This is a genomic window from Pedobacter sp. Leaf41, assembly GCF_001422545.1.
Classification (GTDB): domain Bacteria; phylum Bacteroidota; class Bacteroidia; order Sphingobacteriales; family Sphingobacteriaceae; genus Pedobacter.
This window is the reverse complement of the sequence record NZ_LMLE01000002.1, coordinates 1-52,995: the sequence shown is the minus strand read 5'-3', so window position 1 is coordinate 52,995 and position 52,995 is coordinate 1. Positions and strand designations below refer to the sequence as shown.

The following is a 52,995-nucleotide window of genomic DNA, read 5'->3' as shown; positions in this document are numbered from 1 at the left end:
ACCGATTAGGTAATCTTTTAAATATATTATTCTAAACCAAACTAATTGTAATATCAATTAATCCCTAAATAAAATACTGATACAAATCTAAAGGACGGCCTGTCTAGCACCGTCATCTCGAACGAAACCCATTTTTCCTGGGTTAAGGAGAGATCTTTAATAGCTTTATGACAGAGTTTTAATCTATTATTAATAAAAGATTTATGGAAAGAGGTGGCTGTATATACATGATGACAAATAAAAATAAAACAGTATTATATATTGGCGTAACCTCTGATTTGCGCAATCGCATTTTTGAACATAAAACTCATCATTACCCTAATTCATTTACTGCTAAGTATAACCTAGAATTCTGCATTTATTTCGAAATATTCCCCTCGATTGAGGAAGCCATAAATAGAGAAAAGGAATTGAAAAAATGGAGAAGGGAAAAGAAAAATCGTCTGATTGATAAACTTAATCCAGAGTGGAAAGATTTATGGAGCGAAATTTCAGAATGGTAAGTTGCTAACTTAAGTTATCCACTTACTGAATGAGATCTCTCCAACATGAAGAATGTCGTTCGAGAAGACGACCTGTCTAGCACCGTCATCTCGAACGAAACCCATTTTTCCTGGGTTAAGGAGAGATCTTTTTGGAGGAGTTATCGAAATGAAATCTCTCCGACAGGAAGAATGTCATTTGTGAGGACGAACTGTCGAGTAACCGTATTATCGAACGAAACCCATTTTTCTTGGGTTGAGGAGAGATCTTTTAAACAGAATTACTGAATAAGATCTCTCCGACAAGAAAGATGTCGTTCGAGAAGACGACTTGCCCTGCTGCCGTCCAAAAAACAACGCCCTCAAAAACCATCATGTTGTAATCCCAGGGTTAAAATAAAATATCACTGACAAGCGATAACGATATAATAACTAATATTGCAGTGATGAATACCGGCCTATACAATCCTTTCCAAAGTTTCGATTTCTTATACAAAAAATGTTTCCTGAGCGGCAACACTTTTAACTCTCCAGTAACCCAGGTTCCGCTGATTCCAAAATGGTTGTTGGAGCAAGCAGGATTAACAGGCGAGGAGCAGATTCAGTTCCTGGATGAAAGCATACGTTCTTACAATACCCTGGTAATTCCTGTTAATAGCGAAGTAAATGAGCAATTTTTAAATCCACTGGAAGAAAAAGTAGAACAAGCATTTGCTACAGGTTATCATGCTGTTTCGGCTTTGCCAGAGCTTGAGCTATTTAATTGGATTGGGAAGTTTTTATATGGCTTCGTTTACATTGAAATGCATTCTGCTTTGCGCAAGGAAATGACGGCAGATGGCTTGAATATGTCTCAATCGCTGATGATGAAGTTCGCCAACCTCAACTTTATGATGCAGAATATGTATACCAGCATCGAGTTCGAAAATTTCACTCCCTGGTCGATCACGGTAGTAAAGCTGGAGGATGAGCAAACTCCATTCAGTTTCAGAGATGAAATTAATACGCTTACCTTTTCGCTGAAGATGAAAGATTTTGGTATTATTGCTTGCCTTCAGGATAATGGCACCAATAAACGTTATCACCAGGAAATTATAAATGAGGTGAAAAATAAAGCACTCACGGCACAACAATTTGAAGAACTTACCGCTCGTTTTTACTACTCCGCTTATTTGTTTAACCGCTTGCCAGAATACACATTTATGCCTGTTGAGGGCACAACCTACATTGAAGCGATGCCGCTTCGTGGAAATATGACCAAGCCTTTGTTTGATGTTTGGCAGCACAAAATTTATGCTCAGGTACTGGAAAATTTCTGGAAACCCTGGGGATATGTAAAGTTTGAGATCATTAAAGACCCTGACCATCCAATGAGCTTTTTCGAAAAACCCTGTTTACCTGCTGCAGGATAATTACATTCCTAACTTTGCACCTATTATTGCAAAAAAGTTTTGGAGTATACCCGGCACGAAAATAATAGTGAAAATCAATCCGGTTAGTGCACCAAAAAAGTGGGCATCGTGATTAATGTTGTCTCTCGAGTTTTTTGAGGCATAAGCACAATAGGCTAAATAAATTCCCCCAAAAATTACTGCTGGAATAGAAAAAGGCAAAAACAGAATTCCAATTCCTGCCATAGGGTTAAAAAGGATGAAACTAAATAATACACCGCTAATTGCGCCAGAAGCACCCAAACTATTGTAGTGAAAATCATTTTTATGTCTAAATACAGTTGGCAGATCACTCAATATCAAGGCTAAAAAATACATTAAACCAAATTGCCAGCTGCCCATCATTTGCTCCAAGGTAAATGCAAAAGCATAGAACGTAAACATGTTAAAAAACAAGTGCATCCAATCGGCATGAATTAAACCGCTGGTTATTAGCGTATAAACATTTTTTCCTTTCGATACACTGTAAGGATGTAACATAAACTTACCGTATATGCTTTGATCGTAAAAGGCATACAAGCTGGTAACAATTGTAAAGACAAATATGATTGATGCTACAGGAGCAATGCTGAGGTATTCCATTTATTTATTTTAAGTTGAGCTTTACGTCTATTTCCAAACGTGCCACCGGGTATCTGTTATGTGTTTTCTCGTAATAATCAGAATTTTTATACACAAAATCAAGTTGCGCTGCCGCATTCTTGGCAAAGTCTGCATCTGATGCCTTTTTAGCCTCTAATTTATTTTTCAACTCTGGGTTGCTTTTGAGCAAATCAGCAGCAGTATCTTCAAAAACATAAGCAGAAAAATGTTCCTTCATATCTAAAATGGAATCGAAAAAATTCCAGTTGAAATAAGAGTCGGTGGCTTGTGGCTCCAGGGTTTCTACAATAAACCGGTTCGTTTTCTGGTTGGCATACACCACAAAATCGCCAGCGTAGTATTGCAAAGTATTTTTAACAGGATTAACCACTACAGCAGAATGTAAATAGTGCCCCTCATACGGACGACTAGCCGTTTTAAAATCTGTAATGTAATAGCTTTCTACGGAAATTTTGGTGTCTGTTTTGAGCTCTTCAACCTTCACTTTATTAAGTTTAAGTAATGCAATCACCCTATCCCATGCTTTCGGAATGATATAAGCTACTGGTTTTTGCACCGTAATAGCCGGTTCATAATTATTCCACTCTTTAATAGTTTTGGTATATGGCTTATCCCGATCATAATATAGCCGATCAAAACCACTTACTTCACTTGGCTTTTTACCGGCCTCAAAACCTTTAAAGGGCAAATTATTAGAAACAGATTTATTTAATTTCCAGGCCAGGGGAAATTCGGTTTGTTTCGCTACAAGCTCATCCGCCTTACGTTTATTTTCTGTAATAACCTGGGCATCACGCTGAACGATATCAACATAGGTTTGAAGAAGTTTATAGGTTGCATCAACCCGCAAGTCATACGCTTTAAGCATATGCGTTTCTGGCATAAAACCAATGGTATTGTGCAAGGTGGTATAACCTGTAGAATAGCGGGGCGATTCGATAAAACCAGCAATTCCCGTTTCCGGCACTTCGCCAAAGGAGTTTACATATGGAATCATCGGGTAACCTTTCTTTTCCATCGTCGAATATAAATCGGGCACCAAAGTTTTAGTTAAGTATCCTGATAAAAGAGCATTCAACTTGTCTTTTTGTGTTGGAATGAGTGTCATCACGTACTGGTAATCGGCACCGTTACTGGTATGGGTATCTACAAAAATTTCGGGTTGCCAGGTGTTAAAAATTAACTGAAAGGTTGCCGAATTTTTAGAATCGGTTTTGATGAAATCGCGGTTCAGATCTAAATTTTTGCTGTTTCCGCGAAAGCCATAAGCCAATGGGCCGTTTTGGTTTGCTCTTGAGGTTGAACTCCGGTTAAAACTTCCATCAATATTATAAATAGGGATAATGCAAATCACCACATCTTTTGGAAGTCTGTCTTCTTTCAATAGATCTCTTGCCAGCATCATGGAAGCATCAATACCTTCAGGTTCTCCCGGATGAATCCCATTATTGATAAGCAAAACAGCCTTATTGGCTTTCTTTATTTCAACAGGATCAAAAACTTTATCTTGCGATAAAACCAGCAAATGGAGTGGCTTGCCAAAATCGGTACTTCCGTAGGTCAAAAGCTTCGCCTGAGGATAGTTCTTCGCAATGTTTTCGTAGTAAGCAATTGCTGCATCGTAAGTGGTGGTTTCTTTTTTACCACCGTTTTCGAAAGGTATTTTTTGTGCCATTGTTTCAAAAGATAAGATTAAAAAACAGATGACAAACAAATTTCTCATGCAAACTGATTTAAGAGAATGAATAGTGTTTAGAAGAACTTACGATACGCCTTTATATTTCCGAAGAAATACTTTACCCCTACACTGTAAACGTTAAATGTATCAGGATCGTAGTTTTTGAATTTTGTTGAGGGATCGTTATAGCCATCTAAACCTTCTCCAAAGGTGAAATTGCTTTGTGCGTTGAAGTTGATCACATAGCGAACATAACCGTAACCATCGTTGAGGTAGTAATTAAATCCTAAGTTGATTGGAACGATTAAATTAACGCCCTTATCTTCACCAGGAAAAGGACCATAACCAGGATCAAAAGCAGCCCAGCTAGGCTTGTAACGTACAATATCAGAAATGTTGTTATTTATTGCACCTATACCAATCCCAGCATATATTCCTTTGATGGCTTCTAAAAAAGGCTTACGCTCGTAAGGGATAAATTCACCCAAATGCAGTTTTAAATTTGCAGTAATACTGGTGTATTTGTTAACAAATTGTCGATTATGTGGATCAGTAACAATATCACCACCTTGCACCATGCCGTATTGTGCCTCCAAGCCACCGGTAATAAAAGGTGTAAAATGATAATTGATTTCACCTTTTGCGGTATATCCCCAATTCCCTTCCACTACGTCGGTTTTAGAGTAATTGGCACCGCCGCCTAAACCCCACGACCATTTAAAGTAGTTTGATTGCGAAAACGACATCAAAAAAGATAAAGAGAATAAAACAGTTAGCGCACTTGTCTTCGGGAGGCGATAAGTCATATTGTTTTTTTACAAAAATAATATGTTTATTCAATATCTATAACTTTTACCTTTGAATTATGAGCAATTACATCAACTTTAACAATTCATTAGCGCATAGATTTATTAAGTATGCCAAAATAGATACACAATCTGACCCAAATTCTGCCACTTGCCCATCAACAAAGAAGCAAAAGAATTTAGGAAAAGTACTTGTTCAGGAACTTTTGGAAATAGGCATTTCTGATGCTGAAATGGATGAGAATGGCTACGTTTATGGAACCATTCCTGCTACGAGCGATAAAAATCTTCCTGTAATTTTTTTCTGTTCGCACATGGATACTTCGCCAGATTGCAGCGGAGAAAATGTTAAACCGATTATTCATGACAATTATCAAGGACAAGATTTGATATTGCCCGACGACAATAATATCGTAATTAAACTTGCAGAACATCGCGATTTAAAACAGCAATTTGGAAACTCTATCATTACTGCAAGCGGCACTACTTTATTAGGTGCCGATAACAAGGCCGGATTGGCGGAAATTATGGAAGCGGCTGCTTTTTTAATGAACAACCCGGATGTTAAACACGGTACGATCAAAATTCTTTTTACCCCCGATGAAGAAATCGGAAGAGGCGTGGATAAGGCAAATCTCGAAAAATTAGGTGCTGATTTTGGTTATACTATAGATGGCGAAACTTTAGGATCAATTGAGGATGAAACATTTTCTGCGGAAGGCGCAACATTAACCGTTAATGGCGTGAGTACACACCCTGGTTTTGCCAAAGGTAAAATGGAAAGTGCCATCAAAATTATTGCTGATATCATTGCTTCTTTACCAAAAGATACGCTCACCCCAGAAGCAACTCATCAAAAAGAAGGATTCATTCACCCAGTGAGTATCGGCGGCCAGGTTGAGCAAGCAGAGGCACATTTTATCATCAGAGATTTTACGGATGAGAAGCTAGCAGAACATGGTAAATTTTTGGACGAAACGATAAAAAATGTTCTGAAAAACTATCCAAATTCCACTTACAATCTGGAGATAAAACCACAGTACAGAAACATGAAACAAGTGTTGGATAAACATCCGAAGATTGTGGAATATGGAATAGAAGCCATTGAAAGGGCAGGTGTAGTGGCCAAGCAACAAAGCATTCGTGGCGGCACCGATGGCTCACGTTTATCTTATATGGGCTTACCTTGTCCGAATATTTTTGCAGGAGAACATGCTTTTCATAGCAAGCAAGAATGGGTAAGCGTTCAGGATATGGAGAAAGCCGTACAAACCATTATCAACATTGCCGTAATCTGGGAAGAGAAAGGGTGAAGGTAGTCATGAGTCATTAGTCTTTAAGCTGTCGGCCTTGGCCTGAAGACTTTAGACTCCAAACTCAACTTTGGCCAATATCCAACCGGTTAATCTTCCCGCCTTTGCCGATTTGAAATTTAAAGAAAGTTTTAAAGTCGCCCCATTGGTCGGAGTGGAAATTGCCATAAACATCTAAGCCATTATTTTCCACTTGATCAATACTGGTAAAGCGTTCATGCCCTAAAGCTTTTTTAAAGAAATTATTAAACTGAAGCTGGTTGCCGTCGTCATAAAATTTAACATCGTCAGCAAACAATGAGAACCAGGTTTTCTCATCACCTTTTTGCAAGGCATTTATTGCAGCTTTAACTTTTGAATTCGATAGTTTAGAGAGATCAACAGGCATATTTTATTGTTTTTACGAGTGCCCTCCTAAATTAAACTGCAAACAACTATTGCAACTTAAATAATCAGTGGCTTAATGGCAGACATGGAGATTTCAGATCAAATTTAACAAAATAGTTTCCAAAGCACCGCATATTTATTACTTTTAAAATGAAATGATAACCCTCGAAAACAACTACCTAAAAATAAGTATTGCAGCAAAAGGTGCAGAACTTCAAGGCCTTTATAGCAAGGAAACTAAAATAGAATATTTGTGGAGCGCCGACCCAAAATATTGGGCAAAACATAGTCCGGTGTTATTCCCAATTGTAGGTTCGCTTAAGGATGAACATTTCAAATATAATGGCGTTGACTACAAGTTGCCACGCCATGGTTTTGCCCGCGATCATGTTTTCGCGGCTGAAAAGATAAGCGATACTGAAGTTGTTTTTACCTTATCGCAAAGCGATGAAACACTTAAGGTTTATCCTTTTTATTTTGAGCTTAAGCTGATTTATAAATTGATAGACAGAAAGCTGAATTTAACTTACGAAGTAACTAATACCGGTACCAATGAAATGTTATTTTCTATTGGTGCGCATCCTGCATTTGCGGTACCCAATACGCCAAATACCACCTACGAGGATTACTATTTGGCTTTTAATACAGATGAGAAGTTGACCTATTGGAAACTGGAAGATGGTTTGGTTGCCAACGAAACTGAGTCTATTGAACTTAACGGGCATAAATTAAATCTAAAACACGAGCTGTTTTACAATGATGCATTGGTTTTTAAAACGATGCAAAGCAGCTGTATTAGTTTGCTGAATAATAAGAATGATTACGGCCTGCATTTCCATTTCGAAGACTTCCCATTTTTTGGGATATGGGCGGCGCCAGATGCTCCATTTGTATGTTTGGAACCTTGGTGTGGCGTAGCCGATGGCGTAAATCATAATCAGGAACTGCAACAAAAGGAAGGCATTATCTCTCTGGCTCCCCATAAAAACTGGACACGTTTTTGGGAGGTGGAGTGCTTTTAGTTAGTGAATTAGATCTTTTTTCTTTGGTTGGTGGAGACAACAACCAGTAGAGAAGTTAATGTGGTAGATCTTTCGCTTTAAGATCCACGCATACGCGAGGATGACGACTAAACGTTGACAACGGGAAATTAGTCTGGTTGGTGGGCGGACAGGCTAACCATTAGAAAAGTCCCCAACACGAACGGTCGTCCTTCCCAATTTAATTGGCAATCTTAATGCAAAATAACGATATAAATCTGGTTGGAAGAGACACCAACCAATAGAAAAAACATGATCGTCATCCTCACATCTGCCAGGATGACGATCATGAAAACCATTTAAATCTTTACATCCATTACCTTACCATTCTTCCTGCTGCTCTCTGCCATAAAACCCATAATATGGCTTTCTATAGATTCGTCAATTGTGGAGGTTAATAATGCAGGGTTTTGCTGTGATACGGCTTGGCAAAAATCCTTTACCAAAAGCCAGTCGCCACCGCCATGCCCGCTATTTTTATAACCATCTACATCATCAGCTTTTGGAATAAATTTCGTTTCTTTTCTGGTCTTAAAATCATGTACCACCAACTCCGTCATATCGCCAACTATATCACCCATCGAACCCATAATTCGGGTTCTTCTATCATGGTATGAAGTAAAAGCTTCCATTGAAAAGTTTGCGGTTACGCTATCACTAAATTGAATACTGGTTACATAATGGTCTGGCTGATCGTTATCCATGCGATAAACACAACGGCCATAATTTGTTGTTTTAAGTTTATCCATTATCGCCGCTTTTCTGTCGGTTGTACCTTCAGGGATATCCAGAACCGATGTCCTCGAATTGCGATCTACATATTCTTTAATTGCCGAATACGGACATTCCCGCTCCACCGCACACCCATCAGTGCATCGGGCAGTACTTCCTTCAGGAGCATTTTCTTTTTTAAACCATTTTAAATCGCCCATGGCCACAATACGCTCGGCTTTCTTATTGATTACCCATTTCATAATATCTAAATCGTGACAAGATTTAGCCAAAATTATAGGCGTGGTGGCTTTGGAGTTATGCCAGTTTCCACGCACATAAGAATGTGCCATGTGGGTATGTTCAATAGGTTCGAAATGCTGAATACTGATTACCTCACCAATAGCACCTTTTGCAATCAGTTCTTTCATCTTTACAAAATATGGCGCATAGCGTAATACGTGGCAAACCGCAACAATTCTTCCCGTTTTCTTCGCCAAAGCCAAAATATCACGGCATTCTTTTTCGGTAGGCGCAATGGGTTTTTCCAATAGGATATCGTATCCCATCTTTAGTGCTTGCATACAAGGTTCGTAATGCAAATTATCAGGCATGGAAATAATAATGGCATCAGCCATTTTAGGTTTTTTAAATACATCCTCCCAGGTATTAAACCGATTTTCATCAGCAATTTTATGCTTTTTGGCGTATCGTTCGTTTCTGTATGGAATGGGCTCGGCCACACCGATTATTTTTATCTGATCGGGAAAACTTGCCGCAAAATTACCGTAAACAGTGCCCCGGTTTCCCGCACCACAGGTAATTGCCGTAATGGGCTTTGCCAAGGGTTTATGCAAAGGATTGTCAGCTATACGATAGCTGTAAGTATTATCCGCCAAGCGGGCAAGTACATCCGTGCTCACTACGGTTGCGCCTAAACTTATACTTAAAGTTTTGAGTAAATTTCTGCGGTTCATAGGTTTATGGTTTGGTTTAGGTTGAGTTATTTATTCAGTTTTAGTATGGCTAAAACAGGCAAGTGATCAGAAGCATACGTTTCATTGATCACCTGATGAGAAATCACTTCGAAATTATTTCCTTTTTTAAATGCAATGTGATCGATAGTATTTTTAGGATTGATTACAGGTATTGTAAAACCACAGTCAGTACAGGTTCTAACAAATTGCCTGTCGAAAACTTTGACCACCTCCGAGTTTGTGTTGGCATTTAAATCTCCTGCAATAATTAGCGGAAGGGTTTCTGTTTCGGTTAATTTATTGATTTCGTTTACCTGCATCATTCTATTCTCTTCCGATTTCTGTGCATCGAGATGTGTTGACGCAAAACGGATTTTTCTTCCGTCGGGTAGTGTAACCGTACCCATTCCCAATACCCGTGGTTCTGCTTTTGCTTCGCCGTTGTTAGGCAACTTATAGGTTTGTGGATCGCTCAAGGGATATTTCGAAAGTATTGCTACCCCGTAATCTCCGCCATCATGGTCTATCGCTTTAAAAAAATAGAAGTTCATCTTCAGCCTGGTGGCTAAAAAAACCGCTTCATTCATGTTTCCCGACCGTTTCGTGTTTACATCAACTTCTTGCAAAGCAACTAAATCTAGTTTTTGAGTCTCAATTACTTTTGCAATGGCAGCTAAATCAATCAAGCCTTCTTTTGCTTTGGATGGAGGGTTGGCGTGATGGATATTATACGTTAAAACGCGAATGGTACTTTGATCGTTCCCCCTTATACTGGTTTTAGGAGAGCAAGAAAAAAGCAAAATGGTAAGAAGTAAATAATAGCAAACGAAGTTAAATCTAGTCATTGTTTTGTTGGCTTAAGGGCTTTCCGAATTTAAATAATAAAACCAATCGAAAGAAATTGTAATACATTTTTTATAAAAAGAAACAAAACGCAATTTATCAAATAGCGCTCATGAGTTTTACGATCTCAAAATTGCGGAAACAACATGTACTTTATCCTGTTTAATTATTAATTCTTCAACAAAAAATATAGAAATTATGGATAATCAAGTAGAGAAAAACAAAGCGATTTGCAAGGTATTTTTTGATGAGCTGCTCAACAATGCCAATTTGGATGCCATTACTAAGTTCGTGGATAGTGGGGTTAAAGTGCATAAAACATTTCCCTGGCAACGCGAAGGCGAAAAAGCCTTTTACGATACCGTTGAGGTGTTTAAACTGGGTTTTCCTGATTTAAAAATAAAATTCGATGACATTTTAGGCGATGGCGACAAAGTAATGTGCAAATTCACTGTAACGGGAACGCATAAAGAATCGTTTCTTAACATCCCAGCTACAGGGAAAAAGATCGAGTACGAGGAAGTAAATATTGTTCGTTTAAGAGATGAAAAAATTATTGAACATTGGGCAGTCGCCGATATTTATAATTTAATGCAGAAGTTAACAGGAAGTGAAGTACACAATCTAGTTTAATAAGACCCAAATTTGTCTCAACTCCCCCCTTTGTAAAATTTAGGTACTGCTTAACTTAGCAGAAATAGCAAAAATTTTATGAGAACCATGCATCCTTATTTAAACTTCGACGGCCAGACTGAAGAAGCTTTCAATTTTTACAAATCGGTATTGGGCGGCGAATTTATCTTTTTTAAAAAAATGAGTGATGCGCCTAACGCGGATGAATTACCCGAAAATGAGCGAAATAGGGTAATGCATGTTGCACTTCCCATTAATGAGCATACTATTTTAATGGCATCAGATTGTATGCCTTCAGCAGGACATGTTATTAGAGAAGGTAATAATATGTATGTTCATCTTGCTGCAGAAAGCAGAGCAGATGCGGATCAGCTTTTCAATGGTTTATCAGCAGGAGGAACTATCGAAATGCCCATGGAAGATATGTTTTGGGGCGATTATTTTGGAAGCTTCAAAGATAAATTTGGGATCCAATGGATGATTAATTTTGGGAGTTATTAACTTAAAACGACAATAAAAGGACCTTCAAACAAACAGAAGGTCCTTTTATTGTTACACAAACCATCAAAATCCCGTCTGCTTTAATTTGACATCGTCTGGTCAAATACGTATTCTTGTTTCTTGCATATTTTAATAATGTGAGCACAGGGCATACCATGAACAACGTAACTCCAGGTTTATTAAAAACCAAAGAACATTTTATTATTCTAGATGGATTACGCGGTGTGGCTGCTTTGGCCATTGTTGCTTTCCATTTTTTGGAAGTGGTTTTCGAGTTTAGCAAAAATTTTCTCGGTCATGGGTTTTTAGCTGTCGATTTTTTCTTTTGCCTTTCTGGATTCGTAATCGCCTATGCTTATGATGATCGCCTTGAAAAAATGGGCATTATGGAGTTTTTTAAATCCCGGATCATCCGGTTACATCCTCTGGTTATTTTTGGTTCTGTATTAGGACTGCTAACTTTCATTTTCGATCCCTTTAGTGGTACCGCCGCCCAATATAGCATAGGCAAAATCACTTTATTGTTTTTAACTTCCGCCTTATTAATTCCTTTTCCAACAATGGAAGAGCGCTATTTTAACAACTTCGGTTTAAATGCGCCAGCCTGGTCTTTATTTTGGGAATATGTGGCGAACATTGTTTATGCATTTGTGCTTTACAAATTGGCCAGAAAGTATTTAATGGCACTTGCTTGCGTTGCCGCTATTATTCTGGTAGTAGTTGCTTATCGTACGGGCTCATTATTGGGCGGTTGGGCCGGCGAAAATTTTTGGGAAGGTGGGGCAAGGATATTATACTCTTTTACAGCTGGCTTATTAATTTATCGCTCCAAATGGATCATTAAAAACAAGCTCGGTTTTGTTGGCTTATCCATCTTGCTGTTATTCGCATTTTTTATACCTTATTCAAATTATAACTGGCTAACTGAATCACTAGTGGTTCTATTTTATTTCCCCCTTTTGGTTGCCTTAGGTGCAGGAACCGCTGCCACCCAGGGGTTAACCAAATTTTGCACCTTTTTTGGCAAGATATCATATCCTTTGTACATGACACATTACATGGCCATTTGGGTATTTGCCAATTATTACAATGCGTACAAACCAAAAGGAACAGAATTGGCTTTAGTAATTTCAAGCGGGGTAATCGCCTTAGTTGCCCTAGCCTATTTAACCATGATTTTATTTGATATTCCTGTTAGAAAATACCTTTCAAAAAAGCGAATGAAGGCACTATAAATTCATCTTATGGAAATTTAAAAATTTTTTAAAAATTTTAAAACAAACCAATTACACTTGTGTTTATAGTATAGTTTGTTTGGTTTAGTTTTATCGGTGGATACTTATAAGACATTCAATATAGCCTCATAGAGATATGAGGCTTTCTCATTTCCAGACTTTTTAAACCAAGCTATTTATCTAATACTATTTCCCTTTCAATATTAATCTGCTCCAAAAAATAACTATCGTGAGATACGACTAAAAGTGTACCCTTAAATTCGTTAATGGCTTCAGTTAATATTTCAACATTTTGAATATCGAGGTTGTTAGTGGGCTCATCAAAAATGATCATATCTGGTGCCTTATTCTTGATGGTTAGCAAGCATAGCATCAACCTCATTTTTTCGCCTCCACTTAATGCACTGCAAGACTTATCCCAGTCTTCTTTATTAAACAAAAACCGATTTAATCTAATTTTGATTTCATGTTCTTGTAACTCGCCGGTATTATATTGTTGTGCCTGCAAATAAACTGTGAGTTGATTATTGATTAAAGAATAATCCTGATCGACGTAAATTGCATCGTAGGTGGCGTTTTTAACTGTTCCTGTTTGAGGGAGCAACTCTCCTAAAATAATCTTGATCAAAGTAGATTTTCCAGATCCATTTATGCCTTTTAATGCAATTCTTTCACCACTTTTTATTTCAAAATTAAGTGCCGAAAGCCAGAGCTTGTTATTACCATAGGCAAAGTTAATTTCCCTTGCCTCAATGAGTATTTTTCCATAATGAAGATTGGATTGATCAAAGCCAATTTTCATCTGTCCAGTTAAAGGAATAGTGCTTCTTAACTCCGTTAATTCTTTACTGATGTTGCTAATTTTTTCACCATGCATTTGCTTAACACGAGCTGTACTGCCCTCAGCCTTGTTTTTCAAGGTATTCATTGATATGGTAGGTAAACCCGCTTTTTCTTGCTTCCTCTTTCCCCGGGCATCTAATTTTTGCTCCCTTTCAATAGTTTCACGGGCCACCACTTTCGCTTTCCGAAGCGTTTTTTCTTTGGCTTTAAGGGCATTAGCTAAGGCTTCTTCTTCGATCTGTTTTTGCTCCAAATAGAAATCGTAGTTTCCTCCGTAGGTATTGATTTCGCCTTGGTTCAGTTCGTACGTGAGGTTAAGAAGATTGAGCAAAATACGGTCGTGACTTACAATAAGCAACGTTTTATTAGTTTCCTGGATAAACTTGTATAATAAATGCCTGCTCTCCACATCAAGGTGATTACTCGGCTCATCCATCAAAATAATTTCTGGTTGATGAATAAAGATTCCAGCCAGGAAAACCTTGGTCTTTTGCCCACCACTTAGTAAATCCAGCTTTTGATTAAAGTCCGATATTTCAAGTCGCCAATAGGCAAAAGCTTCATGGCAACGCTCTTCAATAGTCCAATCATCCTGTAGAATTGCGAAGTTTTCTTCAGTTGCCTTTCCATTTAAAATTTCATGTAAAGCCGAAATTCGATCATTAATCTTTAGCGCTTCTGCAATGCTTAAATCATTAAACTGGCCAAAAATTTGGGGAACCAGATAGGGTTGATCATCTGCCTGTAGCAAACCTTTAGTAACTTGCAAAGTTCCAGCCAAAAGATTGAGCAAAGTAGATTTACCCGAACCATTTTGACCTACCAAGGCTACTTTGTTCTGGGCGTGAAGCGTAAAATTTAAATTAGAAAATAATATATCCCGATTGGGATGTTGGTAAGCAACACCTTGTAAAGTAAGCATGATATCTTTGTTAAAACGTAAATAATTTCTGATCCAATGCAATTGGATACCGTTTGTCTTATCGAAAGAATTTGCTCCTACATTTTATACTGTGATGATTTATGGCAAATTTAGTGATTTATCCAAAGTAATCAAATTCAAAGTCTTTGTCTCACTAAATTTTCCCTGAATACGGTTTACCGACCAGCTATGTTAAGCAACAAATTGCTGCCAATAATTGGAGTTTAGAGTATCCTTTTTTTACCCAAAGGGATTCCAGTGAGCCAGTTTAAATGTAAATTATTTTTACTTTATTTGCTAATTAATTTAGTATTTTGCGGTTCATAAAATCAAGATCGCATTATGGAAAATAAGGTTAGCATCAACAATAACAGTGTCGAGTTTTCGGGCATTACAAGAGATTACATGGAGGCCATTTCAGAGCTGATATGGAATGGTTTTGATGCCGGAGCAACCAAAATTGATCTTGTTTTTGATACCAATGAAATTGATTTCATTCCATCGATAGAAATTATTGATAACGGAAGCGGCATTAACCTCAATAATCTTAACCAAACCTTTGGGGCATTTCTCGACTCGTTAAAACGCAGTACCGACCATCGTTCATCTTACGTTCGGGGCAAAAAAGGCAAGGGACGTTTCTCCTTTATTGCTTTTGCGCAAACCGCCATTTGGAATACTACATTTTTTGATGAAAATACACAGGCATTCACCACTTACGACATCACCATTAATGCCAGCAACAAAGATTTTTATGCCGATGAACACCAACAAAAAGGGGTAAAGAATGCATCGGGTACACGATTAAAACTGGTAAATCTTTTCGGTGTAACTGCCTATAATTTCACCAACGATGCCTTTATCAACCACCTGAAATCAGAATTTGGCTGGTTTTTATTGTTAAATAGCAAACACGATTTTCAGCTGTGCATTAATGGTGAAAGAATTATATATGAAGAGCTCCTGGCCGACCACGAAATTTTTGAAAGGGAAATTGTAGATGCTTCCACATCGAGATTTATGTTTACCATTACCTTTGTTCGCTGGAACGAAAAAATTGGCGATAAGTTTTACTACTATTTTTTAAACAGCGAAAAAAAAGAGGTTTTTAAACAGCTCACATCCTTCAACAATAACGCGATTAATTTTTATCACAGCGTTTATATCGAATCAGATTATTTTAATCTTTTTAATTTCAATGATACGGAAGAAACAGTAAATCTGTTTGGTTCCAATCCACAGAGTCCTATTTTTAAACAGTTAATTAAGGAGCTGCAAAAAATTGTCGTCAATAAACAAAAGGTATTTGTAAAAAATAATGCTGCTGATGAATTAATTCAAAAGTTATTATTATCGGGTTCAATGCCCAAATTTGGAAATAATGATAATGATTTGAACCAAAAGGAGCTTTTCATCGAATTGGTAAAAGCGATTTACTGCATTCAGCCACGCATGTTTAAAGGACTGAATGATGCACAAGAAAAGCTGACCTTGAATCTTATCTTTTCACAAATGAGGGATGCAGATTCGCTGTTGGCCCTGTTGGAAAACGTACTAAAACCAAATGAAGAAGAAAGTCAACACCTTCATCGACTGATATCTGCAAAACCTTTAATTGCCAATTGAAATTTAAAAGAAAGAAAATTAGAAATGAATTGGCCGTTAGGCGGTGTTCCGCATGAAAGACACCGTCATCGCATTAGATCATCAGCCAATTTTATACTCATCACTATTTCGATCGTCCGCAATTTTATAAATGAGATAGGAATAAAAAACTAATTTATATCTCTTATTTTTTGTTGGCAACATATTTAGTTAGAATATATTGTGTTAATGGCAAAAGACGTTTTGTGCTATTGGTTGGATGATCGCCTCCTGCAGTATAAAAGTCTACACTATCAACCTTAACTTTTGCATAATGAACTTTACCTATAGATGCAGCTGTCAAAGTATCCCATTTGTCTATCTTTTTTAGATTTGAAATCTTAAAAGTATCCAAAGCAATCACTTGTGCTGAAGCTTTTTGATCGCATGCTATTTCTACATAATGATCGCCTGCCCAATACATACATTGATAGTTTTTAGGATAGAAAACAAATGCGCCCATTGCAACAGCGGCCGCAGCTCCAAAAGCGAATATAGATTTATAATATTTTTTTGGAATACCTTTCTGAACCCCTCTCACTTCCAGAGCATCTTCTTTAGCCGGCTCTTTTTGACAATCATCCTCCCCTTCTTTGATATCTATTGTTTCAACTTCTGGAAATTGTTTTTGCTTTACAACTATTTCGTTACTAGTTGCATCGGCAGTACCATCCGAAGAAATATCATATCCCCGCAATGCTTGATAGGGTCTGGGTTTATAATCAATTAACCAAGCCAAAAGTTCAATATTCTTCCTGTCTGGCTTAACGGGAATTCCTTTGAAAAAATTACTCAGCGATCTGAATCTACCTGTTGGGTACTCATCGATTATTTTTAGATAACCTTTGTTGTTTGTATCCGGCCCGAAAAACACTCGCAAAGAAGGGATATCTTTTTCATCAACCTTTCGCTCTCTGTAAATATTTAAACATTCATTTCTGAGTAGTGCTGGACTTATTCCTACCAACTGAAGCATTTGTTTGCTTTCAATTTTAGTTTTATAAGCTTCTAAAACTTTGTCTTGGTATTTTTCAAACATAGGGAGAGCATTAACACCTACAAATTTATCGGAATTTTCGACATCGTCAAAGGTATTGTAAGAATTCGATCGGTAAAATCGGTATTATCGGAATCGTCTGCTAACAAAGCCATTATACCGACTCATATTTGTATCAGCAAACAGCACAAGTGCAATCTAATTAACTGCACTTCATAAACAAGTTTTGCAAAAAGAGTAAACATCGCGGTTGCCTATAACTGACCTGGGAAGCAGTTAAAAAGCAGCCGCGGGAGGAACTCAAACACTTCCCAAAAATTTTCAGAAGGCCTTCTGATTTACACCGTAGCAAACCCCTCGAACGGTTCGAGGGGAACTACAAGTATTTCATTTTCTAAAATTTTTGAATCATGTTTTTACCCTTATTTTTAGCAATTTTATTAGGATTGGTTAGTCCATCAACAACAAATACGCCGCCCTCTGGTGCTGGCACAACTGTAAACATCAGCAGTACTGAAGATGAAGATATCTGTTATGAAGATCATGGAGAGGACGGAGATGATACCGGAGGAGAAAAAGGTCATATCCACCCAAAACCATAAATAAAAAAAGAGCGATTATAAATCGCTCTTTTTTTATATTTGAAGAAACTTGTCCCTCTTGAAAAATTATCTATTATTAATTCTACTCTCACTTATTCTTTTGTCCTGTAAAGAAAAAGTCATTCATCCTATTCCAAATGCAAACTCATATTACTCAAAAGCAATCAAGCTTTACGAGTTAAGCAACGATTCAGCTTTTTACTTTTTCAACAAGGTAACTACGGAGACTAATGTAGATAGTTTGACGATAGCAAAGGCTTACAACTATATGGCTACCATACAAACTGATGGCGGCGATTACTATGGCGCACAAGAGAGTGCAGTACAATCGTTTTCATTTTTGAATAAAAACAATCGGGAACATTACAGTTGTTTTGCCGCAAACTATAATATCTTAGGTTCAACATATGATGATTTGAAACTGCATGAATTGGCGATAGGCTACTATGATCAGGCCATACATTATAGCAGTGACCCTGAATCAATACTCACAATCAAGAATAATAAAGCGCTGGCTTTCCAAAAAATTAAAGATTATGCCAAGGCTTTAACGATCTATAATCAAATCATCAGTCAGAATATAAACCAAGTCGAGTACGCCCGAGTATCCTCAAATACAGCACGAACAAAATGGTTGCAAAATCCAAAATATAATCCCTTGCCACAACTGCTAGCGGCATTAAATATTCGCAGAAAATTAGGAAATGAATGGGGCCTTAATGCCAGCTATGCTCATCTGGCAGATTATTACACGAATATAAAACCAGATTCGGCATTATTTTATGCTGAGGGTATGTACCAAATTGCAAGAAAATTAGAGAGCCCTACAGATCAGCTGGAGGCTTTAGAAAAAATCATCCAGCTTTCTCCAGCAAAAAAAATCAAGAAATATTTCGACGTGTATCAACACCTAAACGACAGCTTGCAAACAGCTCGTAGTGCGGCTAAAAATCAGTTTGCAGTGGTTAGATACAATTCCGAAAAAAACAAGGCCGATAATTTAATCTTACAGAAAGACAATACCGAAAAACGTTATCAAATTATCAAGCGAGAATTATTGCTGGCTTCCGGTTTCGTAGTTTTTATTGCAGTATCTATTAGTGCTTTCTTTTGGTATAAAAAAAGACAACAAAAAATGGAACTCGAAAAGGAAAGTGCCATTCAGGAAAACAGATTGAAAACATCAAAGAAAGTTCATGATGTTGTAGCAAACGGATTGTACCGCGTAATGAGTGAAATGGAAAATCAACCTGAAATTGATCGTGAAGCAATCATCGATAAAATTGAAGTGCTTTATGAAAAATCGAGAGATATTTCTTACGATCAACCTGAGCATGATGTACAATCTTTCGAAGTAAAAATATCAGAAATACTTACCTCATTCGCGACGCCTCGAACCAAAGTGATTATTGTGGGTAACTCCAATAAGTTGTGGGAAAAAGTGCAGCCAAATGTTCAATACGAACTCGAACAGGTTTTACAGGAGTTAATGGTTAATATGAAAAAGCACAGTAATGCCACAACCGTTGTATTGAAATTCGAACAGGAAGAAAACCAGGTTAATATTCTTTATACCGACAACGGAATTGGCATGCCTGAAAATAAAACTTTTAATAATGGATGGAAAAATACGGTTTCCCGTATAGATGGAATTGGAGGGAAACTTACCTTTGAAACCAAGCTGGAAAAAGGGCTCAAAGTCCATATTTCTTTTCCAGTTTCTTAATTCAAAATAAAATGTTCAAAAGAGTATTAATTGCCGAAGACCACGAAAGCACGAGTATTTCAGTTAGAAAAACATTGGAAGATTTAGGAATTTCCAAAACAGAATACACCTACTATTGTGATGATGCATTTATGCAGATTCAAAAAAACTTAAGCGATGATCAACCTTTTGATCTGCTCATTACCGACCTTTCTTTTGAAGAAGATCATCGTACACAGAAACTTTCTGGTGGCTTGGCGTTAATTGAAGCCGTAAAAAAAATTCAACCACTCATCAAAATATTGGTATTTTCTGCGGAAACCAATCCGGCAATAATTGATAGTTTGTTTAAAAATTTGCGGATTGATGGCTATGTACGCAAGGCCCGCCACGATGCTAAAGATTTGAAAAAGGCCCTTGAAAATATTGCTCAACACAAAACCTATCTATCTGAAGATTTACGTCGTTCGATGAAACAGAAAAATGCTTTTGAGTTTACTGAATATGATGTGACCATTATTTCCTTACTTTCCCAAGGCACTCCACAAAAAGATATTCCAAGCTATTTATCACAGCATAAAATAAAACCTGTAAGCTTAAGTAGTCTCGAAAAGCGATTGGGTAATATTAAAGATTCGCTAGAATTTTCGAAGAATGAGCAGTTGGTGGCCTACTGTAAAGATTTGGGAATCATCTAAACGACTTCCTGCCATACCCCTTCGCAACGAAATTTCGAATAAGGCCCTTTTCTCCAATCAGGGTCATTTCAGCTACAAGATTTTTACAGAAAAAACAATCCACATTACGGTTTCCCGTAAATCAAAACTTTTTTAATTCTGTAGTTTTGGCACTACATTGTTATTGATAAATGCAATAGCATCGTATTTACTTAAATCTATCGTCCTCCCGTTAACACATCCCAGATTTATGATTAAAAGACAGATAGATGAAAAATTTTCTAACCCCAGTAATCTTCACTTTCATAATTGGAAGTGCCAGTGCGCAAAAAAGTAAAATGCAAACCTTTCAATTAATGGAGCCTAATTTTAACAACAAAGTTATTGTTGGAACCATTTCTGAAATTTATAACACCCAAAGATTTGGCAAAAAATTATGGTGGGTAAAAATCGGCAGCGACACCCTAATTCACGTTTGGGAAAAGCATTTTGATGCGACAACAATGAAAGTTGGTGTAAAAAGACCATTCACTTCTGTTAAGCGTTTAGACAGTAACTGGTGGATGAAAGAAAAATCAGAAGTTAAATTCCGGGAAGCTGTTGACCAAAATGTGTTATCAGTTCAATAGCTAAATACAGCTAATTTCTTGTTTACATTTTTTTTCTATTTACGGTTTCCCGTAATAATTGATCCTTTTGTGGAGTTAATTTTGATTCAAACAAACGAACTCAAAATTAAAATCGCGAAATGGATCTTAAACTAAAGCTAGAGCAACTTCACCAAAGAGTAGTTGGACTCAAAGATCAGATTAATACTGAAGAGGCTACAAAAAATGCTTTTGTAATGCCCTTCATACAAATTTTGGGTTACGATATTTTTAATCCTACTGAAGTTATTCCAGAGCATATTTGTGATATTGGAACCAAAAAAGGTGAAAAGGTTGATTATGTAATTCGAAAAAATAATGAGCCTATTCTCATATTTGAATGCAAACACTGGAAAGAAAGTGCCGATGCACATAACTCCCAACTACACCGTTATTACCATGTCTCTAAAGCCAGATTTGGTGTATTAACAAATGGCACTGTTTACAATTTTTATGCTGATTTAGAAAAACCAAATATCATGGATGAGAAACCTTTCTTAACCATCGACATTGAAGACCTGAAGGACAATGCCATAAAAATTTTAGAAAGCTTTACCAAAAATGAATACAATTTAGAAACAATTTTAGATTCGGCTGAAGGCTTAAAATACATCAAAGCGATTAGAAAGGAGTTTGAAAAAGAAATTGAAAACCCATCAGATGAACTCATCAAACTTCTGGTCAGTCGCTTTTTTGATAAACCATTAATTGCTAGCCGCATGTTGGCTTTTAAAGAGTATGCTAAAAAAGCACTTACGCTCTCTATAAATGAATCTATTAGCGATAGATTAAAATCTGCATTAAACATTAATGAAAAACCAGATCTACTGGTAGATCAGAAAGTTGACCCGATAGATGATGGCGGTGACTCCAAAATTATCACTACCGAAGAAGAACTGGAAGCTTTCCAAATCGTGAAAGCCATCTTAAGAGAAAAAATCTCATCTACGCGTATTGCTCCAAGAGATACACAATCGTACTTCGGAGTTTTACTTGATGACAATAACAGAAAACCGATTTGCCGCTTTCATTTCAATACAGCTAACAAATACCTGGAAACTTTTGCGAATGGCAAAGACGCTGGCGATAAAAAGCAAATCTTCAATCTGGATGAGATTTACAATTACCGTATCCAGCTACACCAAACCATAGATAATTATTAGTTAACGTTCAATTCTCTCACGGAAATGTAGAGGTTGCTTCCAATTGCTCTTAAGAGCGAAAGGAAGCGTCCTTGCATTTTATTTAAAGTCCTAATTATTATGAGTAAACACATACCTAGATGAAAAACAAATTTTTAAATCTTTACATCATTTTCATAATGCACATCCTTGGTTGCAATGGAGCAATAAATATTCAAGATGAAGCTTTAATCATAGCAAAAGATAATCAAATCACTAAAGAAGAATTTTTTAATCTTCAGAAACAAGTGACTAAAGAATCTAAATATGCTAAATATAAAAATTCTTCGGAGTTATATAATTACCTAATAAAACTTTTTAAAGCAAAAAACATGGGGGTTAAAGTTTATAACCCCGAAGTAAAAAAGGAAGAGCCTTTTGCTGTAAATTTTTATTTTGAGAATTCCCTCAGCATGGACGGTTATATCACGAATGCCGATTTGAAAAGTTCATTATTTGATATATTAACAAACACTAAAAAAATAACTAATACAATTAATCGAAATTACATTAATGAAAAGGTTATCAATATATCATTAGATAATCAGGCATTTAGCACTGGTCTTACGCCGTCTAGTTTTAATAAATTAGGGGGAAACAGAGGCAATTCTGACATCGCTGAAGTCGTAAAAAATGTTCTTTCAAAAACAAATCAAAAAAACATGTCGGTACTTATTTCTGATTTCGTTTTCTCCCCTCCTGTAAAAACAAATGCTAAAGACTATTTAAATATTCAACAAACTGCAATTAAGGGCGCTATTCAAGATAAATTAAAAAATCAAAACCTTGCGCTAGCAATATTTCAAATGAGTGCGTTGTTCGATGGGAAATATTACTCCTATAAATTCCCTGCCGGGAAACAGTTCTCAGGTATGCGTCCATATTACGTATGGTTTATAGGGACAGAAGATCAAATTAAAAAAGTGTTAGACAACCAAATTGTAGATCCAACGAGCAACAAATTTTTAAATGTTGCCACCTTTTACAATTCAAAAAAAGCCAAAATACCCGATTATAAAATCACAACTAAAGAGATAGGCGATTTTAAACCTAAAGATAAACACAGCCTTTATAATGCAACTTCTGAACAAAAAGAATTTAGTTTCAATGTTGCAGTAAATTTTAGTAATAGTATAAAAGGATTAGAATACTTTAATAATAATTCAATTTATGCATCTGACAATTATTCCATTAGTGTTCGAGGTTTAAGTCAAAAAGAAAAAAAACAGATTGGCCTTAGTACATATACTCACATTTTGACACTGAAAACTACACGTTTACAAACAGAAAAGCTAGTTGTTAAAGTTGCAAATAGACATCCTGCTTGGGTCTTGTCTTCTTCCTCAACAGATGACCAGAATATCACAACAGATAAAATAGAGCAGACCAAAACATTTGGATTAAATAATTTAATAACAGGGGTATGGCAAGGATTTAATTATTACTCAAATCCGGATGATAATATAATAACCCAATTAACAATTAACATCGAAAAATAATGATAACAGATTTTATTGCAACCATTTATGAATGGTTTGGCTACAACACAGACTTAGGCACACATCTAAGAGGCTGGGATATTACATGTTCAGGTTTTATTGGACAAGATTTGTACTTGCAAATTTTTATAACAATGGTAGCTATAAATCTGGGGTTATTTGTAGTAATGTATTTAATCATAGATAAATTTACCCCAAGATTTGGCACAAAACTTTCTTGGTGGATAATGGCAGTAATTGGTTTAGTAATAAATTTTGGTATTGCTTATTCACTGCCAGCAACAATCCAGCCCTGCGAAACATTAACTTTTGGAAGTTTCGATTTAGTGCTATATGGCTTTGCAAATGCTTTTTGGAGTTTAATTGTATTCGCATTATTAACTTCTTTTCCCTTCCCAAGAAACCTGAGTACCAATTGTAGATTAACTACATTTTGGAAACCCTAATTAATTAAAAATGGCAAAATTATTCATATTTGGTATCGGAGGAACTGGTTCTCGGATAATTAAATCACTTACCTTTTTACTAGGGTGTGGGATAAAATCAATAAACGATTTTGAAATTGTTCCCATCATAATAGATCCACATAAAGATAATGAGGATTTAAAAAGAACAATTTCAATATTAGATTACTATCAAAAGATCATAGAAAAAGTTGGGTCAACATCAGGGTTTTTTAGCACAAAAATATCAACGCTACAATCGTTAGATGCGGACAATAAACTTAGCGGAACATATTCTTTTAATTTAAAAGAGGTATCTAATACTAAATTTAAAGACTACTTTTCTTTCAATACCTTAAACGATGAAAATAAAGCTTTTGCAGAATTACTTTTTTCAGGTAAATCTATCAATGCTAATGGTAAACCTATTGATTTATTAGACATACCTATGGATATTGGATTTGTTGGAAATCCAAATGTGGGTAGTGTTGTACTTAATCAGTTTAAAGATTCAGAAGAATTCAAAGATTTTGCGAATAATTTTAATGAAGGAGATCGGGTATTCATCATTAGCTCAATTTTCGGCGGAACAGGTGCGGCAGGTTTCCCGACCGTATTAAAAAACATTCGAAATGCGGTTAATATTCCCGGCTTAGCAAATCCAGGCTACTTGCACAACTCTTCTATAGGCGCACTTACTGTTATGCCTTATTTCAATATAGAGGGCGACGAGAATAGCCCAATTAAAAAATCAGACTTTATTGAAAAAACAAAGGCGGCACTAGGTTATTATCAGCAAAATGTAAACCCACAATTAAATACTATGTATTACATAGGCGATAGCTTTAATGGCAGAGCTTATGAAAATGATCCGGGAAATGGTGGGCAAAAAAACAAAGCTCATTTTGTAGAGCTTGCGGGTGCATTGTCAATTATTGATTTTATGAATTTACCAGATGATCATCTTCAAACTTATAATGGAACACCAGTTGGAAGCGTTTTCAAAGAGTTTAGTATAAAAGAGGATCAACCAAACCTATATTTTAATCATTTAAATGACATCGCCAACTCAACTTTGAGTAAGTCTTTAACGCAGTTTGTGTTATTAAAAAAATATTTAGATGAGCAATTAGCCAATTCAATAGAAAATCAAGTATGGAGTACGGATGAACCAAAAATTGATAATGCTTTTAAAAGCGGGCAATTTTTCTCTTCAATTTTAAAAGGATTTCTTAATCATTTTGGCGAATGGTTAAGTGAACTCCAAACAAATACACGAGGTTTTTCACCATTCAATTTGAACTCTGATTTAACTACCCTTGTTAATGGCCATGAGCTAAAAAAAGGATGGTTTGGCAAAGGGAAAATAACATACAATGATTACGATATGGAATTAGCCAAACTAGTTAAAAAGAATTCATTTTCTTCTCAAGAACAGAAGATCATAAGTCTATTTTACCAAACTACAGCTAATGTCATTTCAGCAAAATATAATTTTTAATAATTATGAGTAAATTAATAGGCTTTACAAATAACGGAGGCAACGATTGGTTCAATTCGTCACCTTATGGCAATAAGGAAATTCAAGGGATACCCGATCCAGAAGGTGGTCATGCTTTAAATGCACCTACATCCATCCCTAGCCCTTTTGCAAGAATGGATTTAGTTAGAAAATCTTTTGAAAATATTATTGAAAGTCCAAACCTATTATTTCTGCAAGAGAGAAATAGAGTTATAGCTAGTAAAGAAGATGAAAAACTTGTTTCTCAATGTTTAGACCTTTGCGAAATATTATTCAATTATAATATTTATAAGAATAAGATTGAAATTATTGAATGGGATAAAACGGTACAAATTGACAATTTAAAACGAAGTATAGATAAAGGTCATCGTAGACTGGGAGAAGCATTAGAGTTATTTCTGCTACAGGATGCAAAGTCCTTTAATTTTAATGAAGTTAGAAGCTTTTATCTTATTAAATATAATCACCAGGTTATTGGAGGTACATCTCCATTGACGCTGTTTTTTTCAGTAGGTAAAGACATATCAAATCTTGAATTAAAAAGCAGTAAAGGAAAATCTTTTTTTAGCGATATCGTTCCGCTATATGAGCGTGATGAAAACTTTCAAAAATATTTATACCTACTATTTAAAAGTAATGCTGAGTTGGGAAGCAAAATGAAGGCTTTTCAAGAATATTTGGTTAAAAGTCTTAAGTTTTTAGGAAGTATAAATCAAGCACTTTTTTCAGAATTAAACACTTCAAATCCAAGTGATTTAAACAATAACTATGTTAGTTTAAATTCGAATAAAGCAGGACAAGTTGTAGAGGTTTTAGGTGTTCATTTAAAAACTGTTGATCCAAATGTATTGATTAAATCAATCCAAAAAAGTGATTTCATTATTTATTCAACCAAAATAGATGACAAGCTTAAGCCATTGGTATTGCAAAATAGCTTCAATTCTAAACTTAATTATATAAATGCCAATTGGGATACGAGAACAACCGTTCCATATAAGGCCGAAAAAGAAAATTTAGAATTAAGAAAACTACCAGATCAAGATGTAATTTATCCATATTTAACAGTTAGCGATTTCTTTGAACCTAATATTATTAGGCTTGTTTATCCTATAAACGATACCAAATACTTCGATGGCAATTTAAAATTAAACAACCCGGAAGACACAAAAAGTTATTTATTACCATTAAAACCTTTGTTTTTTAAATACTTTGATACCGAAGATTTAATAAATGGAGGATTGGGAAAGCCAACCATATTAATTGATGAAACATCAGTTGGGCATGCAATAAGAGTACAATTAAAAATTCCAATTAATTTAGGTAAAGACTATATAACTTTTGAAAGGGTGTATCACAATGATGGTATAGCTGATGAAGTTGTAAATAAAGGCGCTATAAAAGAACATCAGTTTGCACTTACGCTATTTCCTCATATCAAATATTTATCAGGTATAGATCCTTATTATAAAATACAGTTGATTGATAGGGATGTTGCTATAAAAACTGCAGATGCAGAATATTTTTTGAATTTCTACAATAATAATTCATCAAGCCCAGTAGATATTGAAGCATCAAAAAACAGAAGTAAAAAACTAAAGGGCGATTTCTCCAAAATAACTTCAACATATTATGGCCTTAATAAAAATTTCGATTACATACAGGTTGATAATGGCTTTGCAAAAGGAGTAATTATACCCAAGTGGGATAACCCTAAAACAGGTTTAGATCAATTTAATTTTGCTATCGATTTTGGAACCACAAATACACACGTTGAATATACGGTAGGAAACTCAAGCCCAAAAACATTTGAGATTACTGCAGATGAGATACAGGCCGTTCCGCTTATAAATGACAAAATTGATCATAACTTTTCCGGAACGGGCGCAATTGATTTAAGAACAAATAAAATAAGAGAGTTTATTCCAGAAATCATAACTAAAGATACGATGTATAATTTTCCCCATCGCACAGTTATTTCTCAGAGTCTAAATAATCCACCGCCAATGGGTGGAAATACTTTGATCGATTTTAATATTCCTTTTGTCTTTGAAAAAAATTCCGATAACAACAGTAGATTTTTCACCAATTTAAAGTGGGATAGCAGAGAAACAAATAATGAACACCGCGTTAAAGCATTCTTAGAACAAATTGTATTGATGATTAGAAATAAAGTCATCATCAATGGAGGTAATTTAGAAGAAACCAAAATACTTTGGACCTACCCTACAAGTATGACACCAAGCCGTAAAAATAATTTACGCATGATTTGGGACGAGTTATATCATAAATATTTCAATAAGAATAATAATACCGTAGATATTTCTGAATCTATTGCACCATATCATTATTTTAAAGGAAGTGCAAAATTAGAAGGTCTCGGTTCTGGTATTAGTGTATTGATGGATATTGGTGGTGGAACATCTGATGTTGTCGTTTACAAGAAAAATATGCCCCTTCTTCTTTCTTCTTATAAATTCGCCGGAAACACTTTATTTGGCGATGGGTATAAAGACTTCGGAGATATTGCCAATAATGGATTGGTAAATAAATACAAAGCTCAATTTAATGATATCCTTGAGAATACAAATCCAACACTCTGCGGAATTGCTAATAGCTTTTATGAAAATCAAAAATCTGCAGATTATAATACCTTTCTATTTTCACTTATTAAAAACAAAGAGGTTTTAGATAAAGAGCTATTGGATTATAATAAAAAGATTGCAAATGATAATGATTTAAAGATAATATTCCTCTACTTCTATTGTGCCAAGGTTTACCACATTGCACAGTTAATGAAAATTAATGAGTTAGCGTTACCAACAAACATAATTTTTAGTGGAAATGGTTCAAAAATACTAAACATTATTACGCCTAATCAAAAGCTTCTTGGAGATATAACCAAAAATATCTTTTTAAGAGGTTATAATCTAGATTCCTATCTACCTGATGGTTTGAAGATCAATTTAGAAAAAGAATTTCCGAAAGAGCTAACTGCAAAAGGTGCCTTAATGTATAATAAACTTGGGCATGAAGACGTAAATCTTGATGAAATTAAACAGGTTTATACTTGCCTCGAAGACGAAAACAAATGCAGTTTGTTAAATGCAGAACTGGATGAAGCCGTGCTTGATAAGGTGGCCGAAAAAGTTAAAACTTTTAATAATCTATTTATTGATTTAAATAATGATATAAACTTTTTTGATCATTTTGAAATTTCGCATGTGTCATTTGCCAAGTTTCAACAAATAGTAAATAAACATTTGAAAGCTTATACTGAGCGGGGGATTGAGTACAACAATAAAATGGAAACTGGAAATGCCCAACCGCAAGTGAAGATAGCTGAAACATTATTTTTCTACCCAATAGTAGAAACAATACAACAACTTATTCAAAATCTTTCAATTATTTCTGCTAACGAAGATTAATCATGGGTAAATATTTAATCATTATTGTGCTTTTTTTAAGTCCATTTGTTGGATACTCAGCTATAAAACTAATAGAGACCAAAGATAAAAGTGACAGTACCAAAAAGCAAGATGATACATCAAAAGTAAATAATCAGATTGGCGACCAAAAAGCAATTGATTCAACAGACCAAGGTGATCCTGCAACTAATATAAAAGATGTTCAGAATCCCGACAAATCCATGGACTCTAAAGCGGACGTAACATATGAGAATTATCTTTCGCTTAAGCACTTATTGTTCTATTCTATGACTTGTCTTTTGGGCGTAGTCACAACTTGGTTTATCAATAGAAAATCTTACAAAGATAAATCTAACCAATATAAAAATAAAATTAGAAGCCTTGAAAACGAGGTTAATTCTCTAACATTTAGACAAAATAAAGGAAGCAATTTATTAAATCGTAATGAAATTAACACAAAACAGATTAATCTAAGTGAAGCAGGCAGTGAAGAAATAAGCCTTCCTATTGAATTATCTGTTGACAACCAGATTCTAACTATAAATAACGCAGAATCAAGACTTTTATACTTCCCAAATCCAAATTTAGATGGAAATTTTAGAAGCAGTGAAGGCAAGGAAGTTTTTACAGAAGGTGCCTCTGTTTACAAATTTACTTTAATGGACGAAACCAACGCAAATGTCGAATTTTGTGATAATCTATCATCAGTAACAATTGCATTAAATAATAGAAATGAAATGATTCTTAGCTTGGCAACCGAAACCAACCCTTATAACCCTAATGCTTCCAAAATAATAATAGTTGATAACAAAAAAGCAAAAGCACAATTAGAGGGCAACATTTGGCTAATTAAAGAAAAAGCTAAAGTTAAATACGTATAACATGAAAATAGAATATATAGAGTACGTTTTAATCGCAATCGTTATAATCGTTCAATTATGGTTTTTCATAAGAACGAGAAATAAGATTACTGAATTTAAAAATTCTATACCTAACATCTCCCAAGTAGAAATTACAGAAACTGAACTAACCGATGAACAAATTGAAGCTTATGTTTCCAATAAATTAATGGGAGAAATTGAGAGTTCTAAGCATTCTGATATTCTAATAAATGAAGTGGAGAATGTAGATTATGATGAACAATTGGAATTGTATTCTCCACAGAACTACAATGAAGGAGTTATAAAAACTAATCGTATTAAAATTGTTTCCTCATTAAAAAACGAGAGTAAAACATTTAAAAATATATTGTCCTCCTTAAACAAATACTTAGTTAGAAATAGGCACTCATCAGCTGATTTTAATTTGGTAAAAGATATAGTTGAGCGTAATACGGACACTATTGAGGAAGAAATTAATCTTACCCTATCAACCCCACTTTATTTAGGCTTAATGGGTACAATGATTGGTATTGTAATTGGTCTATATAGTATGTCTGATATTTTCAATAGTGACATTAGTGATGAAAGTTTAAGCAAGGGTATAGGTATCCTGTTAGGTGGAGTGAAAATTGCTATGGTAGCTAGTTTTGTAGGCTTGTTACTAACAATCATCAATTCATCTTTTAGTTTCAAGGGAACAAAATATAATATTGAGATTAAGAAAAATGATTTTTACACTTTTATCCAAGTAGTGTTATTACCCTCACTTAATCAAGGAATAGGTTCTACATTCGAATCTTTGCAAAGAAACCTTTCTAAATTTAACGAGAAATTTGACTCAAATCTCGATAGGCTTTCAACAGTTTTCGATAAAAATTACGAATCGATTAAATTACAGAAAATGTTAGTTGAGCAAATGGATAAGACCAAAGTTGCTGAAATGACAAAATATAATGTTCAAGTACTTAAGGAGCTTAACGTTGCAATTGAGCAATTTGACAAGTTTAATGTAATGTTCAATAATATTAATATTTATATCGCTAACTCATACCGTCTGGCAGAGACAAGTACGGAGTTATTAGATAAGACAAATAATTTTGAAAAAATTGCAAATACTATCCAAGAAAACTTAAACAGTCATCATCAATTGATGGAGTTTCTAACTAGTCACTTTAGTGATCTTAAACTGCACAAAACTAAAGTAGATGAAGCTGTTGTTGGCATAAGTTTTAGTATTAAAGATACTTTTGACCAACTGCAAAAGTCAATGATATTGAATAGCCAGAATTTAGGTGAAGAGGCGGTGAAGCGAAATTTAGATAGCCAAAATATTTTTAATGCTTTTACAAATGAGCTTAAAGAATCGTTCTTAAACCAAACTGAGATTTTCAAATCAATTTTAGATGAGAAGAAATCAAATTTAGATCAATTGCAACATTTACAAGCAATTCTTTCTGAATTAAAATCGAACAAAAATATCAATCCAAATGATAAGCTAACCTTTTTAATTACTGATTTAAACAAAGCAGTAAGTAGTTCAAATGAAATCATGGAGAGAATTGAAAGTAATATTCAAAAGCCATTTTATGCAAAGTTATTTCCCAAAAAGCAACTAAATGAAAGGCAATAAGCACGACTTTTTTTGGCCAAGTTTTGCCGATTTGATGACAAGCTTATTTTTTATTATGCTAGTGTTATATATCATAACTTTTGCTCAGCTAAAAAGAAAGAATAAAGTTCTTGAAAACCAAATTAAGATTATTAAAACAGTTGAAGCAAATCTGCAACCATTAAAGAATGATAAAAAACTATTTACATATGAAGAAGAGTATAGTCGATTTAAATTAGCTTTTGATGTTAAATTTCAAGATGATAAATTTTCAATAAGTTCAACTAATGATTTGGTTGACCCTATTGCGACCAGAGCTAAGATCAAAAATGCTGGTAACAAACTTAAGATAGTTATTGAACACTTAAAAACTGCGAAAGAACGAAACAAAGAGTTAGATAACGTATCATATATCGTGGTTATAGCGGGTTATGCTTCAAAAGATAATAACCCAAAAAGATTGATGCATAATTATGAATTGAGCTACCTACGAGCCTTACATCTCTGGCAATATTGGAAAGATATGGGTATTGATTTCGAATCCTCAAATTACAAAGGTTTAGTTGATTTACAAATATCTGGTAATGGCTGGGGTGGTGTAGGTAGGTTGGAGAATGAAAAAGATAATCAACGGTTTTTAATTCAAATTTTTCCTAAAATCGGAGATATCAAATAATGAAAAAGCTAATATTTAATTCTATGGCTATCTGTATCGTTGTTCTGTTCAGCTGTTCCAGATCGGGCAAAAAAGGCACTGTACTAGCAAAAAGCGAGACAAAACTATCCATAGTTAATGAGGATTTGTCTGAGAAAATTAAAAGTCCAAAATCGCTACAGGATTTGTATGAGAAGAACAAGGTTTCTGTTTTCTTGATTTATACATCTGATGGCGAAAAATATCATCAAGGATCAGGTTTTTTTGTCTCAGAAGGAGGGGTATGTGTAAGCAATTATCATGTTTTCGCTGGAACTTTAAAAGGTCAAGAAATAATAAAAACATTAGATGGAGAAGAATATAAAATTTCTGAAGTAATTTCTTCAAGTAAGGAGCTAGATTATATCATCTTCAAAATAGAAAATGATATAAATCAAAAGTTTCGCTTTTTACCAATTTCGAACGTATTACCAAATATTGGAGATAATGTTTTTGCAATTGGCAATCCAAAAGGTCTTGAAAGTACACTTTCTACAGGTATAGTTTCTTCATTAAGAGATGAAAATACTCTTATTCAAACTACAGCAGAGATTACAAATGGTAGTAGTGGTGGTCCATTGTTTAATATGAAAGGTGAAGTTATAGGGATAACCAGCTCGGGTATGGGAGAAGCGAACTTAAATTTTGCTATAAATATCCTTGCAATTAATCTAAACTTATGAGATTAAAATATTATACATTGTTATTCCTATTCTTGATTTCATGCAGTGATAGCGGAAACCCGAAAATAAAAAGCTCCAACCAAAAAGGAAAAGTAGTTGCGGTAAAAGACGGTGATACTATTGAAATACTTACTTCAACAAATGAAACCATAATTATTAGGCTTGCAGAAATTGATTGCCCTGAAAAAAAACAGCCATTTGGTCAAAAGGCCAAACAGTTTACATCTGATTTTTGTTTCGGAAAATTTGTTGAAATAATAGGAAATAAGAAAGATAGGTACGGTAGAACTTTAGCATTTGTTTTTGATGAGTATAGAAATAATTTAAATGAAATTCTTGTTAATAATGGACTTGCGTGGCAATATGTTGCACATTCCAAATCGGAAATATTGAAGAAGCTAGAAAAAGAGGCTAGAAATGCAAAGCTGGGTTTATGGATTGACGAAAATCTCACACCACCCTGGCAGTGGCGAAAAATAAGAATTAACCGTTAAACAAATTCAAATATCTAAATGACCACTTCAATCAAGCTCATCCTCGCTTTTCTTCTTATCCTTTGCCTTGCCAATATGCCTTACGGCTACTTTCAACTCGTTAGATTTGTTGCATTAGTTGGGTTTGGCTTTTTAGCATATCATTCACAGGAAAAAGAAAATCGACGAGCTTTTATTGTTTATGTGATTTTAGCGTTGTTGTTTCAGCCATTTTTTAAAATAGCGCTAGGTAGAGTGTTGTGGAATGTTGTAGACCTAATTGTCGCTATTAGTCTATTAGTATCCATATTTGTTAAACCAGGACATCAACACAAAAAAACCGTCCTGCAAATGCATCGAAAAGAATAAATCCATCCCCCCAAATGAAATCCCTATCCCTCATCCTTTTACTTCTTACCAACATTGCTTGCAGCGAAACCAAATCGGTGTACCTTTGCGACAGCGAGGGCGGTAAAAAATACCACTTCGAAAAAACTTGTCGTGGTTTAAGCAATTGCCAGCATAAAATCATCGAAACTACTTTAGACAAAGCAAAAAGCCAGGGCAAAACACGGTGTGGATGGGAAAAATAACATTACTGATTTTATTGCTTTGGGTTCGGCCGTTTGTTTCCGCTGAACAAATAAATCCTGATCTCAAAAAAACTACTTTTAGCGCCAAAGTCATCCGAATTATGGATGGCGACACCATGGAAGTTTTATATCAGAACACACCCATAAAAATTCGCCTGGCGCATATCGATTGTCCTGAGAAACGCGGCTCGCAGCCCTTTGGAAATAATGCCAAAACGGCCTTATCAAATTTATGCTTCGGGCAGCAGGTTAAGGTATATGGCGAAAAATACGACCGCTATAAAAGGTTAATCGCTGTGGTTGCAAATCAAAATAAACAGGTTGTCAATCAGGAAATGATTAAACAGGGCATGGCCTGGCATTTCAAAAAGTACTCATCAGATCCGCTCTATGCTCAACTGGAAATCAGCGCAAGGAAACGCAAAATAGGTTTATGGAGTGATGCACATCCTGTTGCGCCTTGGGAATGGCGGAAGCCAAAAAACAGGCCATCGGTTAAGAACATGTAGCGGAAAAATGGCTCGCAGGAGCATTAATTAATGCGATCAATCCACCGTCAGAAAAACTTTCGTAACCTTTCGTTGTTCCTTTTACAAACAAAGCATATCACGATGATTACACCAAAACCACTGCTCTCAGAAAACGTTAAAGATTTTATGGATTATGCCCTTGAAGTTATAAAATCGATGGATGGCGCACCCGAACATACCGCAGCAGATCGGCTTGTCGTAAATGAAAATATTGCAAAGCTTAAAGAATATTTAGAGGCTGTTTCCACATCCTACAACGAAACCGTACCAAATAATGTGAACAGTCCAACCGGTGACATACAGGGAAATTTTAGCGGCACCGGACATAGCTAAACGCTACTTTGTTGTTTTCCAATAAAAAAGCATCTCCCATTTAGAGGAGATGCCCTTTAGTAAATAGCCGTTTTTTTAGCTTAAGGTTTCAATTCAACTTCTGCTAAAACAGGAAAGTGATCAGAAGGAAACTTGCCGAAATAAGTATCGGTTAAAATTCCCCATCTGCTGGCGGTAAATTGTTTGCTCATAAAAATATGGTCGATAACACCATTACCCCGAGGCGTTCTAAACCCATTAGCTGAAGCATTATTTGCGTAAGGATATTTTACTGCACCGTAAACATCGCTAATGGTACCTGATTTGGCCAAAGTTTGATACCACTCGCTTTCTCTGCCGCCATTGAAATCTCCGGTTAGTAAAACTGGCGAATTACCCGCAATTTCCTTAATTTTTTGGAGCATTAATTTGCTGCTTTCTCTGCGGGCAACCATAGCCTGATGGTCGTAATGCACATTAAAAGCATAAAACTGCTGTTTGTTTTTTAGGTCTTCCAGCAATACCCACGAGCAGATTCTGTTGCAACAAGTTGCATCCCAACCTTTACCTGGTTTATCGGGCGTTTCCGATAACCAAAAGTCGCCGCTCTTTACCAGTTTGAATCTGTCTTTCTTGAAATAAATGGCTGAATGTTCCCCTCCATCTTTTCCATCATCGCGACCCTTACCATATCGATCGTATTCTGGCAAGGCCGAAGAAATATCTGCCAACTGATTTTTAAGTGCTTCTTGCACACCCAATACATCAAACTGATGAAAACGGATGAGATTTGCCACCACTGGTGACCTGTCTTTCCATAAATTCCCACTATCTGCCGGATTATCATATCTGATGTTGAATGTTCCGACCGTAATTTTTTGCGCCTGAACAGCAACTGATGTCAATAACATCAGTGCTGTTAATATATTTCTTATTTTCATCTGTATCTAGTTGATGTTATTGCCATCCCGGATTTTGCTTCAAATTCGGGTTACGCTGAAGATCGTTTAATGGAATTGGATAATAATAGTTTCGCTCATTCCATTTTCTTGGAATTTCATTCATCCAGGTCAACTCCCCTGAAGTACCATTTTTCAACTTTTGCGAGTTTGTCGCATTGCCGATGGTGTTCGAAACATCAACATAAGTTACACCTGCTGCACCTGGATTTGGCCTCGCACCTTGATAAAATGCAACATCCAAAATACCATCTTCATTCAAATCCATCGGTGTATTTAACGAAGGAACGTAAAACCCGTTCCACTCTTGTTCCATTAGCGAACCACGTTTCCATCTCAAAATATCAGGAAAACGCAAGCCTTCCAAACTTAATTCGATGCCACGCTCTCTTCTTACTTCCAAAATTGTCGCATCGGTAATGCCAGGAAAATAATTCGCTATTAAATAAGGATCGGCCAATGTTGGTTTGGTAGATAATCCAGCTGTTATTCCTGCTCTGGCACGAAGCGCACCTACTGTTAATGCCCAATCTGAATCAGTTAATGTACCTAATTCGGCTTTTGCTTCAGCATAATTTAACAAAACTTCAGCATAACGAAATAAAGCAATGGCGTTTGTATTGAGTGCTCCTGCATCAAAGTAGGTATCATCTAAAGTCCATTTTATAGGTTGATAGCCGGTAAAGGTGTAAGAAAAAACCGGTGGCGCAGGCACTGGCTGACCGCTGGTAATTCTTTTGTAATCGCCTAACCTAATGGTTTGTTTTAATCTTAAATCGCGGTTTTTTACTTCATCTTTAAAAACCATAGTTCGATAAGCCGGATCATTGGTAAATGGTGTACCATCTAATTTAAGGTAAGTGTTAATGAACGTACGGGTGAAACTTGCTTTTGCGCCGTAGGTACCACTCGTCCACCACCAGTTGGCTTCGTTTAATACACCTAAATTAATATCGGCAACTGAGGCCTGTAATACTTCATTCGTTACCGGGGTATTGCTGGTAAATACCTGGCGATAAGAGACTCCCGGGCCACCGTTATTGTTGATGGAATACCCACCGTTTTTGATTATTTCATTTGCTGCTGAAGCCGCCTCTTCCAACCATTTATTTGCAGTTGAAACCAGATTTAGTTCTGTGTGGTACTTTCTAAAAGTTCCTTCAAATAAACACAATCTCGATTTATAAGCATGAGCTACCCATTTGGTAACCGTGGTACGACTTGGATCATTAGTAGCTTGAATGTTTGCGCAGGCAAAATTAATATCAGCCAATACAGAATCCATCACTAGTTCCCTTTTATCGCGACCAGCATTTAATGCCGGATCATCAATATTTAAGGGTTTACCAATCCATGGCACATCGCCGAAACGTTTCACTTTTTCCATATAAAAGTAAGCCCTGAAATAACGGGCAATACCTAAATAATTATTGCGCACCGAAGCTGGCACCGCCGGATTATTACAATTGGCAATAAAATAATTGATGTTTCGCAAATCGCCCCAGCTCCATCCAGAGCTATTATTCGCTCCAAAACCACCTTCTCTAATAAAATCCTGAACCGATCTAACTGCTAAATAATCAGACATTGCATCCTGACTGGTAGAGTTTTTCGGTAAAAAATCCATATTATAAAATGAATTTGTATATAATTTCAGTCCGTTTTCAGTGCCAAAAACGGCATCTTTCGTGGCTGTTGATTCAGGTTTCTGATCTAACTTTTTACAAGCTGCCAAACCCAGGCAAGCCAGTAAAGCCCATATATATTGTTTTTTCATCGTTGATTTTTCTATTTTATTGATTCTAAAATCCAATGTTTAAACCGAATGAAATACTTTTCATCAGTGGATAATTGTAACCATCGCCATTGGTGGGGTTATTGTTGATATCCTGATCTGCTGGTACAGCATTTTCTACATCAATTGTATTTTTCACAACTTTGTACATCGGCGAATAGGTAAATAAGTTCTCACCAGAGAAAAACACCTTTGCCGTACGGGCACCAATACGGTTAACCCATTTGGTTGGCAAGTTATAACCTACCTGAATATTTTTCATTCTTAAATAAGCAACATTTTGCAGGTAACGCGTTTGCGCCACACCTAAGGTACGGTTGGTATTGCTTGATGCCGCTCTAGACATTGTTCTTGGAAAATAGGCGTTTGTGTTTTCCGGAGTCCACATATTGCCTAAATGAAAAGTTGGAATATTATTGTACGGCCTGTTGTATTGCCCCCAAAACATTTCTGTTTCCGTACTAGGGTACCATTGTTGTTTACCAACTCCCTGAAAGAAAACAGAGAAAAAGATATTGTTCCAATCTGCACCTAAATTAATTCCATACATATACCTTGGAGCAGAATTACCGATGATTCTTCTATCTCCGGATTTGCCTACTTTATTCTCGCCAACATTAATTAAACCGTCGCCGTTTAAATCTCTCAATTTAATATCTCCAGGAAACCATCGCCCTGTTGGAGAAGCACGCATCTGCGGATCTTGCTTGGCATGCGAAGCGATATCTGCCTCATTAATAAAGAAACCTTCCGTTTCATATCCCCAAATCTCTCCTAAAGTTTGCCCTTCATAATAATCATTCAACAATTTATCTGGATTGTTATACTTATCAATTTTGGTTTTATTATCTGCCAGGGTAAGCCTTACATTATATTTGAAAGGTTTATTTTCATTACCAAACCTGTCATTCCAGCTTACTGATACTTCCCAGCCACGTGTAGTTAAGTTAGCATAGTTTCCTTTAGGCACATCGGCACCAAAAACGGCCGGCGGAGTAAGGCCTGTGGTGAACATGTCGGTTGTTTTACGGATGTAAGCATCTCCATTAAAGGTTAAGCGGCCCGAAAGCATGGTTAAATCTAAACCGAAGTTGCTGGTTGTAGAGGTTTCCCAGGTTAAACCTTCAGGTAAAACAGCTGGATTACGGGTAGTTTGTGGTCTCGAGCCATTCAAAATCTGGCCGGATTGCGAAATGTTAAATTGCTCCTGAAAAGCGTAAGATGCAATGTTACCGTTACCTAAAGATCCATAAGAAGCTCTTAATTTTAAATCAGAGATGAATTTATCCGATACTTTCCAAAACGGCTCTTTGTTGATTCTCCAACCCGCAGAAACGGAGGGAAAAAATCCGTAGCGTTGGTCGGCAGGAAACTTTGATGAACCATCATAACGGGCATTTACTTCCACTAAATAACGATCTTTTAAGGAGTAGTTTAACCTAGAGAAACCACCTAAAATAGCCCATTGCTCGTAACCACCACCCGTAGTAATAGATTGACCTAAAGCCAAATTGAGATCGGTAGCGTCTTCAAAAATAATTCCGTTACGTTGAACTGCAACCCTGTTATAGGTAGATTGTTCGTAGTTGTAACCCACCATGGCTTTCAAATAATGGTCGCTGCCGAAACGATTTTCATACTCTGCATAAATATTTGTAGCCAGATAGTTGGTTTCACGCAAATCGAACAACAAATCGTTGGTTGTGGTACCTACAAATGAAGTAACGCCACGTGTGCTGCTGTATGGCACTTGCACCCTTTTTTGTTCTTTGTCGTTATTTGTATTTCTAAAAGTAAAATCGGCGTTAACCCTAAATTTATTGTCAAAGAAATTACTTCTTAAACCCGTTATATTTCTGAAAACCTCACGCTTGGTATCGATCCCATTTTTACCGTAGAAAAAATCACCTACAGTATAAGCAGAAGCGAAGGTTAAAGTTCCATCCGGGTTGAACAGGGGCATGGTTGGCTTACCTTCATCGGCAATATTTCTCCAGATCCCACCACCTTCACCAACGTTGATGGGGTTATGGTAATTCATAATGGAGTAATCGGCATTGTTTTCGATGCTTAACCAGGGAAAAACCTGTACCGATCCTCGGGCACGGATATTTTTCATATCGTAATCATCGCTGTTGTAGCGGAACAAACCATCCTGGCTTAAGAAACGACCAGACACTAAAAACGAAGCTTTATCGCTACCGCCACTCACGGAAAGATTATTTTCGAAAGCAGCTGTATTTTTCTTATAAAGTTCAGCGTAGTAATCCGTGCTTCCGTAATAAGTATATTCGCCCGTAGTTGGGTTTACTTCAACCTGATTATAAGGCTGTCCGGATTCTACACGTCTTTTAAACTCATCGAGATAGGCCTGTGAAAATTTCTGTGTTTTATTTGCATTTTGCGGAAAAGCACCATCACCATTCACAAAGGCTTCTGCAAACATCTTTGCCCAGGTGTAACCATCGGTTACAAAATCGGGCACCTGTAGCGGACTTTTAATGGCATAATTGGTCGAGTAACTTACATTTGTACGGCCTTTTTCGGCTTTCTTCGTGGTGATGAGTACTACCCCAAAAACCCCTCTGGCGCCATAAATAGCTGCCGATGCCGCATCTTTTAATATCGATACACTTTCAATGTCATTCGGGTTTAACAAACTTGGGTCACCCTCGAAACCATCAATAAGGATTAACGCGCTACCACCCTGGCCAATGGAAGTTGTACCCCGGATATTATAACTAGGAGACTGCGTTGGCTTACCGTCCATCATCTTTAAATTAAGATTGGGCAGTAAACCCTGAAGGCCTTGCGTAAGATTGGAGATGGGTCTGTTTTCTAAACTTTTTGAGGTAATCTGATCAACAGCACCAGTAGCATTTTCTCTTTTCTGCGTTCCGTAACCCACTACAAGAACCTCGTTTAAAGATCCTGTTTCGCCTTTAAGCGTCACATTTAGCGGCGTTGTTTCACCAGCTTTTACAGCAATTTTAGTTAAGGTTGCAGTAGTATAAGAAATAAAGCTTATGGCAACACTGTAATTTCCTGCCGGAACACTCACGCTATAACTTCCGTCGTTATTGGCTTGAACTACTTTATTTAATTCTTTAATTACGATACTGGCACCGGGTAGCGGCTCGCCTTTTTCATCAACAATTTTCCCGCTGATGGTACCTGGATTTTGTTTCGTATTGGATAAGGAAACGCCGGATATTTTTTCAATGGCCCGGGATGGCGCTGTAATGGCACTCGTTAGCAGACATGCCAACGTAGCATATACCGCAATCTTCTGCGTCAACAGTAAAGGTTTTCTCATTGTTTGGTTTTTTGGCAATAAATGAATTCGTTAGCCACAAGGGGCTTTTATTATGCCGCAAAACTACCTGCCCGATGTGAAGGCTATGTTAAATTACCTTAACCTCTTTAATTTTATAAATTGGAGAATTGAGCCACCAACAAAGTCCATTACTGATAAACAAGAGCCAAATTTAGTTTTTGTTCTCTACGCAAATCCCGATCTTTCGGATCATCAATAGCGTGTTGAAATATTATTTTCAAAAAATATTAAAAAAGTGTAACACTTTTAAATAAGTTGCGACTACCCTATAGAACATACCTAATTAACACATTAAAAAGCTCCGAACTTGCCGTCTGCAGATCACATAACGGATAAAGAATTAATTGGCCTTTGCCTTAACGGGCATGAGGGCGGCTATACTGGATTGTATAACCGATATGCCCGAAAAGTTTATAATTCGATTAGCAGAATTGTGAGTCACACAGGAGAAGCCGAAGATATTTTGCAAGATACTTTTTGTGTAGTGTTTAGTGAAGTAGCAAAGTTAGATGGCGTATTAAACATTGAGGCCTGGGTAAGAAGAGCAGCAATAAACCGCTCCATTTCACACATCAGAAAAAGGAAAATTTTGTTTTCTGATATGGAAGAAATGGATTTAGAAAATGTAGCTGATGTAGAAGAAGATTTTGAGGTGTTGGATTGTAAGGTAGAAGATTTGAAGAAGAGTATTGAATCGCTTCCTGCTGGTTACAAAACCATCGTCAACCTGCATGTTTTTGAAAAACTGAACCATGAGGAAATTGCAGTGATGTTAGATTTAACAGCAACGAATGTAAGAACGCAATACCACAGGGCAAAGAAGAAGATTTTACTATCATTAAAAGATAAAGTTTATTATGAATGATCAATTGAAAGATTTTGTGGAGCGGAACAGGGAGGAATTCGATCATCTCGAAGCACCTGTTTTTGATATGCAACGCTTTAAACAGCAAGTTGCACCACAGGCAGCACCGAAAGCCAAAACAGTATCACTTTACAATAACAAAAAGTGGTGGCTTGCAGCATCCGTATTAATTGCCATTGCAGCAACCTGGTTTATTTTTGATCAGCAGCAGGCGAAAAATCCGGTTTACACGGCGGTAAAACCAAAAGTGATTCAGCCTCAACCAACAACCAGAAAGGCAGAATCAATACCTGCACCAACCGAAATGGTACCAGTGGAAGTGCAAAAAACAGTGGCCTATCAGCCTCAAACAAAACATTTAAAAACGAAAACAACCACGGTGCACACCACAAACAGCGATTATCAGGCATTAACAGATAGCAGCTCGGCAAGTGTAAGGCTGCTCGCTATTTTGGAAATAGAAAAAGCAGAAACCATCAACAACCATGTATTGAACATGCTTTCTAAAACGCTTAATCACGATGGAAATACCAATGTTCGCCTGGCAGCCCTAAGTGTGCTTCAAAAGTACAGTGCCGACCGCTACACCGCTTCACTTTTGGTTAACGCTTTAAATAACCAGGATGATCCGATTGTTCAGCTTGGGCTGATTAGCTTTTTAGGCAAAATGAAAGGACTCAAAATCGATAATCAACTTAAATCGATTGCGAATAATCCGGAAACTTTTGCCGCGGTAAGAGATGAAGCTTACAACGTATTACTAAACCAAGACAAATTATAACATTTAAAAAAATAAAATCATGAAAAAACAATTTATCGTTCTTTTTTCTCTGCTTACGATGGCGATAACCGCTTCTGCACAGAAAGAATACAAAATAAGCAAAACAAATGGTCAGCTGAATTTACATGTTGCCGGTGCAATAGTAGAAGGGTATAGCGGAAACGAAATCATCTTTTCTTTACCAGCGGGCGAAACGGAGAAAGTAGATGAACGGGCAAAGGGGCTTCGCGTAATCAGTGGCTCTGGTTTTGTAGATAACAGCGGTTTAGGTCTCGATATTTCGGAGAAGGGGACTGAAGTGAATGTGAATGTTGTAAACAAGAAAATTGATGGCGTTTTAACGATTAAAGTACCCCAAAACATCAAGGTAACTTTTGCCAATCAGAGCAGCATTTACCAGGAAGATATCATTCTGAAAAACTTAAAAAATGAGCTCGAAATATCAACGAGTTATAATAAAATCAAGCTGGAAAATAATACTGGCCCAATGAATATTAAATCATTGTACGGAAGTATTGATGCCAGCTTTGTTGAGCCCATTAAAGGACCGGTTTCTATTGTTTCTGTTTATGGCCATGTAGATGTATCGCTCCCTGTAAGTGTAAAGGCAAACGTAGATCTATCTACCAGCTATGGAAAATTATATGCTGCCGACGGGCTTAAAATTGCCCTAGAGAAAAATGTTGCAGAAGAAAAGCCAAAAGATGAGGATTTGATTACCACGATTAAATCAGCAACGAATGAAGCCCTTCTTATTTCTGGCCTAAAAAGCGGTAGCGGAACAATTATTTCAAACAATAAAAACATCAGGGTTGCAAACGGAATAGCCGTTTATGGAGGTAGAAGTTCTGAAGATATTAAAGGAAAAATAAATGGTGGCGGTGCCAATTTTATCCTTAAATCCAACTACGATAACGTATATCTCCGTGTTAAATAATTCAATCTCAAATTTCCAATAGGCTTAGTGCCTGTTGGAACTTAAACCTTCACCTTATGAAAACATTTTTTTGCTGGCTTTTAATGGCCACGGTATCTTGCATTGCTTTTGCTCAGGAAACAATCAGTAAATCTTATCCAATAACAGCCGGACAGACGGTAAATTTTGACTTCGACTTTCCGAAAACGATTAGAGTAAGTAATTGGGACAAAAAGGAAATTGCTGTTGTGGCAACGGTTAAAGTTGATGGTGTTGCCGCAGCTGATGTTTTTAGTCTGATTGAAAGCGAATCAAAAGATCAGATCTCGATTAAAAATAAACTCGAAATGGCCAAAATTCCACAACGTTTTTATGCTGTTACAAATGGTGTGAAAAGTATTTTCAATACCAAAGAAGAAATGAACGCTTTTTTGAGGGAAAAGGGCAGTACGGTGACAGCGAATTATCAAAGTCGAAATATCGAGATTAGTATTGAGATCAAGCTTCCGGCTAATACGAAAACTAACTTAAGCTCTACATATGGGATTGTAGAACTGGTTGATTTTGAGGGCCCAATAAAAATTGATGCAACTTATGGTGGTATCGATGCCAAGCTCCAGGAAAAAGCTATAGGCTCATTAAAAATGACTAATCGTTTTGGCAAAATTTATACTGACTTTAATTTCAAGCCGGAAGAAATTAAAGAGCAGCGTTTTTTTACCTCCATTAATGCGAATCCAGGCAAAGGTGCCACCTACGATTTCAGCTCTTCTTATGGCCATATCTATTTAAGGAAGCCTTAATAATTGCTTCCAAAAACAACCGGGTTGCATCAAAAAGAAAAATAATTTTCTTTTTGATGCAACCTTTAATAAAATTCAACGTCTTCTAGCTAATTAACACTTAAAATCTAAATCATTTCGATTCCCTTTTTATTTTACGAAATCCTCATCTTTCATGAATTACTTTAAACGCTTTCACCTCTTATTTACCATTTTACTTACCACAATTGTACTTCACACCTCCGCTCAGGAAAAAGGTGGCATTGTACAGGGAAAAGTAATCGATTCTGTTTCAAAAAAAGCGCTTGAATTTATTACGCTGGCTATTAAAAAAGATGGCCAAGCGATTAAAACAGCTGTTACAGCAGAAAACGGCACATTTAAATTTGATAAAATAGTTGCCGGCAAATACAGTTTAACAGCCATTGCCGTTGGCTACAATGCGAAGATTTTATCGTTCGAAATTAATGCCGATAAACCTGATTTCAACGCCGGTCAGATTACTTTGGCCTCGCAGGTAAATAACCTGAACGAAGTTTCGGTGAGTGTAACCCGCCCGGTAATTAAGCAGGAAATTGATAGAATCAGTTATGACATTCAGGCTGACCCCGAAAGCAAAGTTTTGACTGCCCTGGATATGATGCGCAAGGTGCCATTGCTTTCTTTGGATGCTGATGATAACATCAAATTAAAAGGGAGTGGAAATTATAAAATCCTGATCAACGGAAAACCATCGAGCATGGTAGCGAGAAGTCCTAAAGATGTTTTGCGAGCCATGCCTGCTTCTTCCATTCAGAAAATTGAAGTCATCACCACGCCTCCGGCTAAATACGACAGCGAGGGTTTGTCGGGGATCATCAACATTATCACCAATAAAAAAATTGATAACGGTTACAACGGCAGTTTAAATTTAAGACATCAGTTTCCGGCTGGCGGCCCCGGCATTGGCGGGTTTTTCACCGTAAAACAACGGAAATTTGGCGTAACCGCTTACGGTGGAACTGGATTTTACAGCACGCCAACCACTCAAAACATCAATTCACGAACGACTTCAGGCGCCAACCCCTCTGAACTTTTAAACATCGGAAACCGAAAATTCAATAACAATTACCGCTACGGGGGCGCAGAGTTGAGTTTTGAAATAGATACCTTAAACTTAATTACTGCAGAAATTAATCCCTATGGCGGTTACAACAAATCGGCCAATAATCAATCTTTTAGTCTAACCTCTCCAGCGCAGGTTACCGCCTATGATTTAATTAGCAACAACCGTTTCGATTGGGGCGGCATGGATTTAAGTTTAAATTATCAGCTCGGTTTTAAAAGTAACAAAGAACGTCTGCTTACCTTTTCTTATAAATACAGTAACGGAACTAATCCGCAAAGAAATGAGTTGAATTTCATCAACCGCCAGAATTTTAACGATCCCAATTATATTCAGGAAAACGAAAGCCGCTCGAAGGAGCAGACCATACAGCTCGATTATGTTCATCCCATAAAAAAACTAAATATTGAAGCTGGTTTGAAAGGAATTCTCAGAGATAACAACAGTAGTTTCGAATTCAAAAGGCAGGTTAGTGGTGGCGATTATCAGATTGATCCGGCCCGGACAAACATTTTTAACAACAACCAGGATGTAATTGGCGCCTACAACTCTTACGCTTATAACTTAACCAACTGGGGTTTCAAAGCTGGTGTAAGGATAGAAGAAACATTTGTAAAAGCCGATTTCATCAGCAATGCCTCAAATGTAAATACCGATTATTTTAACATTATCCCTTCGTTTTCAGTTAACCGCAAATTTAAAAATCAAAGCAGTTTAAACTTTGGTTTCACGCAAAGAATTGAACGCCCGGGAATAGATAATTTAAATCCATTCGTCGATCGTTCGGTGCCAAACTTCGAATACAGCGGAAACCCGGATCTGGAAGCCGTTTTGAGCAATAATTTTGATCTTACCTACAGTCGCTTCAAGAAAGGTTCTATCAACGCCGGGGTGGGCTATAATTTTGCCAACAACACCATTCAGAACATTTCAATTTACAACGATGCAGATAAAATTACCCGCAGCACCTTTGCAAACGTAGGGCGTAATAAAAACCTGACGGCCAATATCAACATCAATTATCCGCTTACCAAAAAGTGGAATCTTACGGTGAGTGGTAACGCTGGTTACGCCTGGCTGGAAGGAACAATTAATGGCTTAGCGACCAAAAATGAAGGGTTATCGGGCAGTATCTACCTCAATACAGGCTACAAATTTGAAAAAGAGTGGCGGGCAAATGCAAGTTTTAACTACAGCTCTGCCGATGTTTTATTGCAAGGCAGATCCGGGCAATATTATTACATGTCGTTCAGCGGAAGCAAAGAATTGGTGAAAGATAAGCTTACGATTTCGGCGGGTGTTAACAATCCGTTTATGAAATACCGCTACTATGAAACCCTTACAGAAGGGCCAAACTTCTCGCAGCGATACCGCGGACAAAACTATAACCGCTCTTTCAATGTAAGTTTAAATTGGAAATTTGGTAAACTCAAAGATGCCATTAAAAAGAATCAGCGGAGCATCAGTAACGATGATGTGAAATCAGGGGGAAGCAAATCAGGGAGCTAATTTTTAATACCTGAGCCTGTTACCATAGCAAACAGGCTTTGGCTAAGCATTAACATTCGCCATTGCGTTCGTCGATCTTTTTAAGGATGTAAGAAAGGATCTTGGCGAAAATAACATAGGCAACAAAAACGAAGAAGCCCAATTGTAAGGCCGAATTGTTGGAAGTAACCGTTTTTAAGGTTTCATTCTCTATATTCAAACCAGAAAGCTGACTTTTCAAAATGCCATTCAAGCCGATATAAGTCATCGCAATCCCAACCACCATTACGTCAGCCATATCCCATTTCCCCAAATCGAAGGCTAAAAACCGCAAAGCCTTTTTACTTCCGAAGAGGTGAGCACAGGCTACATGTAACGCTCTGGCTATAATCCTCAATAAAGGCAAAATCACTACAAAAAGTAATAACAGTACACCCACCAATACCGAATCAAGTTTTGGCTGCTCGATCAAAGTACCTATAATCCCGAGAATACTTTTGCTCTGGAAAAATAACACCTGATTGGTGAAGGCAATTTTATCGCCCAGCAGCGCAAACTCAAGGGTTTTGATTCGGGCATCCACTTCAATAATTGGCGAGAAAATTCCTACGGTAAGCAATACCAGGGCAAACAATAACGACATGACGAATAATGGGGCATGCAACTGAACCTGTTTGCGTAAAAATAACCACATTAAAAATGCAATGGAAATACAGCCAAGCATAATCGAGCCAAAGGTCATGGTCATCTTTTTAATGTAAGCCAATTTGGTCTCAATAATTTTATCAAATGCAGTAGCATTCGCGGCGTGGTATTTCTTGTAAATATTACGTTCTACAGTAGTAATGGTGGTATCGCTATGGTCGTAGGTTTGCGCCTCCAGCTCATCTACCTTACTGGTTGCAATGCCTTTAATTTTCTTTAAACTCCCCGGACTTGTAATTTTCACTACAATGGTTTTGGCAAACGAAGGTACCTGGGCATGCAGTTCATCCTGATCAACAAATGTATTAAAAGCCAGCTTTTTAAGCTTGCCGCCAAGTCCCTTCTGTGGTTTGGTAATCTCAGCAACAGCCTGGTTAATTAGCCCATGGAGTTCTTTTTCAACCTGTTTCCGCATTTCCAGTTTTTGCTCACCCGTGAGTTTGAAACCCTTCACTCTACGGTCGGCAACGGCAGAAATTTTATCTCCCCAGCGGTCTACAGAAAAAATACCAAAGGTGATGTTGTTCGATAAACTGTAATCTTCTTTAATGCTTTTTTGCTCAACAGCAAGCTGATAAAAACGAAAACCCGCATAGGCTGCGCCAAGCAAAAGGATGCTTAATACGGCAATGAGTACAAAGGGAGCTGCCTTGCTCTTTTTGCGTGGAGTATCGGGAGTGGAAGAATTTGTCGCCATCATAATTAAAACCGGTTAATGCGCATCGTGTGGAGTAATAAATTTAAGTATGGTGGATAAAATCAATCCATAAAGCACAAAACTGATGAAAATGATATAACCCGGTTGCAAGGCCGTGTTGTTGGTAGTGAGGATGGTGAGCGAATCATTTTTAATATTCAGTGCCTGGAGCTGCCCTTCTAACAATCCGTTCAAACCGATGTAAGCCATCAAAATCGCAATTACAATAACATCAGCCATGCTCCATTTTCCCGATTGAAAGGCGAAATATTTCACAACTCCATTCTCCGCCAATTTTTTATTGCCGAGCAAATGAATGCCAGTGGAAGTAAGTTTAACTACCGGAAATAAAATGCTAAAAGCGAGAATCAGCACCCCTACCAGGATAGAATCAATCCCTTCCTGACCAAGCAAAACCTTCACCACATCCATAATACTCTTACTTTGGAAAAACAGCACCTGATCTTCAAATACAATATGTTCGCCAAGCAACACAAAATCAATAGAGCGAATGCGGGCATCTACTTCAATCATAGAGGCGGTTAGGCCAACGGCAAGCAACATGAATGCAAAAAGGAGCGACATCACAAAAAGGGTAACGTGTAAATCGCGGCGCTTTCTTAAACCCCACCAAAAAGCCAAAACCACGGCTACACAAGCCAGCATTCCATAAGAATATTGATAGGTTTGCGTACGTATTTTAGATAAAGAAGCCCTTAATTTGCTGTTCAGCTCATCGGTGTTGTTTACTTTGTAACCTGCAAACAATCTTTTTAGTTCAGCTTGTTTGGCTACAAAAACACTGTCTTTCATTTCTTCGGTGGCCAACTCATTAAATTCGCCGATGGCCATTTTACTCAACTCTTTCTTATTCTTTGGATCATCAACCTCGGCAATAATTTTTCTGGCGAAAGTGGGTACCTGTGCCCTAATGCTGTCAGAATTGACAAAGTTCTTGATCGCAAATTTTTGAATTTTACCGCTAATGGTTTTTTTAGGTTTATTAACCAGCGCCTCCGCCTTATCAATCAAAGCAAGTATTACCTTTTCTACTTCCTGTTGCAAAACCCGTTTCTGCTTTTTGGTCATCTTCAGGTTTCGTACCTGATGATGCACAATTCTGGATACATTATCTTTCCATTTTTGCACAGAAAATAATCCGTAGGTGATGTTGTTGATATTGGAATAATCTTCCTTAATACGTTCCTGCTGATCAGAAAGCTGATGTAACCTAAAACCAAAATAACCCTCTACCCCAAGCAATACTGCCAGAGAAAGGATAAGCATCAGTTTAGGAAAGAAAGACTTTTTCTTCTCCATAGGGTTATGTTGTGTTTGCAAGATGATTGGTTTTGTATTGCCCCTACTCAAATTAACGTAATCTTTTTTTAATTGAATGATCAGCTAAACGGGTTTACGATTTGGTTAGGTATCGGCAAATAAAACAGCATTGTGCTTAAAAGGTTTTGATCCTGAAAAATAATGAATAAGGACACTCCAAAGCCTGGCGCAATTTTTTTGCGCCTAAATTTCTAATCAATATCTTTGCCGCCACATTAAAAAAGGATACGCTAAGGAATGAATACCGAAAAAGAAGATATGGTATCTAACTGGATACAAGAAAACGGAAACCCGGCAATTGAAAAATTAACCAGCATCAACCAAAACACGGCCAGGAAGGTAGGCGAGGTTTTAAAAGAAAAAGGAATAGATGCTGATACTTTTGCCCAACTGGTAGATACGCAGGTGGCAGAAATAAGCAAATGGCTGGCTGGCCATCATAATTTCAGCGAAAAAATGCTAAGTGAAATTACCGCAAAGATCGAAGTCAACTAAATTTCCGCTAGTTAAATTCTTGCCTAAAAGCAAGTGGAGAAAGATTGGTCTTCTTTTTGAATAAGGTGCTAAACGATTGCGCATGCTCAAAACCTAAATCGTAAGCAATTTCACTCACCGATAAATTTGTGGTAGAAAGTTTCTCTTTGGCTTTCTCAATTAACTTTTCATGGATGTGTTGTTGTGTATTTTGCCCGGTATGCACCCGCAACAAATCGCTTAGATAATTGGGCGAAAGATTCATTTGCCCTGCCATATATTGTACCGTTAATAAACCGTTGTTCTGGTTTTTCACAAAATAATCTTCCAGTAACCTTTCGAATTTGGATAGCAATTCATGGCTATTATTTTTCCTGGTAATAAATTGCCGCTCGTAAAAGCGGTTTGAATAATTTAAAAGCAGCTCTATTTGTGAGAGAATAATTTCCTGGGTGTGCTTATCAATATGCACACATTCATTATTTATTTTGTTCAATATCGCGATTAGGTTATCCTCTTCTTCTGCTGATAAATGAAGTGCCTCATTTACCGCGTAGGAGAAAAAGCCATATTGGTGAATAGTGTTTGCCAGGCTATCGCGAAGTAAAAAATCAGGATGGAAGATGAGCAAATAACCCGAACCGCATTCCATTTGATTCAAATCAAGATACTGAACCTGGTTTGGAGCAGTAAAACTGAGCACGCCTTTATCGTAATCATAATGCTGTTGCCCATACCTGATTTTACCTGTAGCACCTCTTTTCAAAGCCACACAATAAAAACGATTGATAAAACCTTTCCAGATTTCATCCTTCAAAAAAATCGCCTGATCCAGATTAATGACGCTAACTAAAGGGTGTAATGGTTCCGGAAGCGATAATAACCGGTGAAATTGTGAAATCGAATTTATGGCATTCATGTTGGTAATTTACAAATAAAAGGGTAAAGAATTACGGCTGCATCATGATGCAGCCGTGAAATTAATCGAGCAAGCCCATACTAAATTCGTCATAGGCTTTGCCAGTATCCGTACCAAGAGGCACTATACTTTCTAATGTAGCTACATCGGAAGGTGTTAATTCCATACTCGCCGCAGCCATATTTTGTTCCAAATACTTTCTTCTTTTAGTACCAGGAATAGGAACAATTCCTTTATTAATAATCCAGGCAATGGCCAATTGAGAAGCACTTACATTTTTATCTTTAGCCAGGGCTTCAATGGCTTCTACCAATTCGATATTTTTATGGAAGTGAGCTTCCTGAAAGCGTGGAATTGCCCTTCTGAAATCGTTTTCCGGTAAATCGCTCATTTTTTTAATATCGCCCGATAAAAAGCCACGACCAAGTGGTGAATACGCCACGAAACTGATTCCCAATTCTGTTAACGTTTGAAGTATGCCCCGCTCTTCTACTGTTCGCTCAAATAAAGAATATTCACTTTGAACAGCTGTAACCGGATGTACAGCATGTGCTCTTTTCACCGTTTCGGAAGATACCTCTGATAAACCGATATAACCTATCTTGCCTTCTTTAACCAGTTCACTCATGGCACCAACGGTTTCTTCAATTGGCGTGTTTTTATCCAACCGATGCATATAGTATAGATCAATATAATCGGTTTTTAAGTTTTTAAGTGATCGTTCTACCGCCATTTTCACATATTCCTTTTTCCCGTTGATAGCCCAGGTTACTTTATTCTCTTCATTAATTTCCCAGCCAAATTTAGTGGCTATGATGTACTTATTCCGATCTGCTCCCATTGCTTTTGCAATAAGCTGTTCGTTCTTTAAGGGACCGTATAAATCTGCAGTATCTAGAAAATTGCCACCCATTTCAAGCGATTTGTGAATGGTAGCAATCGCTTCATTTTCATCTGCGGCTCCATACATATTGGCATCTTCAAAACCCGTCATCCCCATACAGCCCAAACCAATTTGAGGTACAATTAAACCTTGATTGCCTAACTTAATTTTTTTAATTTCCATTTTTGATGTTTTTGAATAACCAAAATTAGGCTTACGTTCTGGTATCAATGTTTGCAAAACCCCGAAAAATGTATGCAAAACAAAGGAGATTTTCGATTCATCACCGACAACAAAAAAAACAGAAAAAAAAATAATATTATCAAAATCTATTTAAAGATATAAAATTATAGTTTTCATCTATTAAACATTCACCACTAATCTGCGCCAAAAAAATAAAGGCAAAAAAAAACAGCTACCCATTTCCAGACAGCTGCTTACCTATAAATAATTACCGCTTATTTTGCTAAAACCATTGCATTTTGTGCGGCGTTCATAATCGCTTCTGAAGTGTATGAAGCTGATTGTTTGCTGGCAAATTTCTCAATGTTAACGTTTTTGTTATTACTGGCAACCATCGTGCTTTGATCTGCCGTACCATTTAATTTTAGTACTGCGTCTTCTTTAACAACGGTGTATAAACTTCCGGCAGTTGCTTTGATTTTTACCGTGGCGCTCTGATTTAAAAATAACTGGAGGTTTTTAACATCAAGGTTATTGGTGCTTAGCACTACCGATTGTCCGTAGGCTTCGATTCTTTCTAAATCTTTAACGGTAATGTTTAACGTAACCTGACTATTTTCTAAAGAGTTGATGAAAAGTGTTCTGCCATCACTCATTACCGATGTTTTAGTTGCATCATAACCATCGCTGCCTAAAATGCTCGTGGTGCTTCCCTGTGTTAAGTTAATTTTCACATTTCCACTTACCCAAATTCTTTTGAATGTAGGAACTGCGTTTACTTTTGTTTCTTTTTTGATAGGCGCTATAGCGAAGCTGCTCATTGCTGATGAAGTGAATACTACTGCTGTTAATGCTACTGCGAATAATGTTTTTGTTAAATTTTTCATGACTTTATATTTTAAGTTTCTTAATGTTTTCTGATAATAAGACGCCATCACCCCCAAAACGTTGCAGGGAAAAATGGTGTATTATACCAGCTTAAGTAACTATCAGACCAACGCCTGTAATTTGTCGACGAAAAGGAGTTGGTATAGCGATTAAAACTTTCAATGATGAACAGATCATTCGCAACTTGTTATCACGACCGCAGCGGATAGATCTTTTAAGCTGAATCTCGTCCGCTGTCATCCTGAGCGTAGTCGAAGGATCTCTTTTCAATCATTCCTTTCGCCTCATCGGCGGCGGCCTTTTACCTTTTTCTTGATAAAAAGGTAACCAAAAAT

The 52,995-nt window shown here is 36.7% G+C and carries 48 protein-coding genes; 32 read left to right on the top strand and 16 right to left on the bottom strand.

The genetic code is table 11. The features are described 5' to 3' along the window. Nucleotides 1-203 precede the first annotated feature (203 nt). Complete coding sequence (locus ASE92_RS06735; protein ID WP_056849353.1) at nt 204-503, top strand: GIY-YIG nuclease family protein; 300 nt, start codon at nt 204-206, stop codon at nt 501-503. Nucleotides 504-928: 425 nt separating this feature from the next. After that, entirely contained in the window at nt 929-1,894 is a 966-nt protein-coding gene (locus ASE92_RS06730; protein ID WP_056849352.1) for a hypothetical protein, read from the top strand. On the opposite strand, the gene ASE92_RS06725 is transcribed toward ASE92_RS06730, so the two are convergent. From ASE92_RS06725 to ASE92_RS06715, 3 genes are all read right to left on the bottom strand, one after another. Continuing rightward, nucleotides 1,895-2,515, bottom strand: a complete 621-nt coding sequence (locus tag ASE92_RS06725; protein ID WP_056849351.1) for a rhomboid family intramembrane serine protease — start codon at nt 2,513-2,515, stop codon at nt 1,895-1,897. It lies immediately after the preceding gene. Between the two features lie 4 nt (nt 2,516-2,519). Then, nucleotides 2,520-4,211 carry a M14 family metallopeptidase gene (locus ASE92_RS06720; RefSeq protein ID WP_082454964.1) on the bottom strand — a complete coding sequence of 564 codons (1,692 nt, stop codon included), beginning with the start codon at nt 4,209-4,211 and terminating at the stop codon, nt 2,520-2,522. A 77-nt stretch (nt 4,212-4,288) separates the two neighbouring features. Then, the gene (locus ASE92_RS06715; protein ID WP_157255662.1) at nt 4,289-5,020 is read right to left on the bottom strand and encodes an outer membrane beta-barrel protein; all 732 of its coding nucleotides are present in this window, start codon (nt 5,018-5,020) and stop codon (nt 4,289-4,291) included. Nucleotides 5,021-5,079: 59 nt separating this feature from the next. On the opposite strand from ASE92_RS06715, the gene pepT reads away from it, so the two are divergent. Further along, on the top strand, nt 5,080-6,333 hold the full coding sequence (pepT, locus tag ASE92_RS06710; protein WP_082454963.1) for a peptidase T: 1,254 nt from the start codon (nt 5,080-5,082) through the stop codon (nt 6,331-6,333). A gap of 64 nt (nt 6,334-6,397) precedes the next feature. Here pepT and ASE92_RS06705 read toward each other — a convergent pair whose 3' ends face one another. After that, nucleotides 6,398-6,721, bottom strand: a complete 324-nt coding sequence (locus tag ASE92_RS06705) for a hypothetical protein (protein WP_056849347.1) — start codon at nt 6,719-6,721, stop codon at nt 6,398-6,400. 154 nt (nt 6,722-6,875) lie between these two features. On the opposite strand from ASE92_RS06705, the gene ASE92_RS06700 reads away from it, so the two are divergent. After that, nucleotides 6,876-7,742: an aldose 1-epimerase family protein gene (locus ASE92_RS06700; protein ID WP_056849346.1), complete on the top strand. Its 867-nt coding sequence runs from the start codon at nt 6,876-6,878 to the stop codon at nt 7,740-7,742. 317 nt (nt 7,743-8,059) lie between these two features. Here the strand turns inward: ASE92_RS06700 and ASE92_RS06695 are convergent, their stop codons facing one another. After that, the gene (locus ASE92_RS06695; RefSeq protein ID WP_082454962.1) at nt 8,060-9,448 is read right to left on the bottom strand and encodes a Gfo/Idh/MocA family protein; all 1,389 of its coding nucleotides are present in this window, start codon (nt 9,446-9,448) and stop codon (nt 8,060-8,062) included. A gap of 26 nt (nt 9,449-9,474) precedes the next feature. Further along, on the bottom strand, nt 9,475-10,293 hold the full coding sequence (locus ASE92_RS06690) for an endonuclease/exonuclease/phosphatase family protein (protein ID WP_056849345.1): 819 nt from the start codon (nt 10,291-10,293) through the stop codon (nt 9,475-9,477). A 196-nt stretch (nt 10,294-10,489) separates the two neighbouring features. On the opposite strand from ASE92_RS06690, the gene ASE92_RS06685 reads away from it, so the two are divergent. The 3 genes from ASE92_RS06685 (at nt 10,490) to ASE92_RS06675 (ending at nt 12,660) form a co-directional block, all read left to right on the top strand. After that, on the top strand, nt 10,490-10,924 hold the full coding sequence (locus ASE92_RS06685) for an ester cyclase (protein WP_056849344.1): 435 nt from the start codon (nt 10,490-10,492) through the stop codon (nt 10,922-10,924). 78 nt (nt 10,925-11,002) lie between these two features. Further along, nucleotides 11,003-11,425: a VOC family protein gene (locus ASE92_RS06680; protein WP_056849343.1), complete on the top strand. Its 423-nt coding sequence runs from the start codon at nt 11,003-11,005 to the stop codon at nt 11,423-11,425. A 155-nt stretch (nt 11,426-11,580) separates the two neighbouring features. Continuing rightward, a complete protein-coding gene (locus ASE92_RS06675) occupies nt 11,581-12,660 on the top strand; it encodes an acyltransferase (protein WP_056849342.1) in 1,080 nt (359 codons plus the stop codon). Nucleotides 12,661-12,832: 172 nt separating this feature from the next. On the opposite strand, the gene ASE92_RS06670 is transcribed toward ASE92_RS06675, so the two are convergent. After that, nucleotides 12,833-14,425 carry an ABC-F family ATP-binding cassette domain-containing protein gene (locus ASE92_RS06670; RefSeq protein ID WP_056849341.1) on the bottom strand — a complete coding sequence of 531 codons (1,593 nt, stop codon included), beginning with the start codon at nt 14,423-14,425 and terminating at the stop codon, nt 12,833-12,835. Nucleotides 14,426-14,767: 342 nt separating this feature from the next. On the opposite strand from ASE92_RS06670, the gene ASE92_RS06665 reads away from it, so the two are divergent. After that, nucleotides 14,768-16,051, top strand: a complete 1,284-nt coding sequence (locus ASE92_RS06665; RefSeq protein WP_056849340.1) for an ATP-binding protein — start codon at nt 14,768-14,770, stop codon at nt 16,049-16,051. 163 nt (nt 16,052-16,214) lie between these two features. Here ASE92_RS06665 and ASE92_RS06660 read toward each other — a convergent pair whose 3' ends face one another. After that, nucleotides 16,215-17,108, bottom strand: a complete 894-nt coding sequence (locus tag ASE92_RS06660; protein WP_056849339.1) for a hypothetical protein — start codon at nt 17,106-17,108, stop codon at nt 16,215-16,217. Between the two features lie 368 nt (nt 17,109-17,476). Here ASE92_RS06660 and ASE92_RS06655 point away from each other — a divergent pair, with 368 nt between their 5' ends. From ASE92_RS06655 to ASE92_RS06570, 18 genes are all read left to right on the top strand, one after another. Then, complete coding sequence (locus ASE92_RS06655) at nt 17,477-17,668, top strand: hypothetical protein (protein ID WP_056849338.1); 192 nt, start codon at nt 17,477-17,479, stop codon at nt 17,666-17,668. Nucleotides 17,669-17,726: 58 nt separating this feature from the next. Next, nucleotides 17,727-19,394 carry a tetratricopeptide repeat-containing sensor histidine kinase gene (locus ASE92_RS06650; protein ID WP_157255661.1) on the top strand — a complete coding sequence of 556 codons (1,668 nt, stop codon included), beginning with the start codon at nt 17,727-17,729 and terminating at the stop codon, nt 19,392-19,394. A gap of 11 nt (nt 19,395-19,405) precedes the next feature. Further along, nucleotides 19,406-20,071 (top strand): response regulator, encoded by a 666-nt coding sequence (locus ASE92_RS06645; protein WP_056849336.1) that lies wholly within the window; start codon nt 19,406-19,408, stop codon nt 20,069-20,071. Nucleotides 20,072-20,319: 248 nt separating this feature from the next. Then, the gene (locus tag ASE92_RS06640; RefSeq protein ID WP_056849335.1) at nt 20,320-20,679 is read left to right on the top strand and encodes a hypothetical protein; all 360 of its coding nucleotides are present in this window, start codon (nt 20,320-20,322) and stop codon (nt 20,677-20,679) included. A 119-nt stretch (nt 20,680-20,798) separates the two neighbouring features. Beyond that, nucleotides 20,799-21,860 (top strand): type I restriction endonuclease, encoded by a 1,062-nt coding sequence (locus tag ASE92_RS06635; protein ID WP_056849334.1) that lies wholly within the window; start codon nt 20,799-20,801, stop codon nt 21,858-21,860. A 119-nt stretch (nt 21,861-21,979) separates the two neighbouring features. Continuing rightward, nucleotides 21,980-23,377 carry a hypothetical protein gene (locus ASE92_RS06630; protein WP_056849333.1) on the top strand — a complete coding sequence of 466 codons (1,398 nt, stop codon included), beginning with the start codon at nt 21,980-21,982 and terminating at the stop codon, nt 23,375-23,377. Continuing rightward, complete coding sequence (locus ASE92_RS06625) at nt 23,377-23,823, top strand: hypothetical protein (protein ID WP_056849332.1); 447 nt, start codon at nt 23,377-23,379, stop codon at nt 23,821-23,823. The genes ASE92_RS06630 and ASE92_RS06625 overlap by 1 nt, the downstream gene beginning before the upstream one ends. A gap of 10 nt (nt 23,824-23,833) precedes the next feature. Continuing rightward, nucleotides 23,834-25,321: a hypothetical protein gene (locus ASE92_RS06620; protein ID WP_056849331.1), complete on the top strand. Its 1,488-nt coding sequence runs from the start codon at nt 23,834-23,836 to the stop codon at nt 25,319-25,321. A gap of 5 nt (nt 25,322-25,326) precedes the next feature. After that, nucleotides 25,327-28,767 (top strand): cell division FtsA domain-containing protein, encoded by a 3,441-nt coding sequence (locus ASE92_RS06615; RefSeq protein WP_056849330.1) that lies wholly within the window; start codon nt 25,327-25,329, stop codon nt 28,765-28,767. A gap of 2 nt (nt 28,768-28,769) precedes the next feature. After that, a complete protein-coding gene (locus ASE92_RS06610) occupies nt 28,770-29,648 on the top strand; it encodes a hypothetical protein (RefSeq protein ID WP_056849329.1) in 879 nt (292 codons plus the stop codon). Between the two features lies 1 nt (nt 29,649). Beyond that, nucleotides 29,650-31,278, top strand: coding sequence for a hypothetical protein (locus ASE92_RS06605; protein WP_056849328.1), 1,629 nt, complete (start codon nt 29,650-29,652; stop codon nt 31,276-31,278). After that, nucleotides 31,265-31,933: an OmpA family protein gene (locus ASE92_RS06600; protein ID WP_056849327.1), complete on the top strand. Its 669-nt coding sequence runs from the start codon at nt 31,265-31,267 to the stop codon at nt 31,931-31,933. Before ASE92_RS06605 ends, ASE92_RS06600 begins: the two co-directional genes overlap by 14 nt. After that, nucleotides 31,933-32,634, top strand: coding sequence for a S1C family serine protease (locus ASE92_RS06595; protein WP_056849326.1), 702 nt, complete (start codon nt 31,933-31,935; stop codon nt 32,632-32,634). Before ASE92_RS06600 ends, ASE92_RS06595 begins: the two co-directional genes overlap by 1 nt. After that, nucleotides 32,631-33,128 (top strand): thermonuclease family protein, encoded by a 498-nt coding sequence (locus tag ASE92_RS06590; protein WP_082454961.1) that lies wholly within the window; start codon nt 32,631-32,633, stop codon nt 33,126-33,128. The genes ASE92_RS06595 and ASE92_RS06590 overlap by 4 nt, the downstream gene beginning before the upstream one ends. Before the next feature lie 18 nt (nt 33,129-33,146). Further along, complete coding sequence (locus ASE92_RS06585) at nt 33,147-33,476, top strand: DUF6804 family protein (protein WP_056849325.1); 330 nt, start codon at nt 33,147-33,149, stop codon at nt 33,474-33,476. A gap of 14 nt (nt 33,477-33,490) precedes the next feature. Further along, complete coding sequence (locus tag ASE92_RS06580) at nt 33,491-33,700, top strand: hypothetical protein (RefSeq protein WP_056849324.1); 210 nt, start codon at nt 33,491-33,493, stop codon at nt 33,698-33,700. After that, the gene (locus ASE92_RS06575) at nt 33,688-34,209 is read left to right on the top strand and encodes a thermonuclease family protein (RefSeq protein ID WP_235527306.1); all 522 of its coding nucleotides are present in this window, start codon (nt 33,688-33,690) and stop codon (nt 34,207-34,209) included. Before ASE92_RS06580 ends, ASE92_RS06575 begins: the two co-directional genes overlap by 13 nt. A gap of 102 nt (nt 34,210-34,311) precedes the next feature. Further along, nucleotides 34,312-34,563, top strand: coding sequence for a hypothetical protein (locus tag ASE92_RS06570; protein WP_056849322.1), 252 nt, complete (start codon nt 34,312-34,314; stop codon nt 34,561-34,563). An 80-nt stretch (nt 34,564-34,643) separates the two neighbouring features. Here the strand turns inward: ASE92_RS06570 and ASE92_RS06565 are convergent, their stop codons facing one another. Genes ASE92_RS06565 through ASE92_RS06555 form a run of 3 tightly spaced genes read right to left on the bottom strand, consistent with a single transcriptional unit; the run spans nt 34,644 to nt 40,612 of the window. Beyond that, a complete protein-coding gene (locus ASE92_RS06565; RefSeq protein ID WP_056849321.1) occupies nt 34,644-35,483 on the bottom strand; it encodes an endonuclease/exonuclease/phosphatase family protein in 840 nt (279 codons plus the stop codon). Nucleotides 35,484-35,499: 16 nt separating this feature from the next. Next, nucleotides 35,500-37,278, bottom strand: a complete 1,779-nt coding sequence (locus ASE92_RS06560) for a RagB/SusD family nutrient uptake outer membrane protein (RefSeq protein WP_056849358.1) — start codon at nt 37,276-37,278, stop codon at nt 35,500-35,502. Between the two features lie 25 nt (nt 37,279-37,303). Continuing rightward, nucleotides 37,304-40,612: a TonB-dependent receptor gene (locus ASE92_RS06555; RefSeq protein ID WP_082454960.1), complete on the bottom strand. Its 3,309-nt coding sequence runs from the start codon at nt 40,610-40,612 to the stop codon at nt 37,304-37,306. A 328-nt stretch (nt 40,613-40,940) separates the two neighbouring features. Here ASE92_RS06555 and ASE92_RS06550 point away from each other — a divergent pair, with 328 nt between their 5' ends. The 5 genes from ASE92_RS06550 to ASE92_RS06530 all read left to right on the top strand — a co-directional run bounded on the left by ASE92_RS06550 (nt 40,941) and on the right by ASE92_RS06530 (nt 46,591). Next, nucleotides 40,941-41,498, top strand: a complete 558-nt coding sequence (locus tag ASE92_RS06550) for an RNA polymerase sigma factor (protein ID WP_056849320.1) — start codon at nt 40,941-40,943, stop codon at nt 41,496-41,498. Next, nucleotides 41,491-42,279 carry a HEAT repeat domain-containing protein gene (locus ASE92_RS06545; protein WP_056849319.1) on the top strand — a complete coding sequence of 263 codons (789 nt, stop codon included), beginning with the start codon at nt 41,491-41,493 and terminating at the stop codon, nt 42,277-42,279. The genes ASE92_RS06550 and ASE92_RS06545 overlap by 8 nt, the downstream gene beginning before the upstream one ends. A 19-nt stretch (nt 42,280-42,298) precedes the next feature. Further along, nucleotides 42,299-43,216, top strand: coding sequence for a DUF4097 family beta strand repeat-containing protein (locus ASE92_RS06540; protein ID WP_056849318.1), 918 nt, complete (start codon nt 42,299-42,301; stop codon nt 43,214-43,216). Between the two features lie 56 nt (nt 43,217-43,272). Further along, nucleotides 43,273-43,998, top strand: a complete 726-nt coding sequence (locus ASE92_RS06535; RefSeq protein ID WP_157255660.1) for a hypothetical protein — start codon at nt 43,273-43,275, stop codon at nt 43,996-43,998. 154 nt (nt 43,999-44,152) lie between these two features. Beyond that, the gene (locus tag ASE92_RS06530) at nt 44,153-46,591 is read left to right on the top strand and encodes an outer membrane beta-barrel protein (protein WP_056849316.1); all 2,439 of its coding nucleotides are present in this window, start codon (nt 44,153-44,155) and stop codon (nt 46,589-46,591) included. A 49-nt stretch (nt 46,592-46,640) separates the two neighbouring features. Here ASE92_RS06530 and ASE92_RS06525 read toward each other — a convergent pair whose 3' ends face one another. Next, entirely contained in the window at nt 46,641-47,975 is a 1,335-nt protein-coding gene (locus ASE92_RS06525; protein WP_235527305.1) for a paraquat-inducible protein A, read from the bottom strand. Nucleotides 47,976-47,987: 12 nt separating this feature from the next. Continuing rightward, nucleotides 47,988-49,292: a paraquat-inducible protein A gene (locus ASE92_RS06520; protein WP_235527304.1), complete on the bottom strand. Its 1,305-nt coding sequence runs from the start codon at nt 49,290-49,292 to the stop codon at nt 47,988-47,990. 258 nt (nt 49,293-49,550) lie between these two features. On the opposite strand from ASE92_RS06520, the gene ASE92_RS06515 reads away from it, so the two are divergent. Continuing rightward, entirely contained in the window at nt 49,551-49,808 is a 258-nt protein-coding gene (locus tag ASE92_RS06515; protein ID WP_056849314.1) for a hypothetical protein, read from the top strand. A gap of 7 nt (nt 49,809-49,815) precedes the next feature. On the opposite strand, the gene ASE92_RS06510 is transcribed toward ASE92_RS06515, so the two are convergent. The 3 genes from ASE92_RS06510 to ASE92_RS06500 all read right to left on the bottom strand — a co-directional run bounded on the left by ASE92_RS06510 (nt 49,816) and on the right by ASE92_RS06500 (nt 52,659). Further along, the gene (locus ASE92_RS06510; protein WP_056849313.1) at nt 49,816-50,706 is read right to left on the bottom strand and encodes an AraC family transcriptional regulator; all 891 of its coding nucleotides are present in this window, start codon (nt 50,704-50,706) and stop codon (nt 49,816-49,818) included. Between the two features lie 61 nt (nt 50,707-50,767). After that, nucleotides 50,768-51,772: an aldo/keto reductase gene (locus tag ASE92_RS06505; protein ID WP_056849355.1), complete on the bottom strand. Its 1,005-nt coding sequence runs from the start codon at nt 51,770-51,772 to the stop codon at nt 50,768-50,770. Nucleotides 51,773-52,047: 275 nt separating this feature from the next. Next, the gene (locus tag ASE92_RS06500; RefSeq protein WP_056849354.1) at nt 52,048-52,659 is read right to left on the bottom strand and encodes a GIN domain-containing protein; all 612 of its coding nucleotides are present in this window, start codon (nt 52,657-52,659) and stop codon (nt 52,048-52,050) included. Nucleotides 52,660-52,995: the final 336 nt, after the last annotated feature.

Bases quoted from the DNA above. Each gene is read 5' to 3' on its own strand.
- ASE92_RS06735 (WP_056849353.1), top strand. From the start codon at position 204: ATGGAAAGAGGTGGCTGTATATACATGATGACAAATAAAAATAAAACA.
- ASE92_RS06675 (WP_056849342.1), top strand. From the start codon at position 11,581: ATGAACAACGTAACTCCAGGTTTATTAAAAACCAAAGAACATTTTATT.
- ASE92_RS06730 (WP_056849352.1), top strand. From the start codon at position 929: ATGAATACCGGCCTATACAATCCTTTCCAAAGTTTCGATTTCTTATAC.
- ASE92_RS06515 (WP_056849314.1), top strand. From the start codon at position 49,551: ATGAATACCGAAAAAGAAGATATGGTATCTAACTGGATACAAGAAAAC.
- ASE92_RS06570 (WP_056849322.1), top strand. From the start codon at position 34,312: ATGATTACACCAAAACCACTGCTCTCAGAAAACGTTAAAGATTTTATG.
- ASE92_RS06645 (WP_056849336.1), top strand. From the start codon at position 19,406: ATGTTCAAAAGAGTATTAATTGCCGAAGACCACGAAAGCACGAGTATT.
- ASE92_RS06720 (WP_082454964.1), bottom strand. From the start codon at position 4,211: ATGGCACAAAAAATACCTTTCGAAAACGGTGGTAAAAAAGAAACCACC.
- ASE92_RS06680 (WP_056849343.1), top strand. From the start codon at position 11,003: ATGAGAACCATGCATCCTTATTTAAACTTCGACGGCCAGACTGAAGAA.
- ASE92_RS06560 (WP_056849358.1), bottom strand. From the start codon at position 37,278: ATGAAAAAACAATATATATGGGCTTTACTGGCTTGCCTGGGTTTGGCA.
- ASE92_RS06590 (WP_082454961.1), top strand. From the start codon at position 32,631: ATGAGATTAAAATATTATACATTGTTATTCCTATTCTTGATTTCATGC.
- ASE92_RS06725 (WP_056849351.1), bottom strand. From the start codon at position 2,515: ATGGAATACCTCAGCATTGCTCCTGTAGCATCAATCATATTTGTCTTT.
- pepT (WP_082454963.1), top strand. From the start codon at position 5,080: ATGAGCAATTACATCAACTTTAACAATTCATTAGCGCATAGATTTATT.
- ASE92_RS06670 (WP_056849341.1), bottom strand. From the start codon at position 14,425: ATGCTTACTTTACAAGGTGTTGCTTACCAACATCCCAATCGGGATATA.
- ASE92_RS06685 (WP_056849344.1), top strand. From the start codon at position 10,490: ATGGATAATCAAGTAGAGAAAAACAAAGCGATTTGCAAGGTATTTTTT.
- ASE92_RS06600 (WP_056849327.1), top strand. From the start codon at position 31,265: ATGAAAGGCAATAAGCACGACTTTTTTTGGCCAAGTTTTGCCGATTTG.
- ASE92_RS06565 (WP_056849321.1), bottom strand. From the start codon at position 35,483: ATGAAAATAAGAAATATATTAACAGCACTGATGTTATTGACATCAGTT.
- ASE92_RS06535 (WP_157255660.1), top strand. From the start codon at position 43,273: ATGAAAACATTTTTTTGCTGGCTTTTAATGGCCACGGTATCTTGCATT.
- ASE92_RS06635 (WP_056849334.1), top strand. From the start codon at position 20,799: ATGGATCTTAAACTAAAGCTAGAGCAACTTCACCAAAGAGTAGTTGGA.
- ASE92_RS06620 (WP_056849331.1), top strand. From the start codon at position 23,834: ATGGCAAAATTATTCATATTTGGTATCGGAGGAACTGGTTCTCGGATA.
- ASE92_RS06610 (WP_056849329.1), top strand. From the start codon at position 28,770: ATGGGTAAATATTTAATCATTATTGTGCTTTTTTTAAGTCCATTTGTT.
- ASE92_RS06695 (WP_082454962.1), bottom strand. From the start codon at position 9,448: ATGAACCGCAGAAATTTACTCAAAACTTTAAGTATAAGTTTAGGCGCA.
- ASE92_RS06630 (WP_056849333.1), top strand. From the start codon at position 21,980: ATGAAAAACAAATTTTTAAATCTTTACATCATTTTCATAATGCACATC.
- ASE92_RS06580 (WP_056849324.1), top strand. From the start codon at position 33,491: ATGAAATCCCTATCCCTCATCCTTTTACTTCTTACCAACATTGCTTGC.
- ASE92_RS06715 (WP_157255662.1), bottom strand. From the start codon at position 5,020: ATGACTTATCGCCTCCCGAAGACAAGTGCGCTAACTGTTTTATTCTCT.
- ASE92_RS06655 (WP_056849338.1), top strand. From the start codon at position 17,477: ATGTTTTTACCCTTATTTTTAGCAATTTTATTAGGATTGGTTAGTCCA.
- ASE92_RS06625 (WP_056849332.1), top strand. From the start codon at position 23,377: ATGATAACAGATTTTATTGCAACCATTTATGAATGGTTTGGCTACAAC.
- ASE92_RS06555 (WP_082454960.1), bottom strand. From the start codon at position 40,612: ATGAGAAAACCTTTACTGTTGACGCAGAAGATTGCGGTATATGCTACG.
- ASE92_RS06705 (WP_056849347.1), bottom strand. From the start codon at position 6,721: ATGCCTGTTGATCTCTCTAAACTATCGAATTCAAAAGTTAAAGCTGCA.
- ASE92_RS06505 (WP_056849355.1), bottom strand. From the start codon at position 51,772: ATGGAAATTAAAAAAATTAAGTTAGGCAATCAAGGTTTAATTGTACCT.
- ASE92_RS06545 (WP_056849319.1), top strand. From the start codon at position 41,491: ATGAATGATCAATTGAAAGATTTTGTGGAGCGGAACAGGGAGGAATTC.
- ASE92_RS06690 (WP_056849345.1), bottom strand. From the start codon at position 10,293: ATGACTAGATTTAACTTCGTTTGCTATTATTTACTTCTTACCATTTTG.
- ASE92_RS06665 (WP_056849340.1), top strand. From the start codon at position 14,768: ATGGAAAATAAGGTTAGCATCAACAATAACAGTGTCGAGTTTTCGGGC.
- ASE92_RS06520 (WP_235527304.1), bottom strand. From the start codon at position 49,292: ATGGAGAAGAAAAAGTCTTTCTTTCCTAAACTGATGCTTATCCTTTCT.
- ASE92_RS06500 (WP_056849354.1), bottom strand. From the start codon at position 52,659: ATGAAAAATTTAACAAAAACATTATTCGCAGTAGCATTAACAGCAGTA.
- ASE92_RS06510 (WP_056849313.1), bottom strand. From the start codon at position 50,706: ATGAATGCCATAAATTCGATTTCACAATTTCACCGGTTATTATCGCTT.
- ASE92_RS06525 (WP_235527305.1), bottom strand. From the start codon at position 47,975: ATGATGGCGACAAATTCTTCCACTCCCGATACTCCACGCAAAAAGAGC.
- ASE92_RS06540 (WP_056849318.1), top strand. From the start codon at position 42,299: ATGAAAAAACAATTTATCGTTCTTTTTTCTCTGCTTACGATGGCGATA.
- ASE92_RS06530 (WP_056849316.1), top strand. From the start codon at position 44,153: ATGAATTACTTTAAACGCTTTCACCTCTTATTTACCATTTTACTTACC.
- ASE92_RS06605 (WP_056849328.1), top strand. From the start codon at position 29,650: ATGAAAATAGAATATATAGAGTACGTTTTAATCGCAATCGTTATAATC.
- ASE92_RS06575 (WP_235527306.1), top strand. From the start codon at position 33,688: ATGGGAAAAATAACATTACTGATTTTATTGCTTTGGGTTCGGCCGTTT.
- ASE92_RS06595 (WP_056849326.1), top strand. From the start codon at position 31,933: ATGAAAAAGCTAATATTTAATTCTATGGCTATCTGTATCGTTGTTCTG.
- ASE92_RS06640 (WP_056849335.1), top strand. From the start codon at position 20,320: ATGAAAAATTTTCTAACCCCAGTAATCTTCACTTTCATAATTGGAAGT.
- ASE92_RS06700 (WP_056849346.1), top strand. From the start codon at position 6,876: ATGATAACCCTCGAAAACAACTACCTAAAAATAAGTATTGCAGCAAAA.
- ASE92_RS06660 (WP_056849339.1), bottom strand. From the start codon at position 17,108: ATGTTTGAAAAATACCAAGACAAAGTTTTAGAAGCTTATAAAACTAAA.
- ASE92_RS06585 (WP_056849325.1), top strand. From the start codon at position 33,147: ATGACCACTTCAATCAAGCTCATCCTCGCTTTTCTTCTTATCCTTTGC.
- ASE92_RS06615 (WP_056849330.1), top strand. From the start codon at position 25,327: ATGAGTAAATTAATAGGCTTTACAAATAACGGAGGCAACGATTGGTTC.